Below are 56908 nucleotides of genomic sequence, written 5' to 3'. Positions count from 1 at the left end.
TCGGCAGTCCGGTGGCCTCGACCATGTCCCGCAGCGGAACGGTGGGCTGATCCTCGGTCAGCAGCGACAGGATGTCCAGCGCCCGGCGCACACTGCGTACACCGCCCTGGCCTTGCTCCGCGTCCACGGTCTCTCCTTCACGGCTCGGGGAAACGCGCCGGACCTGCCCGCCTCGCGGGCACCGGCACCTGGGGCGACAGCTTCCACCAGTCCGGGTTCCCGAGAACAGTCCGGGTCCCGAGAGAACCGCCGGTCGCGACTTCCTTTTCGCGCGGCCTCTTGCCACGGACTCCCGGCGCCCGTACGTTACACGCCAGTCCGCACAGCAGTCCACGAAAACCACCAGATGGTTTTTGGAGGTGTGATGCTGCAAGACCTCCTCAAGGCGGCCGGCGGAACCGACGTCGTCGAGGTGCTCCCTTTCGTCTCAGGCTCATGGGGCGGCGAGGGCCCGCTCCTGGAACGCACCGGCCCCTACCTGCGCCGCACGGTCAGCCGCACCCCGACCGCGCCGCCCGCCGCGATCGACCACGCCCTCACCAGGGCCCGCGCCTACGCCCCACAGCTCGCCGACCTCGCCCCCGCCGCCCGCGCCGACATACTGGAGACCGCCTCCCGGGCGGCCCGGGCCCACCGCGACCCGCTCGCCCGCCTGCTCGCCCTGGAACTGGGCAAACCGCTCAAGGACAGCCGCACCGAGATCGACCGCGTGGCCGCCACCTTCGCCGTCTGCGCCGCCGAGGCCCGCCGCATCGACGGCGAGACCCTCCCGGTCGCCGGCTGGTCCACGGGCATCGGCAACACCGCCTTCACCTACCGCGCACCGGCCGGCGTCGCCCTCGCCATCACCCCGTTCAACGCCCCGGCCAACCTCCTCGCCCACAAACTCGGCGCCTCCTTCGCCGCCGGCAACACCACCCTCGTCAAGGCACCCCCGCAGGCCCCGGCCACCTCCGCGGCCGTCGTCGCCCTGCTCCTGGACAGCGGCCTGCCCCACCAGGCGGTCCAACTCCTGCACGGCTCCGGCGACATCGGCGCCGCCCTGTGCGCCTCCGAACAGGTCGACGTCATCAGCTTCACCGGCAGCGCCGGCACCGGCGACGCCGTGGCCCGCGCCGCGGGCGCCAAACGCCTCGCCCTCGAACTCGGCGGCAACGCGGCCACGATCGTCTGCGAGGACGCCGACCCCGCCGAGGCCGCCCGGGTCTGCGCCCGCACCGGCTACAGCAACTCCGGCCAGAGCTGCATCTCCGTCCAGCGCGTCTACGTGCACCGAAGCCGCTACACCGACTTCCTCGACGCCCTCACCGCGGCCGTGGACGCCCTCGTCGTCGGCGACCCCTTCGACGACACCACCGACATCGGCTCCATGGTCGACGAACCGGCCGCCGAACGCGTGGTCGCGTGGACGAGGGAAGCCAAGGACAGCGGCGCCACCGTCGTACGCGGCGGCACCCGCGACGGCGCAACGGCCGCACCGACCATCGTCGCCGACCCACCGCCCACCGCCTCGGTCGTCGTCCACGAGGTCTTCGGCGCACTGGTCGCCGTCATGCCCTACGACGACTTCGACACCGTCGTCGAGCAGTGCAACGCGAGCCGCTACGGACTCCAGGCAGGCCTGTTCACCCACGACATCGGCCGTGTCCTCAGCGCCTGGCGACGTCTGGAGGTCGGCGGGCTCATCGTCAACGGCTCCTCCAACTTCCGCCTCGACCACGTCCCCTTCGGCGGGGTGAAGGACTCCGGCTTCGGCCGCGAGGCACCCCGCTGGCTCATCGACGACTTCACCGTCGTCAAGACACTCGTCCTGCGCGGCCTGTCCGTGTGGGGAGACCGCCGAGAGCTGCCCGAGGAGGACCGGTGACCACCGCGGCCGAGGCACTCGTGGCCCAACTCGCCTCCTACGGCGTCGAATACGTCTTCGGCACCTGCGGACACACCAACATCGCCCTCCTCGACGCCCTCGGCCCCAGCCCCGTCCAGTTCGTCATCGCCCGCCACGAACAGGCCGCCGCCCACGCCGCCGACGGCTACGCCCGCGCCACCGGCCGCCCCGGCGTCCTGCTCACCCACGTCGGCCCCGGCATGATGAACGCGGTCACCGGCGTCGCCACCGCCGCCCTGGACTCCATCCCCCTGGTCGTCATCACCGGCGACACCCCCTCCTACTACTCCGGCCGCCACCCCCACCAGGAGGTCAACCTCCACGCCGACGCCGACCAGAGCGCGATCTACCGGCCGTTCTGCAAACGGACCTGGCAGGTCCAGCACGCGCGCGACCTGGCCCGGATCACCGAGCGTGCCTTCTGGACCGCCACCGCGGGCCGTCCCGGCGCGGTTCTGATCAACGTACCCATGGACCTGTTCAACCGTCCGGTCCGGCCCTACGACGGCGACCACCCGTTGCCCGTCCACGTGGGCCGCCCCGGACTCGACGAAGCGACCGCGGCCCGCATCGCCGAGGCGCTCACCGAAGCCGAACGCCCACTGATCTACTTCGGCGGCGGCATCCGCGAACCCCGGGCCCGCACAGCCCTGTTGGAACTCGCCGAGCATCTCGACATCCCGCTCGCCCACTCCCTGATGGGCAAGGGCATCGTGCCCGACCGGCACCCGCTGCTGCTCGGCATGCCCGGCTTCTGGGGACTGGACAGCACCCACCGCCACACCAAGGGCGCCGATGTCGTCCTCGCCCTGGGCACCCGGTTCGCCGAGACCGACGCCAGCTCCTGGGAGAGCGCCCACACCTGGAACTTCCCGCCGAGCAGGCTCCTCCAGATCGACCTCGACCCGGCGGAGATCGGCCGCAACTACCCCGTAGAGATCGGCGCCGTGGCCGACGCGGGACTCGCGCTCGACGCCGTCACCGCGGCGGTCCGCATCCGACGGCCCCGGGCCGTGACCCGGCCCGGACTGCGCGAGGCCATCGGCGAAGCCCGTGGCACGGTCTTCTCCGCCGCCCGGGAAGCCGGCCGCAGCGACGACTTCCCGCTCCGCCCCCAGCGCATCCTGGCCGACCTGCGCGACACCCTGCCCGCCGACGCGGTCCTGGTGACGGACGTCGGCTGGAACAAGAACGGCGTCGCCCAGTGCTACGAACTCCCCGCCGAGGGCCGCTTCATCACCCCCGGCGGCGCCTCCACCATGGGCTTCGGACCGGCCGCGGCCGTCGGCGTCCAACTCGCCCGGCCCGACCGGGTCGTGGTCGCCCTGATCGGCGACGGCGGTATGAGCGCCCAGCTGCCCGCCGTACCCATGGCCGTGGAACAGGGCGCCCCCGTGCTCTTCGTCGTCATGAACAACCGCGCCCACGGCACCATCGCCGACCTCCAGGCCTCGGCCTTCGGCCGGTCCTACGGCTGCGAGTTCACCGACGCCGAGGGACGGCCCTACAGCCCCGACTTCGCGGCCTACGGCGAGTCCTGCGGCGCCGACGGCTACACCGTCGCCGCACCCGGCGACCTCACCAAGGCCCTCCGGGACGCCCTGGCCCGACGCCGTCCCGCCGTACTCGACGTACCGATGATCAACGAGCCGGTGCCCACGCCGGGCCACTGGAACATCAAGGACATCTACGCCGGCAGGTTCCCCGACGGCGCCGACTGACCCGACCGGTAAGCCGCTTCGACCTCCCCCACACCTCTTTTGCACCTCTTCACCCACCACTCGTCCTCATGAGGTGACCGCATGTCCCGCTCCCCGAGGCCTTCGGCCCCACGCACCACGTTCGTCGGCGCCGTCGCCCTGGCCGCGGCCCTGGCCGCCTGCAGCGCACCCGGTGACGACAGCGACGACGCCAAGTCCGACTCCGGCCCCATCAAGATCGCCGTCGTGGACGCCCGCAGCGGCCAACTGTCCTCCCTGGGCGACTGGGAGTGGAAGGGCGCCAAACTCGCCGTCGACGAGTGGAACAAGAAGGGCGGCATCGACGGCCGGAAGATCCAGATCAAGTCCTTCGACGACCAGGGCGACCCCACCACCGGCACCAACCTCGCCCGCAAGATAGCCAGCGAGAAGTACATCGCCATGATCGGCACCGCGGAGAGCGCGGTCACCATCGCCATGGCGCCCGTCCTGAAGCAGTCCGAGATCCCCAACATCACCTCGGGCCAGGCCGACGCACTGGTCGAGCAGAAGAGCGAGTTCCTCTTCCTCAACGGGCCCACCAGCACGACGTACGACACGACGCTGGCCAAGTACCTGATCCAGGACAAGGGTTACAAGAAGATCGCGATGATCACCAACAACGGCTCCTTCGGCAAGGGCGAACACGACGCCTTCACGAAGGCCGCCGGCGACCTCGGGGTCAAGGCCCTGACCGACCAGGTCGTGACCACCGACCAGAAGGACTTCAGCGCCGCCCTCACCGCGATCCGCTCCAAGAAGCCACAGGTCGTCTTCATCGGCTCCGAGGAGGTCGAGGCGGGACTCATCGTCAAGCAGGCCCGCGACCTGGGCATCACCGCGCCCTTCGCCGGCGCCGCCCCGCAGGGCACCCCCGTCTTCATCGACACCGCCGGCACGGCCGCCGTCGAGGGCACCATCGTCAGCTCGCCCTACCTCAGCAACGACAGCAGCCCCGCGGCCCAGAAGTTCGCCGCCGCCTACCAGGCCGCCTACGGGGAGGAGGCCGAACTGCACGGCGCCAAGGCATACGACGGCGCCAACATCCTGCTGACCGCCCTGAAGTCCAGCAACGTCGCCACCGGCAAGGAACTCGCCGACGCCATCCGGGCCACGCGGTACGACGGCCTGCTGGGCCAGTTCCGGTACGGCGCGAACGGCGTGGGGATCACCGAGACCAGCATCGGCGTCATCCGCGACGGCAAGCTCGTACAGGAGCAGTGAGGCCGTCGTGCAGGAGACCTTCCAGACACTGGTCGGCGGCCTGAGCCTCGGCGCCGTCTACGCCCTGGTCGCCATGGGCTTCTCCCTCGTGTACCGGACGATGGGCCTGGTCAACTTCGCCCACGCCGACATCGCCATGATCGGCGCGTACGCGGCCTCCACCTTCTACCTGACCTCGCACCTGCCCTTCGCGCTCGCCATGGTCGTCTCCATCGTCATCACCGGCGCGATCGGCCTGGTCATCGAACGCGTCCTGAGGCCGCTGGAGAACAAGGACTTCGACCTCATGCTGATCGGCACGATCGGCTTCGGGATCGTCCTCCAGGCCGTCGCCATCCTCATCTGGGGAAGCACGGGACGCGCCATGCCCTCCCCGGTGCGGACCGCGCCACTGGACCTCTTCGGGGTGCGGGTGCGCACCTACGACCTGTTGGTGATGGCGGTCGCCGCCCTCGCCGTCGTGGGCCTCGGCTTCTTCCTGTCCCGCACCAAACGGGGCGTGGCCATGCAGGCCGTCGCGATGGACCACGAGGCCGCCACCGCGGTCGGCATCGACGTGGGCCGCAGCAACGCCCTCGCGTTCGCCATCGGAGCAGGCCTGGCCGCCCTCGCCGGCGGCTTGGTCGGCCCCATGCTCTACGTGGACGCCTCCCTCGGCGGCGCCCTGGGCATCAAGGGCTTCGCCGCGGCCATGCTCGGCGGCTTCGGCTCCATCCACGGAGCCGTCGTCGGCGGCATCGCCATCGGCGTCCTCGACTCCTACACCGCCGGCCACTTCCAGGGCTACTCGGTGCTCGCCACCTTCCTCGTCTTCACCGTGGCGATCATGATCCGGCCCATGGGGATCTTCGGCGAAAGGACGGTCAGCCGCGCATGAAGTCCCGCCTCGCCGCCGTGGCCGCACTCGTGGTCGCCGCCTGGGCCCTGCCGTACGGCCTGGGCAGCTACACCATCCACGTCGTCGACATCGCCCTCATCTACACCCTCCTCGCCATCGGCATGGGCCTGGCCATGGGCATCTCCGGCCAGATCAACCTCGCCCAGGTCGCCTTCTTCGGCGTGGGCGCCTACGTCGTCGCGATCCTCACCACGAACAACGGATACGGCTTCTGGGCCGCCTCCGTCCTCGCCGTCCTCGCGACCATCGCCACCGGCCTCCTCGTCGGCATCCCCGCCCTGCGCATGCAGTCCCACTACCTGGGCATCGTCACCCTCGGCCTGGCACTGGGCTTCATCAACTGGATCACCAACGCCGACGTCACCGGCGGCGCCGACGGCATCTCCGGCGTCCCCGTACCCACCCTGCCCGGCCTGGACCTGTCCAGCGAATACCTCTACTACTACCTGGAAGTCGTCGTCTTCGGCGCGGGCCTCGTCTTCGGCCTGTTCGTCGTCCACACCTCGCTGGGCCGCCGACTGCGCGCCATGCGCGACGACGCCCTCGCCGCCGGCGCCATGGGCGCGGAGATCCCGCTGCTGCGCATGACGGCCTTCGTCCTCGCCAGCCTCTACGGCGGCCTGGCGGGCGTCCTGTACGCCGGACTCATCCGCTACGTCGCACCCGAGACCTTCTCCATCGGCAACATGTTCATCCTGCTGGCCATGGTCATCATCGGCGGCCGGCGCTCCCTGGTCGGCTGCGTGGTCGGCGCCGTCGGCCTCACCCTGATCCGCGAGTGGCTCTCGGACTTCTCCGCCTACGCCCAACTCGGCTACGGCGTGGTCGTCGTCCTCATGGTCGTCTTCGCGCCCACCGGCCTGGCCGGCATCCCCACCCGCCTGCGCGACCTCTACCACCGACGCTTCGGCACCGGCGACACCCGGGCCGAACTGCGCCCCTTCACCCCGTACCCCCCAGGACCCCGGCCGGCCGGGGAACAGACCCTCCTCGCCGTCGAGGACATCACCAAGCAGTTCCGCGGACTGCGCGCCCTCGACGAGGTGACCCTCACGGTCCGGGCGGGGGAGATCAGAGGAATCGTCGGCCCCAACGGATCGGGAAAGACCACCCTGTTCAACGTCGTCAGCGGCTTCTACCGCGCCACGTCCGGCACGGTCCGCTTCGCCGACGCCGACACCACCACGGCCCGCCCCTACGCCCTGTCCCTGGCCGGAGTGGCCCGCACTTTCCAGAACCTGCGCCTCTTCGGGCAGCTCACCGTGCGGGAGAACATCCTGGTCGCCCTGGACCGCACCCGCACGCACACCATCTGGCAGTACGCCCTGTGGCAGCCCGGCGTCCTGCGCCGCGAACGCCGACTGCGCGCCGAGGCCCAGCAGATTCTCGACCGCTACGGCCTCACCGACTTCGCCGAAGCCGCCCCCGCCGCCCTGCCCTACGGCATCCAACGCCGTATCGAGATCGCCCGCGCCATGGCGGCCTGCCCCCGCCTGCTCCTGCTCGACGAACCGGCCGCGGGGCTCAACGGCGAAGAGGTGCGGCAACTGGTCCGTATCGTCCGCTCGATCAGGGACAGCGGCACCACCGTCGTCCTCATCGAGCACAACATGGGCCTGGTCATGTCCCTGTGCGAGAAGGTCACCGTCCTGTCCAGCGGCAAGGTCATCGCCGAGGGCACCCCCGGCGAGGTCGTCGCCGCACCCGAGGTCATCGAGGCCTACCTCGGCGACTCCGACCTGTCCGAACTCGGCCTGAGCACCCGACTGCCGGCCCAGCGCCCCACCCCCGCCGAGGAGACCACCCCATGAGCGTCAGCAGGGCGGGCGAGGCCGAACGCCTCACCGTGGAGGACCTCAGCGTCCACTACGGCGGCGTGCGCGCCGTACGCTCCATCGGCTTCACCGTCGCCCCCGGCGACTCGGTCGGCATCATCGGCGCCAACGGAGCCGGCAAGACGTCGACCCTCAAGGCCCTCATGGGACTCGTGCCCCGCAGCGGCGGCCGCCTCAGCCTGGGCGAGCGCGACCTCACCAAGGTGCGCGCCCGGGACATGGTCCGCCTCGGCATCGGCTACGTCCCCGAAGGACGCCATGTCTTTCCCGGACTCCCCGTGGAGAAGAACCTGATGCTCGGCGCGTACTCACGCGCCTGGGACAAGGAGACGTACGGCCAACTCGACCAGATCTACGCCCTGTTCCCCGCCCTCGCCGGAATGCGCGACCGGCTCGCCGGCGCCCTGTCCGGCGGCGAGCAGCAGATGCTCGCCATCGGCCGGGCCCTGATGACCCGCCCCCGCCTGCTCGTCCTGGACGAACCCTCGATGGGCCTGTCGCCCAAGCTCGTCGGCAGCATCCTCGACGTCCTGCTGACGCTGCGCGAGGAAGGACTCAGCCTGCTGCTCGTCGAGCAGAACGCGAAGCTCACCTTCGGCGCCACCAGCCACTGCCTGGTCATGGAGAACGGGGAGGTGGCCATGCACGGTCCCTCCGACGAACTCCGTCACGACCCCCGGGTCAGGGAGGTGTACCTGGGCCTGTGAAGCGCCGAGAGATGTCGTAGGACTTCCCCGCGGCCATACGAGTTGGTAGAGATAACGGACTGGTTCGTACATTACTGCGGGAGCGGCCGTGACCCAGGACTCGTATCTCGTCGGCCTTGTCGGATCGGGCATCGGCCGCTCGCTCAGCCCCGAACTCCACCAGCGCGAGGCCGACCGGCACGGCGTGCGCTACCTCTACCGGCTGCTCGACATCGCATCGCCGGCACTGCCCGCCGAGGACATCTGGCGCATCACGTACGCGGCCCGGGACTGCGGCTTCAACGGCCTGAACGTCACCCATCCCTGCAAGCAGCTCATCGCCGCGCAGCTCGACGGACTGACGGCGCCGGCCGCGCGTCTCGGCGCGGTCAACACGGTCGTGTTCACCCCCGAAGGGCGCGCGGTCGGCCACAACACCGACATCACCGGCTTCAGCGCGGCCTTCACCCGCGGGCTCCCCGACGCCCCTCTCCGGCAGGTGATCCAGTTCGGTGCCGGAGGGGCCGGCGCCGCCGTCGCCTTCGCGCTGCTGGACCTCGGCGTCACCCGCCTCACCGTCGTGGACCCCCTCACCGAACGCGCCCACACCCTGGTCAAGGCACTCAACCAGGACGCCGGAGCCGAACGGGCCGAAGCCTGCTTGCCGGAACACCTCGAAGCGGAACTGGCGGGCGCCGACGGCGTCGTCAACGCCACCCCCGTCGGCACGGCGGCCCACCCCGGCACTCCGCTGCCCGGCGCCTCGCTCCATGACGGCCTGTGGGTGGCCGATCTCGTCTACCGCCCTCTGGAAACGCCCTTGTTGAGAGCCGCGAGGTCCCGCGGGTGCCGGGTGCTGCACGGCGGAGGCATGCTGGTCCACCAAGCGGCGGACGCCTTCCGCGAGTTCACGGGCCTCGACCCCCGAACCTCCGCCATGCTCGCCGACTTCGCGGACCTGACGGCACCACCGGAGGCGCACACCTGAAACCGGTACTCAGCTGACGCCTGCGACCCGAGCGTCAAGAACGGAGTTCGGTTTCCCCGACCTCGTCGGCGATGGGCTTGGTCGCATGCCGGGCCAGGGTGTCCTCGAAGGGGACGTCCAGGTAGAAGCAGTGCGCGCGGTCGCCGTAGTCGGCGAGGAGCCCGGCGAGCATGTCGCCGTAGTGGGCTACGTACAGGATGCCTTCGAGCACCGTGTGGAAGCCGTGTTCCAGGGCGTGCCGCACGGTCAGATCGATCAGGCCGATGTTCGCGGCGCCGGGGACATCGCGTTCGCGCAGCCCGGCGGCCACGGAGCTCTTGCCGCTGGCGCTGTTGCCGCGCAGCACGATCAGCCTGGTGGGGGAGGGGATCGTCGTCACCCGGGGACCCTACCCTCGGTCGTCGGGGTGTCGGTCGTGTCCCGCGCGGAGGAACTCGCGGGCGCCCCGCAGGCGGGTGGCCATGCGGCTCTGGGTGGCGGTGCTGTCGAGGCGGACGTCGAGGGCGCCGGGTGTGCGGGTGTCGGCGCGGCGTCCGGTGGGCAGCCGGGTCGGGTCGAGGCCGTCGCGGTGGGCGATGAGGACACCGAGTTCGTGGCGGCTGAGGGCGTCGGGTCCGGCGAGGTGGAAGACGCCGGGACGCTCGGTCGTCGCGAGTTCCAGCAGCGCGCGGGCGAGGTCTTCGACATGCACCGGGCAGCGCACGGTGTCGGTGAACAGGACGGCGTCGTGCGTGCCCGCCGCCAGGTCGTGGACCATGCGCTCGTGCGCGGATCCGCCACAACCGATGATCAACGAGGTGCGGGCGACCGCGGCGGTCGGTGCCAGGAGGCGTACGGCGCTTTCGGCGGCGGCCTTCGCGGCACCGTACGGGGTGACCGGATCGGGCAGACAGCTCTCGTCGTAGTGGACCCGGGCCCCGGAGAACACCGCGTCGCTGGAGACGTGCACCAGACGGCAGCCGCGGCGCGTGACAGCCATCGCCAGGCGGATCGAGCCGTCGGCCGTGACCGCCCAGTCGCTCTGCCCACTCGTCGCGTTGATGACGACGTCGGGGACGACCGAGACCAGGACCTCGTCGATCTGCCTGGGGACACAAAGGTCGAGGTGGTGCCACGAGGCTCCGGGCGTGCTGCCGGCGCGGGAATGGTACGTCGCGGCCGTCACCCGGCCCGCGGCCGTCGCCTGACGCACGAGCTCCGTGCCCAGAAACCCGCTCCCGCCGATGATCAGCACTCTCATGGCGCCCCACCGTAAGGCACACCACCCGCTCAGTGACCGGCGTCGGCCAGGAGCCGCCGTGCCGTACCGACGGCCTGTTCGGCGTAGGAACGGCCGAAGAGCACGGCGTGGACCAGCAGCGGGAAGAGCTGGTGCAGGCCGACGCGCCGCTGCCAGCCGGCCGCGAGGGGCGTGGCGTCCTGGTAGCCCTCCAGTACCTCCGCGAGAAACGGACAGCCGAAGAGCTGGAGCATCGCGAGGTCGGTTTCGCGATGCCCGCCGTGTGCCGCCGGATCGATCAGCCACACATGACCGTCGGCGCCCCACAGGACATTGCCGTTCCACAGATCCCCGTGCAGCCGCGCGGGCACCTCACCCGGACCCGCGAGGTCGGCCGGACGCTCGCAGACCCGCTCCACCACGGCCGCCTCGCCGCGCAGCATGATGCCACGGTCGACCGCCTGACGGAGATAGGGCAGCACCCGGTGCTCGGCGTACCAGCGGGGCCAGTCGCTCCCCGGCACGTTCCGCATCGGGGCGAGCCCGATGTACGCCTCGGTATCACCACCGGGCGGCGGCGCCCCGAACGCCGCCGCACCCGCCGCATGCAGCCCGGCGAGCTCACGCCCGAACCGCACCGCGGCGCCGGCACTCGGCCGCCCCTGAGCGACACAACCGGTCACCAGCCACTGCCGGTCAACACCGTGGACGACCGGCACCCGCACCGCCCCCGCATCGGCCAGCCACCCCAGCCCCGCGGCCTCGGCCCGCGCGGCCCCCGTACTCCCGGCCTCCTTGACGATCACCGGCCCACCGTCCAGCGCGACCTCGGTGACCACACCGGTCAGCCGCCGCTGTCCCCCCACCGCACGCCCGGTCAGCCGTGCGGCCACCGCCCCGGGCCCGTCACCTTCCTCACGCACCGCGCCCTCCACCGATCGACCCTGTCGCTCCTGGCGTGGTCAGTCGCCGCCCATGCCGAATGCCGGCTCGCGCACCATGAACACGTCGACCGGGTCCTCCGACTCGACGGTGAACCCGTGCCGCTCGTACAGCCGTCGGGCCGCGCTGCCCCGGAGCACGTTCAACCGGACCAGGAGGCCTTCGCGGTCACACCGCTCCAGCAGCTCCCGCAACACGCCCGAGCCGACACCGCTGCCCTGAAGGCGCGGCGCCACGAAGAAGTGTTCCAGCCAGTGGGCGTCCTCCGCGGGCCGCAGCGCCACGCACCCGGCGAACGCGCCGCCCACCTCGATGATCCAGGCGCACTCGGGCACGAAACTGTCCCGCAGCCGCTGCCGCACCCGCAGTTCGTCGTACCGCCCGAGCCGCTCCAGGTCCGGCCGCATCACCACGGCACGCAGCTCGACGATCGCCTCGACGTCGGCCGCCGACGCCGACCGCAGTTCCCAGTCCCGGTGCGCCATGATCACCACGCCAGGGTAATTCGCATGCGTGTGCGGCGCGCACGCCGGTACGATCCGGCACTGCCGATCGCGGCACACGGATCGGTTTCCAGGGGACGACGGGGACGCGGGGACGACGGGGACGACATGGCGTACTTCTTCTACTGCCGGGACCGGCCGGGCTCCATGCCCCTGCGCTGGGAACTCAACGAAGACCACTGGGCGTTCATGGACCGCTACGCCGACGTGATGATCGCCCGCGGGCCGACGCTCACGGCCGACGGCGAAGGGGTGACGGGCAGCATGCACATCGTCGACCTGCCCGACGCCGCCGCCGTACGGGAGTTCGCGTTCGAGGAGCCCAACCACAAGGCCGGTGTCTACCGCGAGGTGCTGATTCGCGGCTGGAAGAACGTACTGGGCCGCACGATGTGGGAGTTCACGGGCGCGACAGCCGGCCATCGACGCTTCCTGGTCATCGCCCACGGCAGGCCGGACCCGAGCGGCGATCACGGTGAGCTGGAGGCGGCACAGCACCGGTATCTCGACGACGGCCACCGCCGCCACCTCATCGCCTACGGCCCGCTGCTGTCCGAGGACGGTTCCGCGTGGACGGGCACCGCCCTGCTGCTCGAACTGCCGGACCGGGGTGCGGTCGAGGCCCTGATGGCGGACGAGCCGTATGCCCGGGCGGGGCTGTACGAGAGCGTCGAGATCCACGACTGGCGGTTCGGCGGTCGTCCGGTCGACTGAGCCGGTCGACCGAGGTGATGCCCCAGGCCCCGGACGCGATGTCCCGTGCTCCGTGACATCGTGGCGCCATGCCCATCGAGGTACGCCCGGCTTCGGTCTTCGAGGACGTCCGCGCGGTGCTCGGACCGAAGTCGCCCACCGCCAACGTCTGTTGGTGCCTGAGCTACCGGATCCCGTCCAAGCTCGACAAGGAGCTGCGCGGCCCGGCCCGCGGCGAGTACGTCGCGGGACTGTGCCGCGCGCGGCTCGCGCCGGGGGTTCTCGCCTACGACGGTGACGAACCCGTCGGCTGGGCCGCCGTGGCGCCGCGCGCGGAGACCTCCTTCGCCCGCAGCCGGAAGATCCCGCACGTCGACGACCTGCCGGTGTGGTCGCTGTGGTGCATCCGCGTACGCCCCGGCCACCGCAAGCAGGGGATCTCGCACGCCCTCATCGCCGGAGCGGTCGACTTCGCCCGCTCCCACGGCGCACCGGTGATCGAGGCGTACCCCCTGGACAACGGCGACGCCCGGGTCGACCTGACGACGGCGTACGCCGGACTCCGCGAGAACTTCGAGCGCGCCGGATTCGTCCACGCCGCCGACACCACGTCCGTGCCGGCCGGACATCCACGGATCCTGATGCGACTCGATCTGCGCTGACGGCACTTCTTCGAGACGGACGGCAACCTTTTCGGCCATAGCGGCCACTGAGAGGTCGGAGGCTCGCTTCACTGGGCCTTGCACACCGCACGCGTGCTCCCGAACCACGTAAAGGACCTCATCCGTGGCGCCGTCCCCTTCACACCGTCGTCGTCCCCGCCGGCAACGCACCTGGGCGGTCCCCGCGATCGCCGTGGCGGCCGTAGCCCTGATCGCTTCCCTGGTCGTGGCCTTCGTCCCCGACGACGACGGATCCGAGGCCACCGCGTCCAAGGTGCGGGCCGAGTCGAGCACGGCGCCCACCACGCCGGGACCGACGCCGACCTCGCCGTCCCCGAAGCCGACGGCGACGGCCACCAAGGCCAAGCCCTCCACCACACCGTCGCCGACCGCGAGCACCCCGAAGGGCCGGCCCTCGGCCACGAGCCCGCAGCAGACAGCTGCCTCCGTCGGATCACTCGCCGGACGGATCCGCCCCAAGACCACCTACCAGGGTGTGGCCACCTTCTACGACACCGGCAACGGCGACGGCGCCTGCTCCTACGGTCCCACCGACGACACCATGACCGCGGCGATGAACCACACCGACTACGAGACGTCCCAGGCCTGCGGAGCGTACGTGCTCGTCCGCGCCGGCGGTGCCTCCGTCACGGTCCGGATCACCAACGAATGCCCGCTGCCCTGCGCACCCGGTCAACTCGACCTCAGCCCCCAGGCCTTCGCCAAGCTCGCCGCCCCCTCGCGCGGCGAGATACCGATCACCTGGACCCTGCTCAGCCCCGCCACGTCCGAGAAGATCGCGATCCGCTACAAGACCGGCTCCAGCCGCTACTGGTGCGGCATCCAGGCCATCGGCCACCGCAATCCGCTGGCCCGCCTGGAGGTGCGCACGGGCAGTGGCTGGACCCGGCTGGCCCGCACCGAGTACAACTACTTCCTCTCCGAGCAGGGCAGCGGTTGCGGCGGATCGATCAGGATCACCGACATCTACGGGGAGCGGCTGACGATCGACGGGATCGCCCTGCGCGCGGAGGCCGTGCAGCGGACCGGGGTCCAGTTCGCCGCCCACTGAGCGCACCTCACCACCGGTCAGCGGATCGGCCGCAACGCCCCGAGGATCAAACGGACTTGGCCCGTCAGCCGGGGCAGGTCGAACGTGTCGGGTTCCGTGAGCGCGACGCGGCCGAAGTGCTCCGCGCAGGCGACGAGGGCGTGGGCGAGGACCTGCGGATCGAGCCCCGGATCGCTCCGGTCGGTGAGGGCGAGGGAGAGCCACTTCTCGACCAGCAGCCGGAAGCGCTCCCGGTCCGCCTCGATACGGTCGCGGACGACGGCCGGCATGTTGCCCGGCGGCAGCAGGATCAACCGCCAGGTGTCCGGATCCTCATGGAGCATGCCGGCCATCCGGCGCACCGCCTCGGAGGCGAACGGGGCGGGGTCGCGCAGGTCGCCGGCGTCGGGAACGGTCCTGAGCAGCATGTCGAACGCGCGTGCCTGCTGTCGGTCGAGCAGCGCCGTCAGCAGGGCGTCGAGATTCTCGAAGGCGCCGTAGACCACCGACCGGGCGACTCCCGACCGCTTCGCGATGGCGTCGATGGAGACCCGGTCGTAGCCGTCGCTGACGATGACGGCCAGGGCCGCGTCGAGCAGTTGCTCGCGGCGCTCCTCGATGGGGACGCGCGGGGCGTAGGGCCGCCGTCTGCGTGGCCTGTCCGGTGAATTCGTGGACGCTGACACCTTGGCAGTTTACGACACGCGTGTCTTAATTTACGACAGCAGTGTCGTAATCGAGTGGCGGTGCACGCCGCGGACGCACAGGGAGCGGCTCCATGGCGAGGTCCAGGCGCAGCGAGGTCCAACCGCACGAGGACTACGGCTTCTTCGGCCCGGGCTCGGTGGTGTGGAAGGTCTGGAGCTATCCGACCGCGCCGACGGTGGGATTCCAGCGGGCCGTGGTGGTGGAGGAACTCGACCCGCCGCTGGTGGCCGCCGTGCACGGGACCCAGGGCATCTACCAGCGCGCCCGTACGCGCTACGACCGGACCCTGCGGTACTTCGCGATGGTGGCCTTCGCCGGTTCGCGGGCGGTGTCCAGGGCCGCGGACATCCTGGTCAAGGTCCATTCCAAGGCGATCGGCGAACTGCCGTACGGCGGCGGGACCTACGACGCCAACGACCCGGCCTCGCAGCTGTGGATCCAGCTCACAGGCTGGCACTCGATCCTCTACGCCTACGAGAAGTACGGCCCCGGCAAGCTCACCGCGCAGGAGGAGAAGGAGTACTGGGAGGCGTGCGCGCTCGCCGCCGAGTTGCAGACGTGCTCCCCGGACGACGTTCCCCGCACGCGTGCCGGGATCCGGGCGTACTTCGAGGAGATGCGCCCCCGGCTGTCCGCCAGCCCGATCGCGCGCCAGGCCATGAACCACCTCCTGCGGACCGAGCTCGTCCTGCCGCCGGTACCGCTGTGGGCGAAGCCGGTGAGCATGGTCGTCGCGAGGGCGCAGCGGATCGCCACGATCGCCACCATGCCGCGCTGGATGCGTGAGATGGCGGGGATCCGGCAGTCCCGACTGCTCGACCTCCTCATCGTGCCCGTCATGAAGGTGTCCTTCGCCCTCGCCCACCTCGACCCCCGGGTCGAACTGCGCCTGTTGGGGATGCTGTCGCCCTCCACGGTCCCGGTGATCGCCCCGGTCAAGCTGGGCATCCCGCCGCGCACCGAGGAAGTGCTGACCCCGTCGGAGGCCCGCGCCCGCTACGGCTACGCCAAGCCCGCCGAAGCCCACCTGGAGTTCCGGGCCCGCCAGGCCGCCCGCGTCTTCGGCGACGGCGAGGCCCCCAGCGACCAGGGGCTCATCGAGTCCCAGGAAGTCCTGGGCCCGCTGGCCTGATCGGACGTCACACGCTCCCGGGCCGAAAGCGGCGACTGCCGCCGGCCCGCGGTCTGCCGACGCGACGGGCGTCGAGAGCGGCGACGGGGCCCGCGCTCGCCCCGCCGCACGTTCTACGTGCCGAAATGAGTGCTGACACCGATGGTCGCGGGTGCGGGGGCCGTGACAGCGTGGGGACAACGCCGATCGAGCCGGTGGTGACACCCGGCCGAGGCGCGGTCCTGAAGACGCCGTCAGCCACGCACCACAAGGAGCACTTGTATCCATCCCCGTCAGACGAAGCGACCCCGACCTCTCGCGCAGCCGAAGGAGGTGACCCGTGGGACACGCTGACACCCTCCTGGCCATGGGCGGTGCCTTCCTCGCGGCCGCCCTCCTCGCCCGCCTCGGCGGCAGGATCGGACTCCCGACCATCCCCCTGTTCATGCTGGCCGGCATCCTGCTCGGCCCGCACACACCCGGCATCGTCCTGGTCCAGGACGCCCACGACTTCGAGATGCTCTCCGCGCTCGGCCTGGTGCTCCTGCTGTTCTACCTGGGCCTGGAGTTCCACCTCGACGACCTCAGGAGCGGCGGCAAGCGGCTCCTGGCGGCGGGCGGCATCTACCTGCTGCTGAACGTCGGCGCGGGCCTCGGCTTCGGGTTCGCCCTGGGATGGGGCGCCCGGGAGGCTCTGGTGCTGGCCGGCGTGCTGGGCATCTCCTCGTCCGCGATCGTCACCAAGATCCTCATCGACCTGGGGCGGCTCGGCCGCCCCGAGACCCGCCTCATCCTGGGCGTCATCGTGGTCGAGGACATCTTCCTCGCCCTGTATCTCGCGGCACTTCAACCGGTCATCGGCGGCGCCCAGGGCGTCGGCGACGTGCTCTGGCAGGCGGGCAAGGCGTTCGGCTTCCTGCTGGCCCTGGCCGCCGCGGCCCGCTACGGAACCCGGCTGGTCGGACGACTGATCGCGGTACGCGACAACGAACTGCTCGTGATCAGCTTCCTCGGCGCGGCGGTCCTCGTCGCCGGGATCTCCGAGGTCCTGGGCGTCGCCGACGCCATCGGCGCCTTCATGGTCGGACTCATCCTCGCCGGCACCCCTTCCGCCGCCCGCATCCGCCGACTCGTCCACCCCCTGAGGGACGCCTTCGCGGCCATCTTCTTCTTCGCCTTCGGGCTGGCCATCGACCCCGCCGTCGTCGCGAGCGTCGCCGGACCGGTGGCCGCGGCGGCGGCACTGACCGTGGTCATGAACGTCATCGCGGGGCTCCTCGTGGCACGCCTGTACGGCTACGGTCCCGAGCGCGCCGCGGAGATCGCCACCACCCTGGTGGCCCGCGGGGAGTTCGCCCTGATCCTGGCCGCGATGGCGACCAGCGCGGGCCTGGACGACCGCCTCGCACCGTTCATCGCCGGATACGTCCTGGTGCTCGCGGTCCTGGGCCCGGTCGTCGCCGGACGTGCCGAACTACTGGCCCGCGCCCTGGAGTTCATGGGTGCTCGGGGGCCGGCACGCCAACCTTTGGCCGACACTTGTTTGCAGGGGCCAACCGTTAGGGAGAATGCATAGAGAGCCGGGCGACGCGAGCCGGGACGTATCTCTGACCACGCTCGTCGTGTGTCCAGCCGGCCGCTCTCCCCAGCCCCGCAGAGCGACCGCGGCTGCTCGACCGTGCTCCGTGCACGTCCGCGCCGGACCTCGAACCCCGTTCACGACACTCGCTGCCGCTGCCCGGTCGGTCGCAGGGCGGCAGCGCAGGGCGCGAAAGGAGAAGGCATGCCCCGATCCGAGGACGAGCGTCTGGTCGCGCTCGAAGCACGCTGCGCTGGTGAGGATCCCCGGTTCGCCAGGGCGATGAGCACCGGACGGCCGCGCCGCCCCCGTGAGTTCCGACGCACGGGGGCCTGGTGGGCCCTGGCCGTCGCAACGGCCGTACTGATCGGCGGGGTGATCGTGGCGAACGGGCTGCTCATCGCCACGGGCCTGGTGGGGGTCGGCGTGGCCGCACAGTTGCTCGATCCACCGGCCTGACACCCCCTCACCATCAGCTTGGGAGCACGTAGTTGTGCGGGCCGGTCGCGTCCCTAGGAGCCTTTCGCCGCCCGAGCCCGATGAGCCGCCACGGTGGTCCGGCTCGCGCGGCAGTTGGTGCACGGGCGCCGGGGGCGGTGCCGTCGACCGCTGGTTCTTCCGGACCGAGGGTCACGAGGTGGCCGAGAAGGCGGTCATGACGCTCGATTCCGTGTCACCGATCCCGTGTCACCGACCGCGCACCTGCTCACGGCACCCCTGGCCTACAGCCGCCTGCTGCTCCGGAGCGACCCCCGTTCCGGGGACGAGATCATGCGCGCGCCCCCGGGCTCCCGGCGCCCCAACACTCGACGGTTCCCCTCGCTTCGTACACTGACCTCACGCACCGTCGGCAGGAGTCGCGCGTGAGGGAACCGGCAATGCCCCGACGTCCTGAGGGCCTGTTCATCGGCCTGTGCACCCTCGACATCATCCAACTCGTGGACCACACGCCCGCCTCCGACGAGAAGCTGACGGCTCGCCGCCAGACCATCGCCGCGGGCGGCCCGGCGGCGAACGCGGCCGTCGCCTTCAGCCACCTGGGCGGCGCGGCCCGCCTGTTGACCGCGATCGGCTCCCATCCACTGGGCCTCGCCGCCACAGCCGACCTGCACGGCCTCGCCGTCACCGTGTCGGACCTGACGCCCGACTCGACCGAGCCCCCGGCCGTCTCCTCCATCATGGTCACCGCGTCCACCGGAGAACGCGCGGTCGCCTCGACCAACGCGACGGGCCACCGCATCGCCCCACCCGACGACCTCGACGCGCTGGTGGCAGCCTGCGACATCGTCGAACTCGACGGCCACCACAGGGAACTCGCCGTGGCCGCCGCCCACTCGGCACGGGCCGCCGGCCGCCCGACCGTCCTCGACGGAGGCAGCTGGAAGGACGGCATGGAGGACCTGCTGCCGTCGATCGACGTGGCCGTCTGCTCGGCGGACTTCCATCCACCCGGTACGAGCACACCGACCGAGACCCTGCGTTTCCTTCAGGAGCACGGGGTCGGCTGGTCGGCGGTCACCCAAGGAGCGGAGCCCATCGTCTGGCTGGGCCCCGACGACGGCGGCACGGTGGACGTTCCGAACGTCCCTGTGACGGACACACTCGGCGCGGGAGACTTCCTGCACGGGGCCCTCACCCACCACCTCGCGCTTCAGAGCCACTTGACCCCGAAGCACTTCACCGAGGCCCTGCGCACCGCGGCCACGGTGGCATCGCGAGCCTGCACCTCGTTCGGAACCCGCGCCTGGCTGCGAGCGAAGTAGTCAACCGCACCCGCGCCGCACGTTCATCCAAGTGCCGTGGATCTTTGTCCATGGACGAATCGGCAGCCAGGCGTGAGGGTCGACGTATGCGCGAATCCGAGACGCCGACCACGACTGACAGATGAGAGCCGCCAACCCCCACCCCGCTCTCGGCAGCCGCCCGATCGAACACCGACGAACGCCAAGTGGGCTCATCGCGCTGGCACTCGGCGGCTTCGGCATCGGCCTGACCGAATTCCTGATCGCCGGCCTGCTGCCCCAGGTCGCGTCGAGCCTCGCCGTGTCGGAAGCGGAGGCGGGCCGGCTGATCTCCGGATACGCGTTGAGCGTCGCGATCGGAGCCATCGCGCTGACCGCGGCCACGACACGGCTGCCCCGAAAGCAGGTCCTGGTCGGCCTGATGGTGCTGTTCGTCATCGGCAACCTGCTGTCCGCGCTCGCACCGAACTATCCGGTGATGATGCTCGGCAGGGTCATAGCGGCCCTGTGCCACGGTTCGTTCTTCGGGATCGGCTCCCTGGTCGCTCGCGATCTGGTGACGCCGGACCGCAAGTCCCGCGCGGTGGCGGTGATGTTCGCCGGACTGACCCTGGCGAACGTGCTCGGCGTGCCGTTCGGCGCGCTCGTCGGCGAACGCTGGGGCTGGCGGGCGGCCTTCTGGGCGGTCACCGCGATCGGCGTACTGGCACTGACGGGCATCGCCGCCCTCGTCCCCGCCCAGCGACCGACACGGACGGGCCACTCCGCCCCGACACCGGCGGCGGGCCTGCGCGCACAGTTCCGAGCCTTCCGTTCCTGGCAGGTCTGGCTGACCCTGACCGCCACCGGCCTCGGCTACGGCGGCATGTTCGGCGCGTTCAGCTATATCGCCTACACCTTCACCGAGGTCGGTGGCTTCTCCTCGGCCGATGTCGCCTGGCTGCTGATGGTGTACGGCGTCGGCCTGGTCGCCGGGAACCTGATCGGCGGACGCGCGGCCGACCGGGACCGGGACCGCGCCCTGGTCCTCGCCCTGCTCGGACTCACCGTCACCCTGGCCGTGTTCGGCTTCCTCGCCGCCAGCCCCACCGCGACGGTGCTCCTGGTCTTCCTGATGGGCCTGTTCGGGTTCGCCGCCGTGCCCGGCATGATCACGCGCGTCACCGACGCCGCCCACGGCGCGGCACTGGCGGCCGGCGCCAACGTCTCCGCGTCCAACCTCGGCAACGCCCTCGGCGCCTGGCTCGGAGGCCTGGCCCTCACCGCCGGCCTCGGCTACACAGCACCCCTCTACGTCGGCGCCGGGCTCACCCTGACCGCCGTCCTCGTCATGACCGTCGCCGCACACCAGGCAAGCCGACACTGAGTGCCCCGAGCGAAGAGACCAAGCCGTGTCGACGGCCGGTGTGCAGCCGCGCGCTCAGTCGAACCACACCACGAGGCGCACATGCTCCGGCCCGTGCAGCTCGCCCAGTGTCCGCATCACATCCCACCGGCGCCAGTTCGGCCCAGCTGACCCATGTCGTTCCGTACCCGCCGTCCGGCCCGTCCCACACGCGGAACGAATCCCTGAGCCCGTCCGAGACGTCCGCCGGCACCCATGAGCCGCGGCCAGCGGCCGGAAACCGAACGAATTGCGGACACCGAAGAGACAGGCGAGAGCGTCATAGGCGTTGCCGGTGTTGAGGAGAGAGGTCGATGGCGGGGAGCCATACGGCGTCCTCGTCATCCGCACCCCAGATCCGCGCCAAGGGCCTGCACAACGCCGCTCCGGTGAGGACAGGGTTGGTGCCGCGGTCAGCGCGACGAGTGTGCGCATCGACAAGGGCTCTCGACGGGAGCCGGTGCGTGCCGCGGCTCTTGGGCGCGGCACGCACCGGCTCAGAACTTCAGAACTTCAGCGTGAAAGTGAAGTCGCTGGAGAGCTTGCCGGTCAGCCGGGCCGCCGACACGACGCTGCCCTCCGCGACCAGTCGTTCGACCTCGGCCCTCGAAAGACCGCACCCCTCAGCGATCAGCCGCACCGGCCGGACAGGGATCCGCGCCGCGAAGCGCACCGAGACGTCGAGCACCTCGCGGTCCAGATGATCCGATCCGCCGGTGTCGAGGCGCCAGGCGTCGTCCCAGTCCAGGCCGATGCGATTACGGCGTTGGACGACAGGGTCCTGGAGCAGTTCGGCCGTCAGACCGACGTCGTTGTCATGCAGCCGGTCGAGGAGCTCAGGACGTACGGAACGCACATTGACCCGCTCCAGGACCGTGAGCTTCGCCGTGTCCCCGCAGGAGGCGCAGAGCACGAGGAGCCAGGCGTCGATGAGCTTGTGGTTCGCGTTGACGCGGAACTTGCCGTTCGCCCGGAAGGTTCCGGACGCACACGTGTGGCAACGGCGGAGGACGAGCGGCAGGCAGGTGGGCATGACCACCCAGTTGTCGAGCACAGAAGTACACCGGTTTCAGTGAGAAGTCCGCAGCAAGAAGAGGCGCGGCGCGGATGCGCGACGCGCGACAGATCAGCTCTCGGGAGGTCTCACACGGTGTACAACGGCACGTCCTTGCCCAGACGACTCGGTTCGGCAGCACCGTAGCGAGGCAACTCGGCGCTGTGCCACTGGATTTCGAGCGCCTTCACCCGGAGCTAGAGGTCGTGCACCGCCCGCCCCATGCGGGCCAGCGCTTCGCGCAGGACGGTCGGCGACGTCGCGAAGTTGAGGCGTACGTGTCCCTCGCCGCCGGAGCCGAAGACATGTCCCGAGCTGAGCGCGACCCTGGCCTTGTCGAGGAACATCCTCGCGGGTCCGGCGACGTCGCTCACCACACCGGGCCCATCGGTGCCGTGATCACCGTCGAGCCCCAGCCGTCGGCAGTCCAGCCAGGCCAGATAGGTGCCCTCGGGCCGGTGGTACCGCACGCCGGAGAGGTGCTCCGCGACGAGTTCGCCCAGCAGACGCCGGTTGGCGTCGAGTCCGAGCAGCAGTTCGTCGAGCCAGTCCCCGCCCTCGCGGAAGGCCGCGGTGTGGGCGATGACCCCGAGATGACTGGGGCCGTGGGCGACCTCTTCCGGCAGGAGACGGAGCTCGTCGGCGGCCTCCGGACCGGCGATGGCCACGGCGGCCTTGAGACCTGCGAGGTTCCACGCCTTGGAGGCCGAGGTCAGCATGAACGCGTTCTCGGCACCGGGCACGCTCAGAAACGGGGTGAAGACGGCGCCCGGCAACACCAGGGGAGCGTGGATCTCGTCGGACACCACCCGCACACCGTGCGTGCGGGCCAGAGCCGCGACGGCCTCCAGTTCCTGGCGGGTGTGGACGACACCGGTGGGATTGTGCGGGTTGCTCATCAGGAACGCGGCCCGACGGCCCCCTCGCCGAGCCCGTAGGAAGGCATCCTCCAGTGCCTCCGGATCGACCCGCAGATCCGGGCCGAGGCGAGCCTCGACGACTTCGCGACCGTCGTGGCCGACGAACGCGTAGAAGGGCGGGTAGACCGGTGAGCACACCACGACCGCGTCGCCGGGATCGGTGATCAGCCGCAGCACTTCGACGATGCCCATCATCACGTCGGGCACGATCGCGGTGTGCTCGACGCGCAGCCCGTCCCATCGCCACCGATCGTGAGCGAATGCGGCGAGAGCCTCGGCGTAGGCCGTCCCGGAGGGATATCCGGTGTCGCCGAGGTCGAGTGCCGAGCGCAGTGCTTCGACGACGGGTGCGGCGAGCGGCACATCCATCTCCGCCACCCACAACGGAAGTACGTCCTCGGGATGGGTACGCCATTTCATGCTGGTGCGCTGCCGCAGCTGTTCCAGGGTGAGCCGGGCCAGGGGGTCCGTGCGGCGGGGCTCGCCCGAGGCGGGGTGGTGTTCCGTGGTCCCGGGCCCGGTCATGCGGCGCTCCGACGCCCGGGCACGCCGAGGTCGCAGCCGGACGAACGGCTGCCCGCGCCGTACGAGGATTTGGCTAGTGTGCCGATCATGCGCATGCCTGATGCACCCCTGTCTTCGCCCTCGTCCGAAGCCCCTCGCCGGGCCCGTGAACTCGGCCTGGGCATCGGTCACGTGCCTACGGGACCGCACAACACTTTCACGGACGTGCCCGGCATCCGAGTAGGGCACACCACCCTGATCGACCCGCCGCGCGTGCACAGCGGTGTCACCGCGATCGTCCCCGACGGTGTCGGCCCCGCCGGCCCGCTGCCGGCCGGTGTGTTCGCGGGCAACGGCTACGGCAAGCTGCTGGGCAGCACCCAGGTCGCCGAACTCGGCGCGCTGGAGACCCCCGTACTGCTCACCTCGACGCTGTCCGCTTTCCGGGTCGCGGACGCCCTGGTCGGCTGGATGCTGGAACAGCCGGGGACAGCCGGTGCGCGAAGCCTGAACCCGGTGGTGGGGGAGTGCAACGACGGCCTCCTGTCCGACATCCGCTCGCGCCCGGTCCACGAGGAACACGTCCGCTCCGCACTCGACACCGCCCACGGCGGCCCGGTGCCCGAGGGCTGCGTCGGTGGCGGCACCGGGCTCACCGCGCTCGGCTTCAAGTCCGGCATCGGCACCTCCTCGCGCCGACTCCCGCTGGCGGGCCGGGAGGTCACCCTCGGCGTCCTCGTCCAGGCCAACTTCGGCGGCACGCTGCGCATCCTCGGCCGTACGATCACCCCCGCCGACGTGGGGGTGCCCACCGCGCCCCCCGTCCCCGACACCGGTTCCTGCATGATCGTGACCGCGACCGACGCGCCCCTGGACGCCCGCCAGCTCACCCGGCTCGCCCGACGCTCCGTCTACGCCCTGGCCAGGGTCGGCGCCGCATACAGCCACGGCAGCGGCGACTACGGCCTCGCCTTCGGCACCCGCCCCCTGGGCACACCTGCCGGCCCCGCCGTCGTCCCCGACGACACCCTCGACCCCGTCTTCAACGCCCTGCTGGACGCAGTGGAGGAGGCCGTCCTGAACTCCCTCCTGACCGCCCACACGACCACGGGCCCCTACGGCGACACCCGCCACCCGCTGCCCGCGACACCTCTGCTCGCCCTGCTCAGGTGACCGCGCGCGGCCACACCCGCACCGCACCCGTGCACGCCGATCCCGTTCCGGACGGAGTGCCCGGGGCCGCCGCCCGCCCGTGGACCCTTGGACGCGTGGATGAAGGACCCTTGAGACCCTTGAGGAGAGAGCCATGCCGACAGGCATCGACGAACGGACGCTGAGCGACTGGTGCCTGGCGCACCTGGGATGCGCAGTCGCCGAGCGCACCTTCACGACGGGGAACCTGTCGGCGGTACACGGCCTGCGACTGGCGGACGGCCGAGAGGTGGTCCTGAAGATCCGCGACGACGATCCGCGGCTGGAAGCCTGTACGTGGGTGCAACGCCGGATGTGGCAGGCCGGCTTCCCCTGCCCGGAGCCGTTGACCGGTCCGCTGCCGCTGGGCGGGAAGGCCGTCGGCGCCGAGGCCGCCCTGCCAGGCGGTGCGGAGCCCGAACTCGCGGACGCTCCCCGGCTGTTCGCCGGTCTGCTGGCCGACTTCGTGACCTGCGCGGAGACCCTGGACCCGCAGCCGCCGCTACGGCCCGCCCCCGCATGGGTCCACTGGTACCACGAGGAGGACGGCGTCTGGCCGGTCCCGGACGACCGGGACGTCGACCTCAACGCCGAGCGGTGCTCTGCCACGGCGTGGGTCGACGAGCTCGGCGCGGCCGTGCGAGAGCGGCTGGAGGAACTCCGCGACGCCGCCTGCGTCATCGGACACGGGGACTGGGACGGACGCAATGTGAAGTTCCGTGACGGCCGGCCGCTCGCGGTGCATGACTGGGACAGCGTGGTCTACGAGCCCGAAGTGGTGATCATCGGCCAGGCCGCCGCGATGTTCGAGGGCGGTCCCACCGGCGCGGGAGCCTCGGTCGAACGGACGGCGGCCTTTCTGGAGGAGTACCAGATCGCGCGCGGCCGAGCGCTGAGCGCCAACGAGGTGCAGCTGTGCTGGGCGGCGGGCCTGTGGGTGCGGGCCTTCAACGCCAAGAAGTTCCACCTCGACAACTTCGACGCACTGGGACGCGACGAGGCCGGGACGCGGACGGAGCATGCCGGGATCTGACGCGACGAACACCCGTTTCCTACGGGACGGGAGACGGCGGCGGAGCACGGTTCGCCGTCCACACCCACCCGTGACGGGTCGGGGCGGGTCAGCGCATCCGCGGATTGAGCGCGACCAGGCGCTCCCGGAAGCCGGGGTCGGGCCGGTTGGGCTCCTGCTCGCCGGTGGCCGGGTCGAGGTACCCCCAATCGCCCCGCCGTCCCACCCCGCACACCATCAACGTCAGTGTCCGGCCCGGCACCTGAATGTGCGTCACCTCGTGAAAGGCGCTGAGGGGCATGTGGTTCGTCCCGCTGGCCTCGTGCACCTGCGTCTCGGCGACGACCTGGCCGTCGACCAACTCGTAGCGCTCCTCGGTGTATCCGCCCGAGAGGATGTGCCCGGTGAACTCCCACGGATGGTTGTGGGGCTGCGGCTTCGCACCGTCGCGCAGGTCGGGCGCCATCCACAGATTCACCTTGACCGTGCGGTCCTCCTCCCGCCGCAGCACCAACTCGGCCTTGTAGCCGAGGCCGTCGGCGTCGGGCACGAGCAGCCAACGGTCCTCGGAGGTGAAGTCCTCCCAGCTGAGCGACTCGCCCGGCGTGAACTGCGCGAGCCCATCGACGGCGGCGCCGAACAGCTCTTCGTCCACGACCAAGCCCGGCACGACCTGAACAGTCCGCATGCTTTCTCCCCGCGTAGACACCTTGGCCACGCTCCGGCTGCCCGGTGTGGTGGGCGGGCGGCCGGACGCGCGGCTGCTGGGCGTGTGGTGCTTCACCGCAGGATATCCGCCTTACTGCTACGAGTGTTCGAGCAGCGTCATCGAGGCGAACAGCGGGGCGGTGGTGGCTGTCCAGCGGTGACGTCCCGTTGGACGGGAGCGGCGCGCTGAAGGTGTCGTAGACGTCCTACGACTAAGCCCGGCCGTACTGGGACCCCGAGGCGCCGTTCCGTTTCGGCGACGCCGGGACATCAAGTACGCCATTCCCGAGCCCGAGATCAGCGGAGCCTACGGTTTGTGGGTGACCCAGAGCAGTTCCGCCGGCCAGCGGTGGGCCCAGTCGGGTGGGTCGGTTTCGTTGTAGCCGTTGGGTGTTCCGAGGTCGGGCCGCGGCTCGATGAGGTCGTCGATGACGAGACCCGCGCCGCGCAGGACCTTGACCCAGCCGCCGTAGGTGAGTTGATAGCTGGTCGCGCCGTCGTCCTCGGCGACGGTGTCGAGCCCGAAGTAGTCCTGCCGCAACGTCGTGGTCACGCGGCTGGCGGCTTCGTCGTAACAGGCTTCGAACCATGGGCTGGCGACGTTGAACACCAGGCGCCCGCCTCGGGCCAAGACGCGCGCGGCCTGCGGGACGGCCAGGTGCGGGGGCGCCCAGCTGAGCCCGCCGAAGTCGCAGAACACCAGGTCGAAGCTGTCGGCGGCGAAGGGGAGTTGCTCGGCGGCACCCTGCACCAGCGGGTAGCGGGCCGCTCCCATCGCGCGGGCCGCTGCGGCGAGTTGGGCTTCGGACAGGTCAAGCCCGACCACGGTGGCGCCCTCGGCGGCGAGCGCCCTGGACCACTGGCCGGCGCCGCACCCAAGTTCGAGGACGCGCTTGCCGGTGACGTCGCCCAAGGCGCGCAGGTGCGCGTCGGGGACGGAATACATGCCCCACAGCCGGGGTGCGGCGCCGATCTGCGGGTCATGCTCGTGCTGATAGGCACTGCTGATCTGATTCCAGAGCCGCCGATTGGCGGGGATGCTGTCCACGCGCCGACTCCAGCACCGCCTGCCGGAGGCGGTCAACACGATTAGGACACCGGCCGCCCCTCGCCTGGGGGCGCTGATCACGGCGACGTACTTGCCCTCACGCCGGGTGTGGCACCACATATGCCACACCCGACGCACCGGTACCGACGGATCGTCACCAGCGGGGTGCTCGGTCGCCAGCACAGCGGCTCGTGCGCCGACTCCCGCGTGCGGGTGTCCCGGAGTCTTCCAGTACACCCCGCAGCGTCCGCACCAGCCGACCACGACCAGCCGGCGCTGCTTGTCGGCGGTTGTGGGAGCGGGATGGCGGGCAGCGTTTTTCTGACGTGCACGAGCCGCCAGAACCTCGGAGGTCCTTGGCATGGTCGCTGAAGGGCACACGTCAGAGGATGATGATCCTTCTCGTCTCTCGAATGGGACTGAGGTCAACACGGAGTATGTCCGGCTCGTCTACGAGCGATCGATCGATTGGTACAAGGTCGCCGAAAGGTGTCAGGTATCGAAACTTGGTTCTTCTATTCCGTCTCTACAGGTGCCTTACTGGGAGCTGTTTCATGCGCGGCGGCTTTCCTGTGGTCGCGGCACGGCAAGAACTATAGAGGGAACTTTGCCCGCTTCCATGTGGACCCCGGCCGCCCCGAAACCTACAAGCCCGAAGTCCTCTGGTACTTCGGGGATCTCGCCCATCTGGACATGGACGCGGCTGCCGAACTGATCGGTCAAGCTGACGCGAGGTTCGAGGTGACGGCACTCTCGTACAACGTGGTTCACCTGTCCCGGGTGGTGTTCCGTAAGCACCGATTCATCAACGCTGGTTGGGCTCTTACCGCCTTGGCCGTCAGCTCGCTCATTCTCGGCGGGGTCAGCGTCTTCGTACGGGCTCAAGTCTGAGTGGTTCAGGGGACAGGCGGTCATGCGTTTCCGCCCCGGGGATAGGGGGCGTAGATGGTGGAGGGCTCTGGTGGTAGGGGTCGGTCCGGGTGGAACTGAGGTAGATCGTAGGTGGGTATCAGGAAGCTGCTGTAACTGGCCGGGGCCGGGCTTTCTGCCCAGAACAGTCCGCCGGCGATTACGTGGCTGTTGCTGCCGGGTTCGGATTCCAGAATGAATGCGCGCCAGTCATGCCAAGGGCGCTCATCGGCAGCCCGTAGTTGTTCCTCCTCCGGCCCTGTGGCGAGGCGAATCGTCAGGGACTGGTAGTGGTCACGGATCGAGAGTGCGCCGACATCCGTGAACAGGATTTCCAACGTGGTCGGCAGCTCCGCATCGGAGTCCGGCTCGCTGCGAAACAGCACCTGACTGTGCCCAATGATGTAAGTGAAGAGCCGGAGCGGCCGTTCGAAGGTAACCGGCAGGTCGACCAATTCGGTCCGTCGGCCCGACACAACAGCCCTCCACGGTTGCACCCGCTGACACCACGGCCCACGGATCTCTGCCACGGGCACGGGAAGGGGCCTCACTCTACCCGCCCCGTCTTGAACGCGGCGGCATCCGGGAGCCCGCGTCGGTGATGTCCGGTGAGGGCCCTCGTTCTCGCCAGCGCAAGGTCGACGTCTGCGGTACTTCCCGGACGGCTAGCGTGCGATCGCGTGAAGGACGGAATCGCCGATCGGGCCCAACCAGCCCGCGAATGAGGACAGTGCGCCGGCGAGTGCCCCGCCGGCCGTGACGACAGCACCTGCCGTGGTCACGAGGCTGACGATCTGGACCAAGCGCTGGGCCATGGTGGTTCGATCCGGTGAGGGGGAGTCGAGTTCGGCACGGAGGGAAGCGACTTCACCGTTCACCTGCCTCGCGACATGGGGCGCGAGGCCAAGGCGGTCGAGTTCCGAGCTCAGCAGACCGAGCATGGCGCGCGGGTCCGTAGCCGTGGTGAATTCACCGTGCTGGCCACCGTGGATGGTCTGGTTGCCGGCGACGTTGTTGATGTTGCCCTGTTGGCTGCCGATGTTGAAGGTCACTGGGGATCCTCTCGCGTGCGTCAGTAGCGGCGTGCGGCCGCGTCGAACGAGCGTTGGCGGGACGCGGCGACGATGTGCAGCACCAGCCCGACCACCAGCAGGACCATGCCGACGAGGGCAGCCGCCCAGCCGAGAAGGAACACCGGAATGCCGTTGATACTCGTTCCGAGCATGTCTCCCGGCTCAGGCCACTCATTGGGATCGTCGGGTATGGGCTCACCGATGCGGCCCATGAACCGCAGAACGCCATAGGCGAAGACAGCGAAGCCGCTCAGGAACAGCACGAACCCGAACAGGACGATCCTGCGAGCTCTCGTGCGAGCCGCAGCGATCTGCCGGAGAAAGCTCTCCTGTCTTTGGTCGATGTACTGGTGTCCACCGACATTGTTGATGTTCGCACCGTGCTGCTGACCCACATTGAATCGGGGAGCACGGTTCACAGCCGGCATCAGAATCGTCCCCTGAACAACCTCACGCCTCCGCGGAGCACTTCCGGCCCATTCGTATCGGATGGTCACGCTCCCGAACGTGAGCACATCACCGTCGCACAGTGTCTGTGGAGCGTGAATTGGACGGTTGTTCACGAGGGTGCCGTTGGCGGAACCGAGGTCTTCCAAGACCACGTTCGCTCCCGAACGACTCAGCGTGGCGTGTCGGCCGCTCACATACGGATCGTCTATCCGTATGTCACAGCCGGGATCTCGGCCCAGAACCGATCGGGCGCCAGACAGCCGGAGCGGGGAGCCATGCAGATGCGCCGGCTGGATGAATGTGAGCTGGGGATCGGAGCGACCGGGATAACTCGCCATGATCCCACCCCCGTTGGGACTGGACGGAATGGGTAAAATCTTAGCCGCGCCGGTTTATCCGTGACCCGCGCAGAACGTCACATTCCCCACCACAATGTGCCGTGCCGCATCGGAGGCTTGAGATCTTCCTTCGGGGCGTTCGTCGGACCGTCCCCTCCTCGCTGGGTTACCTTACTGACACGCTGAGTTGCCCCCGGTGGGCCGAGGAGGAATCCTGTGTCATCGCCCTGCGATCCCCAGTACGCTCCCGCCGGCGATGTGGGCGCAGCGCTCATGATGGTCGATTCCCGGCTGAAGGCCATGTATGGAGACGGAGCCGATACCGATCCCGTTCAGCGGCAGTTGACCGAGCAGTTCACCGCGTCACTGGCTCCCGAGGACGCCGATGACCTGGTGGACGGCGCCTGCACGCTCATCTACATGTTCATGCGCTGGCTGCGGCTGGCCTACGAGGACCACGACAGGGACGTCATCGAGTACGTGGTGCCCGGCCTCGTGGCCTCGTTGCGCATGATGCCCAAGAGCATCCGCCCCGAGGTCATCCCCACCATGGCCGGCCTGGTCGTCGCGGCGGGCACCGGGCTGAGCCCCAGCCTGTGGCGCAAGCAGTACGGGGATTGGACGAGGGACGAGATGAACTCCCTGGAAGCGACCGCCCTGTTGCTCGCGGAGCACATCAACCGGCTCACGGACAACCGCGACTTCGCCGCCCGCATGATCGCCGAAGCCCTGTCCCGCGCGACCGAGGACTGACGCACGTCCTCTTCGCGAGGCGGCGGGAAGCACAGGGTCACAGGATTGCTGGATTACAGGGGACAGGGTCACAGTGCGATCAGTCCCGCCGCCGTCGCTCTGAAGCCACAGGCGGAGAAGTAGAACGACCGCAGGTGTTCCTCGAAGTCGACATGCAGCCACTCACACCCCGCAGCACGGCTTCCCTCAACGGCCGCTTCGATCAGCGCGGCTCCCACCCCTTGCGAACGACTGCGGTGAGCCACGACCGTGTCCAGGACGAACGCGTGGACTCCGCCGTCCCAGGCGACGTTGACGAAGCCGACCAGACGATCCCTGTCCCGCGCGCAGACCCAGCCGAGGCTGTGCGCGTGAAGCCGGGCGCGCCAGTCCGTCTGCCCGACCGGACAGCCGAACCCTTCGGCATGCAGCTCGTTGAGAGCCGCGTTGTCCAGGTCGCCTCGCCACTCGTACGTGATCGTCATGGGCCGAACCTAGTGGCCATCAGGAACGGGCCTGGTTTTTCCGCACCTTTGCATCTGTCGCACGGCTCGCCCTTCCTCGTACGATGACCCACATGATCCCCAGCCGACGCAGCCCCGCCGTCCAGCGGTCCCGCGTACTCGCCTCGCGCGGCTGTTGTTGATCTTCCCCGCTTGACTTCCTCGTTTGGCTTCCCTGCCTGACTTCCCCGCTTGACTCCCCGGCCGCACAAGCCGGTCGGTATCTCGCGAACCCCTGCGCACTTCGCCTCTTCCGCCGCTGTGCGGTGCTTCGTCGCACCCCGCTGCCGCCCCGAGCTCTTGGCCGCTTCCGTGAAAGGGCAGACACTCATGCGTCGTACCGACGAATCCGCCTATGACCGTCGCAGACTCCGGCAGTGGCTGGCCGGCGAGGCCCGTGCGGACGGGGTCTCACGGCGCGACATGCTCCGCCTGCTGGCCGCGGCGGGCGGCGCCCTCGCCGTGCCCGTGGGTCTCGACACCCCCGCATCGGCGGCGGTTTCGGCGGGGATCGTGAAGCCGCTTCCCGACGAGTGGTTCACGGTGCGTGGCACGAACGCCGAGACCCGCTTCGACGCGCTGGGGGACACCGGCTATCACACCCCGGTGGACCGCTTCTTCGTCCGTAACCACACCTCCACCCCTGTCATCGACGCCACCGACTGGACTCTCACCGTGCACGGGGACGGGCTGGTTCACGGCGGGAGCGTGGAGTTCACCCTCGACGACCTCAAGAAGCTGCCCGCGGTGAGTCGTTCGGTGTTCGTGGAGTGCGCGGGCAACGGACGCAGCTTCTTCAGCACCCAGCAGGGACAGACCGTCACCGGAACCGCCTGGACGCTGGGAGCGATCGGCACGGCCCGGTGGCGTGGCGTGAGGCTGGCCGACGTCCTCAAGCGCGCGGGGCTCGGCCGTGCCGCCGTGGACGTGTTGCCGCGCGGCCTGGACCCCGACTACGTGACCGCCGACGGCACCAACCTCGGCCGGGTCCGCCGCCCCCTGCCGCTCTCCAAAGCACTGGACGACGTGCTGCTGGCGTACGAGATGAACGGCGAGCCACTGCCGTACGACCACGGCCATCCCGTGCGTGTTCTCGTGCCCTCCTGGATCGGTATCGCGTCGATCAAGTGGGTCGGCGACATCGAGGTGTCGGCCCAGCCCCTGTACTCGCCCTGGAACACCGACTTCTACCGGCTGTTCGGGGCGTCCTACCCGTCGGGCGGCAGCGCTCCGCTGACCCGCCAGACGGTCAAGAGCGCCTGGGAACTCGCCTGGGGCGCGAGTCTGGACGCCGGCCACGCGCACCGGCTGACAGGCCGTTCCTGGTCCGGGGCCGGCGGCATCGTGCGCGTGGACGTCAGCACGGACGGCGGGCAGCGCTGGCGCCGGGCCCGGCTGCACGATGCCGCGCACCGCGACGGCTGGGTCCGCTGGTCCACCGACTGGCGGCCGCCGGCACCGGGCGCGTACAGCCTGCTCGCTCGCGCCACGGACAGCGCCGGCCGTACCCAGCCGGACACGACCGTGCCGAACACGCAGGGCTATCTCTTCGACGCGGTGGTCCGGCACCCGGTGCAGGCGGTGTGAGGCACCGGCCACAGCGGCTGATGGGCGCCCCGATCACGGTGCATGCCGTGGACGCCCGGTCACCGTTACCCTCTCGCGGTCGCGGTACGGGAAGTAATTCGGTGGGGTGAGGCACGGGAATCTGCCACGCTCGTCGGATGGGTGCGTTGGATGCAGTGGCAGGCAGGGTCGCCGGCGGGGCCACCGTGGCGTTCCGGCCCAGTGGCTCCTCGATGGTGCCGCTGATACGCAGTCGCCAGCAGGTGGTCGTCGCTCCGGTCGACGCGTCGAAGGTGGAGGTCGGGGACATCGTCCTCGCCCGTGTCGCCGGGACGGTCTACTTGCATCTGGTGTCGTCGGTGGACCCTGCCAGGAAGCGGGTGCAGATCAGCAACAACCGGGGTCGCGTCAACGGCTGGACCAGCCATGAACGTGTCTTCGGCATCTGCGTGGCGGTCGACGGCGTCACCCGGTCAGGAGCCCTGGGCAAGACTACGGCGGCCGACAAGACAACGGCGGCCGACAAGACAACGGAGCCCGACAAGACGACGGCGGCCGACTCGCACGGCTCCTCCTGAACCCGGCGGCGACGAACGTGCCGCGACGCCGTATTCCTTGGGGCGTCGACGTCGATCATGCTGAAACGCGCAGCACCCGACCCGCCGCCCGCGCCCCCAGCGAACTCGACACCACGGGAAAGAGCCCCATGACGGACTCGAACGCCGCCACCGCGCCCGCCCTGTTCGACTACTCGCCCTGGCTCTACTGGACCCAGGCCACCGACGACGACCGTGCCCGGCAGCACGACTTCCAGCAGACGCTGGGCGAGGCGGGCGCCGAGTACAGCATCGGTGAGGACTGCTACGTCTCCCCGCTGGCCGCCGTCCAGAACGAGCACCTGCGGCTCGGACCCCGCAGCTACATCGCGGCCGGCGCCTATCTGACCGGCACTCTGCGCACCGGCCGGGACTGCACCGTGAACCCCTACACCGTGGTCCGCGGCACCATCGAACTCGGCGATGCCGTACGCATCGGAGCGCACACCTCCGTGCTCGCCTTCAACCACGGATACGAGGACCCCGACACCGAGGTGTTCCGCCAGCCGCTGACCTCCCAGGGCATCCGGATCGGCCACGACGTATGGATCGGCTCCCACGTCGTCCTGCTCGACGGCATCACCGTCGCGGACGGCGCCGTCATCGCCGCCGGCAGCGTGGTGACCAAGGACGTCCCGGCCAAGGCCGTCGTGGGCGGCAACCCCGCCCGCGTCCTGCGCCTGCGCGGCTCGACGCCCCGCACAGCCCACAAGACGGACCTGGCCGGCGCGGTCTCCGCGTTCGCCGACACCGCCCGCGCCCAGGCCGAGGACGTCATCGCCCGCTGCTTCGTGCCCGGTGCCGACGGCGGACTGTTCGCCGACACACCCGGCGGCCCGCCCACCGTGCGCGCCCAGTGCGACGCAGTGGAGATCGCCGACCTGCTCCTCGGACGCGCCCCGCTCCCACTGTCCCCGGACGAGCAGATCGCGAGGCTGCGCTCCTGGCAGGACCCCCACAGCGGAGTCGTCGGCGCACTCGGCGAGGACGGCCGTCAACTCCCCGTAGCCGCAATCCCCTTCAGCGAGGAGACCGGCTACCACTTCCTCTGCGTCGGCTACGCCCTCGACCTGCTGGGCAGCCGGTTCGCGCACCCCCTGCACAGCGTCGCCGCGCTGAGCGCCGGTGACGTCGTCGAGCACCTGGAGGCCCTGCCCTGGCGGGAGGACCCCTGGCACAGCGGCGACTGGGTCGACACCCTCGGTACCGCCGTCATGTGGAACCGCCGCCAGGGAGTCCGCGAACAGTCCGGCGCGCTCGACGCCCTGTTCGGATGGCTGCTCACCCGCATCGACCCGCACTCGGGCCTGTGGGGTGAACCCAGTGCCACCGACGGCATGATGCGGGTCGTCAACGGCTTCTACCGCGCCAGCCGCGGCACGTTCGCCCAGTACGGACTGCCCGTGCCCCACCCCGAGCGGACCATCGACTCCGTGCTCCGGCACGCCCGCGACCCTCGCTACACCCGCCGCGACAGACAGACGGCCTGCAACATCCTGGACATCGCCCATCCGCTGTGGCTGACCCACCACACCGGCTACCGCGGGGACGAAGTCGTCGCCCTGGCACGGCAGTTGCTGGCCGACGCGCTCGCACACTGGGTGGACGGCGAAGGGTTCGCCTTCCGCGCCCCGCACCCCACCACCGCGGGCGACCGGCACACCCGACCCGGCCTCCAGGGCACCGAGATGTGGCTCGCCATCATCTGGTACCTCGCCGACCTCGCCGGTGTCTCCGACGCGCTCGGCTACCGACCGCGCGGCATCCACCGGCCCGAACCGGCGCCCTGAGAGAACTCCCGGCCACCTGGCCACCCAGCCCCCGACCCACCGGAGCCGGTCGCCCTCGTCTGCCCGGTCCACTCGATGGCACGTCGACCGCCCGCCCCACGTAACCTCGTGCCCGTGCCAGCCTCCCGCCTCCATCGCGTCGCCGTCCTCGTACTCGAAGGCGCGAAACCGCTCGATGTCGGAATTCCCGCGCAGGTCTTCACGACCCGCGCGAGCATGCCGTACGAGGTGCGGGTGTGCGGGGCGACGCCCGGTCTCGTGACCGGCGGCGACGGCCTGTCGTACCACGTCGGGCACGGCCTCGACGCACTTGAGTGGGCCGACATCGTCTTCGTCCCCGGCTACCGGTTCCCGGACCGCGACGACCCGCCGCAGGGCGTCGTCGACGCCCTGATCGCCGCCCACGCCCGGGGCGCGCGGCTCGCCGCCATCTCGACGGGCGCCTTCGCGCTCGCCGCGACGGGCCTGCTCGACGGCAGACGCGCCACCACGCACTGGCACTACACGCGGGCCCTGGTGGCCAGGCATCCGCTCGTCCAGGTCGACGAGAACGTGCTGTTCGTCGACGAGGGCAGCGTGCTCACCTCGGCCGGCGCCGCCTCCGGCATCGACCTGTGCCTGCACATCCTGCGCGGCGACCTCGGAGTGGCCGCGTCCAACCACGCGGCCCGTCGACTGGTCGCGGCCCCCTACCGCAGCGGCGGCCAGGCCCAGTACGTGCCGCGCAGCGTCCCCGAGCCGCTCGGCGAGCGCTTCGGCACCACCCGGGAGTGGGCGCTGCACCGGCTCGGCGAGCCCCTCACCCTCGACGTACTGGCACGGGAGGCCGGGGTCTCGGCGCGCACGTTCTCCCGGCGCTTCGTGGAGGAGACCGGCTACACGCCGATGCAGTGGGTGATGCGCGCCCGCATCGACCTGTCCCGTGAACTGCTGGAGCGGTCGGAGCGGAGCGTCGAACAGATCGCCACCGACGTCGGGCTCGGTACCGGCGCGAACCTGCGTCTGCACTTCCAGCGCATCCTCGGCACCACACCTAGCGAGTACCGGCGCACCTTCACTCGGGGCGTGTAGTCCCGTCCGGCACGGTAGGACGGGATCGACCGCGTAGGACCGGATCGACCGCGTAGGACGGGATCGACCGCGTACGGCGGGATCGATGGTGTATGGCGGGATCCTTTTGAACCATGGCGATCTCGCCACTGTCCGCGGCAGGCACCGCGAGCGAGTCTGGTGGCGAAGGGAAGGGACCCCACTCATGACTCGCATCGCCATCAACGGATTCGGCCGCATCGGACGCAATGTGCTGCGCGCACTGCTCGAACGCGACAGCGCCCTGGAGATCGTCGCCGTCAACGACCTCACGGAGCCCGCCACGCTCGCCCGGCTGCTCGCCTACGACAGCACCGCAGGGCGGCTCGGCCGACCGGTGACCGTCGACGGGGACGCCCTCGTCGTCGACGGCCGCCGCATCAGGGTGACGGCCGAACGCGACCCGGCACAGCTGCCGTGGGCCGAACTCGGTGTCGACATCGTCCTGGAAGCCACCGGCCGCTTCACCTCGGCCAAGGCCGCCCGCGCCCACCTCGACGCCGGCGCGAAGAAGGTGCTCGTCAGCGCGCCGTCGGACGGCGCCGACATCACGCTCGCGTTCGGGGTCAACACCGACTCCTACGACCCGGACCTGCACACGATCGTCTCGAACGCCTCCTGCACCACCAACGCCCTCGCGCCGCTGGCCAAGGTCCTCGACGACCTCGCCGGTATCGAGCACGGGTTCATGACGACGGTGCACGCCTATACACAGGAGCAGAACCTCCAGGACGGTCCGCACCGCGACGCCCGTCGCGCCCGGGCCGCCGGCGTCAACATCGTCCCCACCACGACCGGCGCCGCCAAGGCGATCGGCCTGGTGCTGCCGAACCTCGAAGGCAAGCTGTCGGGCGACTCGATCCGCGTACCGGTGCCGGTGGGCTCGATCGTCGAACTCAACACGACCGTCGCCCGCGACGTGACCCTCGACGACGTGCTGGCGGCGTACCGTGCCGCGGTGCAGGGGCCGCTCGCCGGTGTCCTCGAGTACTCGGAGGACCCGCTCGTGTCGTCCGACATCGTGGGTAACCCGGCCTCGTCGATCTTCGACTCGGCCCTCACCCGTGTCGACGGCCGCCACGTCAAGGTGGTCGCCTGGTACGACAACGAGTGGGGCTTCTCCAACCGCGTGATCGACACGCTCGAACTCCTCGCTTCCAGCTGACCGGAGGCCGGGGCGGTACGCCGCTCCCGGCAGCCGCTTCCCCGAGCGACCTACGGCTGTGGGGCTGCCACGCCCCGCAGCCATGGTCGCGTCCGGGGAGAGGTGGACATCGGAGCATCCTGGCGGTGTCATGGGGTCGTGGTTGTCGGATCATCCCGCCGTCCGACGGTGCGGTGGTGAGTCGGGCTGATCCTGAAGAAGCGGCCTTGCAGCGGGGAGGCGTCCGTGTTCGGCAGGGGCACGCGGTGGTTCGCCGGTGCGGCGGTCGTGGCTTGTGCGGTGCTCGTCGGCCATGGCGCTCTGGGCAGTGCTCTCTTCGGCAGGCCGGTGTCTGCCGGAGCGGTCAAGGACGTCGTGCCGAACCGGGTCATGACGTGGAACCTGTGCAATCCGTGCGGGGTCAGCAACGTCGACCGGGCGGCGGAGATCGCCGCGTACGCGCCGCAGATCATCGGCGTGCAGGAGGCGTGCGCGCCCGACGTGGAGAAGATCCGCGACTATCTGGAGAGCCTGTTCGGGCTGGTCTACCACGTCGAGTACGGGTCGGTCCTCCAGAACTGGGGCCGCTGCGGGGGGACGCCGTGGGATCCGGGAGGCTACGGTCAGGCGCTTCTGTCGGCGGCACCGATGACGGACCGCGTCAACGTCGAATACCCCGAGGGAGGGTCCGAGGACCGCGGCTACATGGCCGTCACCACCACGGTGGGCGGCCGGTCCGTACGGGTCTTCAACACCCACCTTGCTCAACGGCGTCAGGAGGAGGTCCGGGCGGCCCAGGCCGACGTACTCGCCAGGGAAGTCGCCCGGCACGACCGGGCCATCGTCCTCGGTGACTTCAACGCCGTGCCGGACGCCCCCGAGCTGTCCCCGATCTGGGCACTGGCCGCGGACACGGACCCGCGGTGCCGTCCCTCGTCCACCGCCACCTGCGAGCCGACCACCGACTGGCACCGCAAGTTCGACTACGTCTTCCTTCGGGGCGTCACCCCGCTCACGCACCACGTGCATCCCAGCCGGTACTCGGACCACAAACTCTTCCAGGCCGACCTGGACCCCGCGTAGCGCGCGCCCGCGACCGGAGTTCAATGCCCGCTCGGCAGGAACTCGTCGAGGTGGGCGCCGGCTGCCCAGCGTTCCAGCGCCGGGTTGTCGAGCAGGAAGGTGTTGCCTTCGCGCTGTGCCCACCGGATGTCCCGGGGCTGGAAGGTGCCCCGGTGCACGACGAGGTGGACGAACGAGTCCGGGTTCTCCCGGTGCGTGTGGGAGTGGGGAAGATCCTCGTCGGGTAACGGTTCCGCGACCGGCCGGAAGGCCACGTCGAGCCGGCGGCCGTCCGGATGCCGGGCGCACAGGCGCGGCCGGTCCGGTGCCGGTACCAGCCGGACCTTCCAGTGGTCGCGGCGCAGCATCCGTGCCACCGCCAGGGCCAGGCCCTGGATGTCGAGGTCGAACAGTTCCTGCGGGGTGTAGTGGCCGCGGCGGCGTCGAGCGCCCGGACGGCGGCGCCTGCTCCCGATGACGAGGACGACCGCCAGCAGGAGCGCGCCGGTGATCGGGACGACCACCCCGGCAGCGCGGGAACCCACGACGACGCCGGCCACGACCGAGCACACCGCCACCGCCAGGACGGTGAACGCGGGAAGGACATCGCGGAACCTGGGTCCATAGCGGCCCTGGGCGCGCAGGCGGCGGATGGTGTCCCGTTTTCGGTGGCGCGGTTCCTCAGCCGGCTCGGACGTCCATGACGGGCGTGCCACAGTCTCAGCCCCCCTGCATCTGCTTGCGCCGATTCCGGAGGAATACCCAGCGAGCCGAACGAATGCTCGATCAGCGGGCGGGAACCGGCCAAGCGACCGGGCGCACGGATGCACGGGACGGCGCAGGGGCCGGGCGGTGGTGGCTCAGTGCGCCGAGTGGTGCCTCGAACGACCGGGCAGGGGCGGACCGCCGTACTGATGTGACATGGGTCATGAAGAGCAGGGCGGGATCTTGGAATTCCTGGCTCCGTGCCGCTGCTGCACTCGTTATGGGCTCACCATGCCCTGGGGGGGGCGCCGGGCAATGATGCCGGGCCCGGGAGCCGCACCGCCGTGGCCCCGCCCCGCTCCCTGCTTTCTCCTCGCACCGCCTCTGAAAGGTTCTCCTGCGCCATGCCACTGGCTCTCCTGGCCCTGGCTGTTGTCGCTTTCGGCATCGGCACGACCGAGTTCGCCACGATGGGACTGCTGCCCCAGATCGCTGACGGGATCGACGTGTCCGTGCCGCAAGCGGGCAACATCGTCTCCGCCTACGCGCTGGGTGTCGTCGTCGGCGCTCCTGTGCTGACGGGTATCGGCGCGCGCATACCGCACAAGCGGCTGCTGCTGCTCCTGTCCGGGCTGTTCGTCATCGGCAACGTCGCATCCGCGCTCGCCCCCAACTTCGGCCTGCTCTTCGCCGCACGCTTCCTGGCCGGATTGCCGCACGGAGCACTGTTCGGCGTGGGCGCGGTCGTGGCGTCCCGGCTGGTCGCGCCCGACCGGGCGGCACGCGCGGTGTCGAAGATGTTCCTCGGGCTGACCGTCGCCAACATCGTCGGAGTCCCGGCCGGTACGGCCCTCGGGCAGCAGTTCGGCTGGCGGTCCGCCTATGTCGCGGTGGCCGTCATCGGACTCGTAGCCCTCGCCGCGCTGGCCGTCTTCGTCCCCCACCAGCCCCGCGGCGATCAGTCCGGCATCCGGCACGAACTGCGGGCGATGGGCAACAAGCAGGTGGTCATCGGCCTGGCCACCGCGGTCGTGGGCTTCGGCGGGTTCTTCGCCGTCTACAGCTATCTGGTGCCCATGCTCACGAACGTGACGGGCCTGTCCGACTCCTCGACCACACTGGTCCTCGCGCTCTACGGCGTCGGCATGACGCTCGGCACCCTGGTCGCGGGCCCGCTCACGGACCGCGCCCTGAGGCCGACGCTGTACGCGGGGATCGCCCTGCTGACCTCGGCGCTGGTGGTGTTCTACTTCGCCGTCCACAGCACCGTGCCCGCACTGATCACGATCACCTTCATCGGCGCGATGGGCGCCCTCATCACCACGCCCGTCCAGATGCTGCTGATGGCCAAGGCGAAGGACGCCCCGACCATGGCGGCGGCCTCCAACCACTCCGCCTTCAATCTGGCGAACGCGGGCGGCGCCTGGCTCGGCGGCCTCGCCATCTCGGCGGGCTGGGGCTGGAACTCGCCGGCTCTGGTCGGCGCGGCCCTCGGCGTGGCCGGGCTGGGCCTGGCGGTCATGGGCGGCGTCATGGACCGGGGCGGCCGACGCTCCGAGGTGATCACCTCGTCGGAGGCACAGCCCGAGCAGGTCACCGCCGCTCAGTCCCAGAGCGGATAGGACACGGTCTGCGAGAACTGCGCGGGCCGCTTGTCCGTGTACTCCAGGGTGATCCGGGAGTAGTGCGAGAGCTGGGGCCGCTTCTTCCAGGGCTGCGGGTGGTCGAGCCGTACGGTCACGGGGTAGGCGTGGAAGCGGCCTGCCGCACAGTACGGCTCGCAGTCGTTGACCCAGTTCACACCCTCGGCCCGCGCCGACTCCGTGCCCCACCGCGACCAGCGCAGCGAGGCCAGCCGGCTGTTGCCGTCACCGCAGGCGAGCATGAAGTCCGACGGACGAACTTCCGGGTGCCAGAAGCAGTCGACGAGGACCGGAAGAGCGGTGGACTGCCGCACGGTCTGCACGGAGGGTGCGGCGGCGGACCGGGCCGCCGACGGTGTGCCCGCCGCGGTGGCCAGTGAGGCGACCGCACAGAGCGCGACCGCCGTCGTGAGTGCGCGCATACGCATGGCCGCTCCCCACTGCCGCCCGCCGACAGATGTCCCGGTTCCGACGCTACGACCGGAGACCCGAACGCACCACTCGAACGGACGAGTGCGCCACGCCACCCGTAGCTCCGGGCCGCCGCCGGGCGGCCGATCACGGCAGCCCGAAGCGATGGCGCGGCGACGACCAGTCCGCCGCCGAAGCGACCGCCCGTTCGACGTCCTCGGCGAGGAGGAACCGGCGCGCCACGAGGTCCTCGGCGGCGGCCCTGATCGCCGCGGTGTACTCGCCCGCGTCCCGATGGCGCTTCTGGACGCTCGCCCGGGGGTCACCGGTGATCAGGCGCTCGTCCTCCGTCGCAGATGGCTCACGAGGTCGCGGACCGCGACCAGGCCCAGGCCCAGGACGAGCGGCTCCTCGGCCTCGTAGACGAGTTCGTAGATCCAGCCGGGCTGGAACCCGCCGTCGAGGTGCAGGTCGTGGCGGCTCGGGACGAGGGCCGTGGAGTGACCCTTGAGGTCGCTGCCGCCGCCCTGCAAGCGGGCGAACCGCCACGTTCCCGCGGGGAGTTCCTCGGGCGTGCTGTGCGCGTAGCGCCGCCGGGTGAGGCGCGCGCTGTGCACGCCCCGCTCGCTGACCGGGTCGGACCTGGTGCTCGACCAGCGGGACAGCGGAAGCGAACCGGTGGGTTCCTCGACGATGAACTCGGCCGTCGTGAGGCCCCGTACGGGCTTGCCGTCCTGGCGGGCGACCGGCAGGTCGAGGAGCAGCCGTCCGTCGCCCGGGAGCAGGTCGCCCTGCCAGGCACCGAAGACGACCATGTACCCGCGGCGCAGCAGATAGCCGTTCCCGGCGTCCGCGAGCGTCCGTGGCCGGTTGGTGTGCGGGGCGTCGCAGAAGTACTGCACGGCCCGCTTGTTGCCGCGGTTGCCCCAGTCGAAGAACAGACGTCGGCGGCCGCCCTCGACCGGCCGCAGGACTTCGACGTCCCCGCTGAAACGGACCCTGCCGGTGCCGTCGCGCGGCGCGAGGCCGAGATCGGGGACGGCGTGGTGGGCGGATGCCCCGGGGTCCACGGAGTAGTGGGCGGTCGCGGTGAGCACCTCGTACGCTCCGGTGCCGGCGAAGTGGTGGCCCTCCGCGAAGGGTTCACGGGTGTGCACCTCCCACCGCACGCCACTCACAGGGCCGCCCCCTGAACCGCGGACGCGGCGGGGCGCCAGCCCAACTCCGGTGCGACCAGGTGGCGTACGTCGTGCAGGATCTGCTCGTACTCCTCCCGGTGGAACTCGTACGGCAGTTCCAGGCGCAGCTCGGACACCTCGGCGAGCACCGGGTCGGCGGTCAGCTGCTCCAGGATCTGCTCGGCGGTCCCCACCACGTCCGGGGCGAACAGGGTGCGCTTGGGGCCATGGGGAGCGAGGGTGCGTTCGTGGCGGCTCGCCGCGTAGGCGCGGTAGCGGCTGCGGGTGGCCGTGTCGGCGCTGTCCAGGGGCACGATCACGCGGCCCAGGGCCACGCGCGCCGGGCGGTCGCCGGACCGGGCGCGACGGTACTCGGCCAGCAGGTTCAGCTGGGCCGTGGTGAAGTCGTCGGTGTTCTCGCCGGTGACGATGTTGCCGGACAGCAGGGCGAGGCCGTTCTCGGCGGCCCAGCGGACCGAGCGGAGACTGCCGCCGCCGTACCAGATCCGCCGCGCCAGACCGGGGCTGTGCGGTTGCAGACGGGGTCGCTGGACGTTGCCCGGGGAGTGGATGACCGCGTCGGGGGCGCCGAGGTAGCCGCCGCGCAGGTTGTCGAGGACCCGGCCGATCCTGCCGTACGACAGGTCGAAGCCGCGCCAGTCCCCGTCGTACACGAGGTCGCCGAGCAGCTCGGCGTGCGGCATCCCGGTGCTGAAGCCGATCTGGAGCCGGCCCCGGGACAGGACGTCGGCCAGCGCCAGGTCCTCGGCCAGGCGGAACGGGCTCTCGTAGCCGATGGGGATGACCGCGGTGCCCAGCTCGATCCGCTCGGTGCGCTGGCCGGCCGCGGCGAGGAACACGGCCGCCGAGCCGACGCCGTGTTCGAGGTGGCGCTGTCGGATCCAGGCGCCGTCGAAGCCCGACCGCTCGCCGTACTCGAACAGCCGGAGCGTCTCCTCCAGGCCGGTGAACGGGTCGTCGTCGACGAAGTTGCCCGGGGTGAGGAAGGCCAGTGACGTGATGGTGGGAGTGCTCATATGACCCAGGTCCTCAGCTTGTGAAGGTCTCTGCGGGGGAGGGGACCCGACCGCCGGGGATCGCCGCGAGCAGCTCGCGGGTGTACGCGTGGCGGGGGTGGGTGAAGAGCTCCTCCGGCGGGCCCGTCTCGACGATCCGGCCGGCCCGCATGACGGCGACCTGGTGCGCGATCTGGCGTACGACGGCCAGGTCGTGCGAGATGAAGAGGTACGCCACACCGGTGTCCGCCTGCAACTCGGCCAGCAGGTCCAGGACTTGGGCCTGCACGGACACGTCGAGCGCGGAGACCGGCTCGTCGCACACCACCAGGTCGGGGGAGAGGGCGAGAGCGCGGGCGATGGCCACGCGCTGCCGCTGCCCACCGGAGAGCTCCGCCGGCCGGCGCTCCAGCGTGGCGGCGGGCAGTGCCACCCGGTCGAGCAGTTCGCGGGCCCGGTCGAGCTGGGAGGCGCGGTCGCCGACCTTGAAGGCGCGCAGCGGCTCGGTGATCACCTCGCCGATGGAGAAGCGGGGGTCGAGGGACGCGTACGGGTTCTGGTAGACGAGCTGGGCGCGGCGGCGCAGCTCTCTGGCCCGGGCGCCCCGGGCGGTGGTGACGTCGGTGCCGTCGAACAGGATCTGTCCGGCGGTGGCGTCGGCGAGGCGGAGCACCAGGCGCGCGGTGGTGGACTTGCCCGAGCCGGACTCGCCGACCAGCGCGAGGGTCCGGCCGCGGTGGAGGGTGAAGCTGACGTCGTCGACCGCGCGCAGGGTCCGGGGGCCGTCCCCGGTGCGGGGCAGCCTGAACTCCTTGACCAGGTCGCGTACGTCGACCAGCGGCGCCGCATCGGCCTTCGGCGCGGGCACGGGGGTGCGGGGCCGGGCGGTGGTCAGGCTCGGGGCGCTGGCCAGCAGTCGCCGGGTGTACTCGTGTTGGGGGTCGGCCAGGATGTCGTGGGTCGGGCCCGCCTCCACCACCCTGCCCTGCGACATGACCACCAGACGCTGGGCCCGGTCGGCGGCGACCCCGAGGTCGTGGGTCACGAGCAGCACTGAGGTGCCCGACTTCTCGGTGAGGTGCTGGAGATGGTCGAGGATGACGCGCTGCACGGTGACGTCGAGCGCGCTCGTCGGCTCGTCGGCGATGATCAGCTTCGGCTTCGCGGCGATGGCGACGGCGATCAGGGCGCGTTGCCGCATGCCGCCGGACAGCTCGTGCGGGTACTGCCGGGCCCGGACGGCCGCGTCGGGCAGCCCGGCCCGGTCCAGCACGGCGATCGCCTCGGCGGCGGCCGTACGACGGGTCGCCAGGGAGTGGATGCGCAGCACCTCGGCGACCTGGTCGCCGATGCGCTTGACCGGGTTGAGAGAGACCGTCGGATCCTGCGGGACCAGCCCGATCCGCGCACCGCGTACGAGGCGCAGTTCCGCCTCCGACAGGGTGGCGAGGTCGTGCCGACCGAAGCGGATGGTGCCCGCGTCGATCGTGCCGTTGGCCGCCAGCAGGCGGGTGACGGCGTGCGCGGTGGTGCTCTTGCCGGAGCCGGACTCGCCGACCACCGCGGTGACCTGCCCCGGCCACACGTCGAGGTCCACGCCGCGGACCGCCGGGACCGTGCCGCCGCGCGTGCGGTACGACACGGACAGACCGCGTATTTCCAGCAGGGGTGTGCTCACGTCCTCACCGTTCTCACGTCCATGTGTCGTCATCGCCGGGACCATTCGCCGTCCAGTGCCCTGGCGATGCGGTTGGTGGCCAGCACGGTCGCGGCGATCGCCAGACCGGGCAGTGCGGTCAACCACCAGGCGTTGGCCAGGTAGTTGCGGCCGTCGGAGATCAACGTCCCCCATTCCGGGGCGGGTGGCGGTGCGCCGTAGCCGAGGAAGCTGAGCGCCGACACCGCCAGGATGGAGGCGCCGAAGTCCAGCGTGGCCAGGACGATGACGGGCCCCGCCGCGTTGGGCAGGACATGCCGTCCCAGCACCGAGTACCAGCGGGCCCCGCTCGCGCGGGACGCCTCCACGAACACCGCCTGCCGTACCCGCAGGACCTCGGCGCGCGCCACCCGGGCGAAGGAGGCGACGCTGGCGATACCGACCGCGATCGACACCTTCACCGTCCCGTACCCGAGCGCGGTGACGAGGGCCAGCGACAGGAACAGCGCGGGGATGGAGAGGAGGACGTCGACGAAGCGCATCAGCACGTCGTCCACCCAGCGGCCCACGAACCCGGCGACCACACCGAGCAGACCACCGACCACGAACGCGACCAGGACCGCGATGATCGTGGCCTTGAGCGAGAGCTGGGCGCCGTGGACCACACGGGAGAACACATCGCGGCCCAGTTCGTCCGTGCCGAACCAGTGACTGCCGCTCGGACCGCGGAAGTTCTCGGACGGCACCCCCTTGAGCGGATCCTGCGAGGTGAACAGATCCGGCCAGAACGAGGCCAGCACCACCAGCACGACGACGACGGCCGACAGCATCAGACCGGGGCGCCGCACCAGGAACCGCAGCACCTGCCGTACCTCGGCACGGCCCCGGCCCGCTTTGGCCTGGGTTCCCGGCTCGACCGGGCGGACGGGACCGGGGGCGGCCTCGGCCTGGTCGTCGACAAGGCTCTGACTCATATGAAGCTCGCCCTCCTGTCCGAGGCCACCACGATCCGCGGGTCGAGGAGCGGATACACGAGGTCGACGAGCAGATTCGTCGCCACGAAGATCAGCGCCCCGAACACCACCACCCCCTGGACCAGCGGGATGTCCTGAGAAGTGACCGCCGCCGCGGTCACCCGGCCCAGACCGTCGCGGGAGAACACCGTCTCGACGACCACCGAACCGGCGATCAGCTGCCCGACCAGCAGGCCCACGACCGTCAGCGCGGGCAGCGACGCGTTGCGCAGCGCGTGCCGCAGATGCACCTGCCAGCGGCCGGCGCCCTTGGCGCGCGCGGTCTCCACGTAGGCCTGGTCGAGCGCGGTGAGCAGGCTCTTGGCCAGCACCTGCGCGACCTGCGCGCCGGTCGGGATCGCCAGCGTCAGGGCCGGCAGCACCAGTCCTCGCAGCCCGTCGTTGCCGAACGCCGGGAACCAGCGCAGCCGGAACGAGAACGCCTCGACGAGCAGCAGCCCCACCCAGAACGTCGGGACCGACACCCCGAGCGGGGGCAGCGACAGCAGCAGCTGCCGCAGCCACCGCCGCGAGGTGTACGTCGCCGCCACCGCGAGCCCGCCGCCGAACAGAACCGCCAACAGCAGTGCCGCACTCGTGAGTTGGAGCGTCTGCGGCAACGCGTCGGTCAGGGTGGAGGTCACCGGGCGGCCCGTGGAGATCGAGTCGCCGAAGTCCCCGCGCACCGCCCGGCCCAGATAGCCGGCGTACTGCGCTAGCACCGGCTTGTCGAAGCCGTACTCGTGCCGCAGCGCGGCCAGCCTGGCCGGGTCGACGTCCCCCGAGTCCATTCCGGCGCTGGCCATCGCGGTGACCGGGTCACCGGGCAGGAGGTCCAGCACCACGAACGACACCGTGTACGCCGCCCACAGCACCCCGACCGCCTGCGCCAGCCGTTTGATCACATAGCGGCGCACGCGCTACCCGATCCAGGTGTCGTGCAGCTGGATACGGCTGCCCGAGTCGAAGGTGAGGTCGTGCACCTTCTTCGTCACGGCCAGCTGGGTCTGGAGCTCCACCACCGGCACGTTGTACGCGTTCCGCACGATCAGCTTCTGCGCCTCGTCCACCAGCTGCTCGCGCTTGGCGGTGTCGGTGGTCGCGGCCTGCCCGGTCAGCGCCGTGTCGAGCGAACTGGCGGGCAGACGGTAGAAGTTGGCGAGCTTGCTGGAGAAGGAGCTGCGCAGGATGTCGGGGTCGGCGCGGGTCACGTTGCCCCACACCAGGTCGAAGTCGCCGCCCTGGAGGGTGGTGGCGAACTGGCTGACCTGGCCCTGCTTGAGCGCCACGTCGATTCCGACGGCCTTCAGCTGCTGCTGGACCAGCTCCAGTGCGGGCTGGTTGGTGGCCGCGTTGGGGAACCAGGCGATGGACAGGCTCAGCTTCTTGCCGTCCTTGGCACGGATGCCGTCGCTGCCGGCCTTCCAACCGGCCTCGTCCAGCAGGGACTTGGCCTTGGCCGCGTCGAAGGCGAGATCCGAGGAGAGGTCCGTGTAGTCGGGCGTGGTGTGCGCCAGGATGCTCGTCGCCGGCTTGGTGCCGGTCGGGAACACGGTGTCGGCGATCTGCTTGCGGTCGACGGCGGCGAGGATCGCCTGGCGCACCTTCACGTCCTTGAGGACGGGCCGCGAGTTGTTGACACCCAGCCCGAACACCACGCCGGGGTTGGCCCGGCGCAGGAGGGTCACCTGACCGCCCTTGAGCGCCGCCTCGTTGGCCTTGCCGACGCTGCTGATCGCGTCCACCTGGCCGGACTGGAGGCTCCCGGCCCGTACCCCCGCCTCGGGCACCACCTTGAACACCAGCTTGTCCAGGTAGGCCTCGCCCTTCTTGGACCACAGCGAGGAGCCCCAGTCGTACCCGGTGCGCTTGGCCAGGGTGATCGACTGGTTCTGCACGTACTGCTTCAGCACGAACGGCCCGGACCCGACCACACCGTCGCTGCACTTCTGCTGCGGGGTCTTCTTCGCGCTCGCCGACGACTCGATGCCCAGCGAGTGGGTCGAAGTCGCCTGGAGGAACTGCGCGTTGGGCTCCTTGAAGGTCACCTTGACGGTGAGCGGGTCGACCGCCGTGGTGCCCTTGACGCTGCTCAGATAGCCCTGGGCGAGAACGCCGAGGGCGCCGAGCTTCGGCACCGCGTCGAAGTTGTCCTTGACCACCTGCGCGGTGAGCTCGGAGCCGTCGCTGAAGGTGACACCCGAGCGCAGATGGAACGTAAACTCCGTGGCGTCGGCGTTGATGTCCCAGCTCTTGGCCAGCCACGGCACGATCTTGCCGGTCTCGGGGTCCTGGTCGGTCAGGGAGTCCACGGTCTGGCGTACCGAGTAGATGCTCTCGTTGCTGCCGACCTGCTGCGGGTCCACGCAGCCGGCGTCGGAACCCACGGCGAAGGTCAGGGTGCCGCCGGACTTCGGCTTGCCGCTTCCGCCGCCGGAGCCGTCGCTGCCCGATCCGCAGGCGGTCAGCAGGACGCTGGTGGTGAGGAGGGCGGCGAGGGGCGCCCATCGGGAGGTTCTGAAATCCGGAAGTGCTGTCACGGAGGGGTTTCTCCTACTCGTGTCACCAGGCAAGGGGGTGCCCTACCAGGCACGGCCGTGCGTGGGTGTGCGGCCCCGGCCGGCGTGACGCCGGTGGCGGGGGAGCGCTGTGCAGACGGGGACAGGCGGGCGACACCGGGAGCGCCGGTGGCCAGGGGAAATACGGGGAAGGCGGGCCGGTGACGCGGGTCAGCCGGCCGCGGAGGGGCTCGTCAGGCCTGACAGAGGCAGCTGGTCGAGCGCTTCAGATCGATGTGGCGCCGACGCGCGAGGCGGGAGAACACCGTGGCTACGGCGAAGGAGGCGCTGAGCTCACCACCGTGCCCCATATCGGTCCTCCACATCTCCGGCCCCGGTGACGGGGCCACGCGTTTGCGGGAATCCTCGGTGATCCCGCCGGGCTTTCACCTGGAGCACCCCACCGCGCGGGAGGGTTGCCGGTCAGCAAGCCAGGGCTTGACGCTGACACTCAATGCCGATCGTGATCGTACGGAGCGGTCTTGTCGTACGTCAATGCCGGAATCGTGCGCCCTGTTGGAGAAGACGGGGTCGTCTCACGTGCCGGGACACATGGTGGACGCCCCTTCCGTCGTGTGTTTTGATCCGGTCATGGAGACCGCAGGTCAGGCACGCACCGTGCTGCTCGACCCGTTCTGGGTGGGCCGTCGAGCCGATCAGTTCGACCAGATCTGTCGCTGACCACCGGCTCCCTTCACCCCTTTTCGCACCGGCCTACTGCCGTGCCCTCGCGTGAAGTCGGATCCCGCCGTCACGGGCGAACAACGCCGTCCGGTGCCGCTCGAACCCGCCCGGCCGTCCAGAGGCCTTCAGGTCTGACGCGTCCGTGACGCGCACCGACGTGACCGCCCCCTTCCCTCGAACACCCCCCTGCATCCGAACCATCCACCGGAGACTCCCCATGACTGAACGCCACGCCGGTCTGCACCTCGCCCTTGAGGCCGACGGCGGTGGCGCCCACCCTGCCGCCCCAACGACCTTGACCCCGCGGGCGGTTCGGGAGTCGGTCCGCTCCGCCGAGCACGCGGGCTTCGCCCTCGTCACCTTCGCCGACACACCGCTGCCGCCCGGTCCGGGCCCGGAACCGGTCGGCCGTATCGAGGCCGGCACCCGCGCGGCGTACGTCTCGGGCCTCACCGACCGCATCGGGCTCGCACCCACACTGCACGTCACGACCACCGAACCCTTCCACCTCGCCACGCAGTTGGCCGCTCTGGACCACGCGTCGCACGGCCGGGCCGCCTGGCTGGTGGGAGCGGCGGCAGGACCGGACGACCTCGCCACCGTCGGACGCTCCCCGCTCGCCGCCGACGCGCTGCGCCGGGAGATCGCGGACGTCGTCGACACCGCCCGTGCCCTGTGGGACTCCTGGGAGGACGGCGCGATCATCAAGGACGTTCCCACCGGCCGTTTCCTGGACCCGGACCGTGTGCACCACATCGACTTCGAGGGCGCCTCCTTCACCGTCAAGGGCCCCCTGATCACGCCCCGTTCGCCGCAGGGCCAGATCGTCGTCCTCGCCCCGGACGCGCTGGAGATCGACGAGCGCGCCGACGTGGTCCTGATCGCCCGCTCGACCGTCGCCGACATCGCCTCCCGCGCGGACGCCGCCCGGGAGAGCGGGGCGACCCTGGTCTTCGCCGAGGTGGAGGTCGTCCTCGACACCGCAGTCCCGGCCACCGACCGCCTCGCGGCACTCGACGCCGGGGCGGACCGGCCCCGGACCGGAAGACTGCGCCACGTCGGCTCCCCGGAAGCGCTCACCGAACTCCTCACCGAACTCGCCCGGTCCGTCGACGGCGTACGGCTGCACCCCGCCGTCCTCGCCGACGACCTGCCCGTCCTGGCCGACCGGGTCCTGCCCGCCCTGGCCGCGGCGGGCCTGCACCACCCGCCCCGCTCCGGCGACACGCTGCGCACCACGCTCGGCCTGCCCCGCCCCGCCAGCCGATTCGCCGCCGCGACCACGAACGCCTGAGGTGACCGCCATGACCGAACCCTCCTCCCGACCCCAGCTCCACCTCGGCCTGTTCTTCACCGGAGTGGGACCCCAGCTGATCTGGACCGACCCCGACGCCCCCTCGCACACCGCGATCGGGACCTTCGTCGACGTGGTGCGGACCCTGGAGCGGGGACTCTTCGACGCCTTCTTCCTCGGCGAGGGACTGCGGGTGCGGGAGAACCGGGGCAGGGTCTTCGACCTCGACGTGGCCGGCCGCCCCGACGCAATCACCCAGCTCTCCGCCCTGGCCGCCGTCACCGATCGCATCGGCCTGGTCGCCACCCAGAACACCACCTACAACTATCCGGCCGACCTCGCGCGCCGCCTGGCGAGCCTCGACCTGCTCTCCGGGGGCCGGGCCGGCTGGAACATCGTGACCACCGACAACGCCTGGACCGGAGCCAACTTCCGGCAAGGCGGCTGGCTGGAGCACGAACGCCGCTACGACCGTGCGACACAGTTCGTCGAGGCCGCGAAGGCACTCTGGTCGTCCTCGCGGCCGGTGGAGCGGGACACCGACCTGGTGCGGTTCCGCGCGACCGCCACCGTCCCGCCCGGCCCGCAGGGCAGGCCGGTGCTCTTCCAGGCCGGGGACTCCGACGGCGGCCGCGAACTCGCCGCCCGCCACGCCGACGTCGTCTTCTCCGCCAACACCGAGTACGGCAAGGCCGTCGCCTACGCCGCCGACCTGCGCGACCGGCTGTCCCGGTACGGCCGTTCCCCGGACTCGCTGCGGATCCTGCCGGGCGCGAGCGTCGTCCTCGGCGACACGCCCGCGGAGGCGCAGGAGAAGGCCCGCTGGGTGCGCGCCGAACAGATCAACGGGCCCCGGGCGATCGCCTTCCTGGAGCAGTACTGGGGCACCGACCTGTCCGCCTACGACCCGGACGGACCGCTTCCCGACATCGAGCCCAGCGAGGACGAACTCGACCCCTCACGCGGCACGATCTCCCTCGCGCACCGCACCGGCAAAGCCGCCCTGATCCGCAAATGGCGCGAGCTGGCGGCCGAACGGGGCCTGTCGATACGGCAGTTGGTGCTGGAGGTGGCACCGGGCCACCCGGCGTTCACCGGCACGCCGTCGGCCGTGGCCGACGAGTGGACCCACTACGTCACCACCCGCGCCGTCGACGGATTCAACATCGTGCCGCACCTGCTCCCGTCCTCGGTCACCGACATCGTCGACAAGCTGGTACCGGAGCTCCAGAGCCGAAGTGTCTACCGCACCGAGTACCGGGGCACCACCCTGCGCGAGCATCTGGATCTGCCGCCGGACACGGCCGCACAGGCCGACTGAGCCGGCGGATCAGCTCAGCGGCGCGTGCGTGAAGTGCCGTACCTGGAGCGGTACCACGAGGTACTCGTCCTCGCCCGGCAGCACCACGGGCTGGTCACGCCAGTGCTCACCGGCGTAGTCGACCAGGTCCTGCTCGCTGCGCCAGCGACTGACGTACAGCAGCGAGTGGGGTGGCGCGAGGAGCACCTCGTGGTCCACCAGCCCGGGGTAGCGGCCGGGAAACCCGCGTACGGCGGAGACGATCATGTCGTGGAACGCGTCGAAGCGTTCAGGACGGACGCGTGCCTCACTCACCCTGACTATCACGGTCGTCAGGGTGTCACAGGAGCGCCCGCACCTGGCGGTGGCCGGCCTCTCCGCGTGACCAGACGTGCGTCAGTCGGCGCGGGTTGTCGCGGTGCCAGGTGTCGTGGTCCATGACGGCAACGGTGTCCGACAGCCGCCACCGCGAGGAACTCCACGAGGCTTCGGGCACTTCCGCCAGGCCGTCCAGGAGTGCGACTGCCGAGGCCGCGAGCGCGCCCATGGGCCATGGCCGCCAGGTCGCGACGGTGTCGGTGAGGGCATGCGATTCGATGAGATGCGGGAGGGACGGCGCGATGGGGAGATAGGGGCTGCCACCGTCGATGTCGGTGCCCACACTGCCGTCGGTGTGGAGCAGGTCCCGGCACGGCTTGGACACCCGCTCGCCGGTCCACTCGAAGTACCAGCCGCCTCTTACGGGGTCCTGCCATGCGCGCGTCTTCGTTCCGAGGTGGTCGTACCCCCACTCCCGGACCGATGCGTACCGCTCCCCGTCCAGGACCCGGCTACGGCGTACCTCGTAGCGCAGGCCTGCGAACTTCCGCTCGAATCCCTCGCATCGGATGAGGAGATCCATGGGGGCGGGTACGAGTCTCCCCGCATGATCGTGCACCTGCCAGAGCTCCATCGGCAGCCCGAACCGCACAGAACGCTCACGCCGGCCTGCCCGACGCAGGAATCCCTGTGCGCGCGGCGAGAGCTCGGACGGGTCTTCCAGGATGTGCATCCTCAACTTCATTTCCGAGGTAGGTGCGGCTTGGGGGCGAGGAGGCGGTCAGTTGAAAGCATCCGTCATGCAGTCCCTCCGGCAGTCCGCGGCCTCGAAGCGCCGACGGAGGGCGGCGGCTGCCTCCTCGTGCTCCACGGAGACGTATCCGTAGTGCCGGCACGCCACCCTGTGCACGTCCCCGACGGTCACGATGGCCGGCTCACCCAGGGTGGCCTGACGGCGCGCTTCGGCGATCGCCATGTCCGCGGCTCGCAGCAGGTTCCTCGAACGGTCCCTGGTCGCTGCCGCATGGGCCCGCTTGACCGAGAGGGGGCGCACGACTCGCCCCCGCCACAGGGAGCCGGCGGCGACGAGAACGAGACCGAGCGCTATGAAGAGGACTCCGCCGGGGTCGTAGGGCATGTGGTCAGTGGGCATGTGGTCAGTCTTCACCACATCGCGCGCGATCCGGCAGGGTCTGGCTCGGCACAGGTCAGGAGATGGCCCGGAGCGCGCCGTGGTGGGCCTGTCCGTGTCCGTGGCGGAGCTCTTCGACGGCCGCGGCGGTCTCCTCGTCCGCGGGGAGGAGCACGGTCAACTGTTGGTCGTCCGCGGGGAGTTCGAGCGTCTCCCGCAGCAGCCGAAGCTCGCGTCCGGCTGGATGGTTGAGCCGGAGGACTCCCCGTCGCGGCACGACGTGCCGGTTGAGGCGGCGGGTCAGGTCGGGGCCGGCGAGGGGTGCGAGTCGCGCGGTGAACCACTCGGAGCTCTCCACGGTGGGGGCGAGCCACAGGTCGAAGGCCTGCTCGTCGGCGATGTCGTCCCAGTCGGCGAAGAACGCGCGGGCGCGGGGGTCGGTGAAGACGTAGCGGGTGAGGTTCGGGGCTTCGGTGTCGAGCAGTCCGCTGCCGTTCGTCACCGACGCGTACGCCGGGGTGTGGGCGAGGAGGTCACCGAGCCGGTTGGTCACCACGGCGATGCCCGGTTCGAGAAGGCGGAGCGTCTGCCGTACGGCGTCCCGCACATGGCGGGGCGGGGGTGCGGGCCGGGTGTGCGCGGTGCACTCACCACCGGTGATCTTCGTGAGATAGCGCAGGTGGTCGCGCTCGGAGGGGGAGAGGCTGAGGGCGTCGGCGAGTGCGTGCACCACCGCCACCGAGGGATTGCGGTCACGGCCCTGCTCGATGCGGGTCAGGTACTCGACGCTGATGCCGGCGCGCGCCGCGAGATCTGTACGGCGGAGCCCCGGTGAGCGGCGGCGGCCCCGATCCGGCAGGCCGAGCGTCTGAGGCTGGATGCTGTCGCGCTTGCTCCGGATGAAGTCACCCAACGGCGTACCCATGCCTTGAGGATAGGGCGGTCCGGACGGGGCGCGGTGGGCTGAGGGTGGCCCTGCGGGGGCCAGTCTCGGCTCGGCCTGGCTGTGCCCGAGGGCCGACCCGATGGTGGTGGGCATGGACAACAACACGCACAAGCTGGTGGTCGTCGTGGCGAGCGTCCGAGAGGGGCGCTTCGGCCCGGTCGTGGCCTCCTGGTTCGCCGAACAGGCCGACCTGCACGGCGGGTTCGACGTCGATGTCGTCGATCTGGCCGATGTGGAGATCCCGCTGTCGCTGCCCGCGGCATCACCGAAGTACGCCGGAGACGACTACCCTCGCCCGGCCGGGATGCGGCCGCTGACCACCGCCCTGGAGAGCGCGGACGCGTTCGTCGTCGTCACACCCGAGTACAACCACAGCTACCCCGCCTCCCTGAAGGCGGCCATCGACTGGCACTTCACCCAGTGGACGGCCAAGCCGGTCGCCTTCGTCAGCTACGGGGGCGCGGCGGGCGGCCGGCACGCGATTCTGCACCTGGAGAACGTCCTCACCGAACTGCACGCGGTGACGATCCGCGACGGACTCGCCTTCCCCAACTACTTCACGGCATGGCACGACGGTCACCCGCTGGACCCCGAGACCCCCGGTTACGCCAAGACCCTCCTCGACCAGCTGGCCTGGTGGGCGGGCGCACTCAAGTCGGCACGCGAGACGACCCCTTACCCGGCGTGAACCCGGCAGACCGTCATCGAGAGGGGGGCGTGCCCTTGCCCCGGGCCTGTCTGTCCAGGAAATCGACCAGCCTGGTCTCGCTCCGTTCGATGCGTTCCCTCTGGTCGCGGGGGAGCGAGGCCAGCGCGTCGACGAGGACACGCTTGCGCGGAACGTGAACCATCGAGCCGGAGTAGATCCGGCAGCCGGAGCACCACGCGAGCCCGATACAGCGCTCGAACATGGCGGACTCGGGTGGATGGAAGCGGTACTGGTACGAACGGACGGGGGTCCCGCAGGCCGCACAGGTCCGCTGATCCCCGTCGGCGACCGTGTCCCAGACGCTGACCTTCAGCCAACGCCACCGGTTCTCTCGTGCTCTTCACATCGTCATGCCGAGTATTCTGCCCCATTCCGCCCGCGCGGTTGCGGCGGGATTCGCCCCTGCTATGGTGCGCCGATGTCAGCGATCAAGAAGTTCCAGGTCACCTTCGACTGCGCCGAACCCGAGCGGGTGGCTCGCTTCTGGTGCGAGGTGCTGGGGTACGAGGTGCCGGCGCCACCGGAGGGGTTCGCCACGTGGGAGGCGTTCGATCGCTCTCTGCCCGCTGAGCGGCAGGGCGCGTCGTTCGCATGCGGTGATCCCACCGGCGTGGGCCCCCGGCTGTACTTCCAACGCGTCCCCGAAGGCAAGGTCGTCAAGAACCGGGTCCATCTCGACGTGCGGGCCGGCACCGGTCTCGTGGGCGAGGAACGCCTCGCCACCCTCGAAGCCGAGTGCACACGCCTCGTCGCGCTCGGCGCCACACGCGTACAACTGCTGCGCGCCGACGGCGTCAACGAGTCCTGCATCGTGATGCAGGACGTCGAGGGCAACGAGTTCTGTCTCGACTGAGCACCTCCGCGATCCGCGGCCGAGCCGTCGCGCGGTTTCCATCAGTTCACCGGCGGGTGCCAGGGCCGGATTACACCCCGTTCACAGTGAGTTCGTCATGGTGCGCGAGAACCTCGCCATGAACGGGGGAGGGGGTCAACTGCCCGGAGGGCCCTAGGCGTACTAGAGGGGCCGGGCGGCTGTGGGGTGGGGCTCCTTGGGGTTGGTCAGCGGGGTTGGGCCAGTTGGGCGGTGAGGAGGTGGGCGTCCAGGAGGGTGGGGTCGGCGATGCGGGCGGCTCTGGCGTAGCCGGTGAGCATGCGTTTGGTCAGCACGAGGGCCTGGGGGGAGCGCCGTGCGAGGGGTTTGGTCCAGGCGGTGACGGTGTCGTCCAGCTCTTCGAGCGGGGCGACCTTGTGCAGGAGTCCGAGGCGATGGGCCGTGGGCGCGTCGAAGTCGTCGCAGGTGAGCATGAGTTCACGGATCCGGGCGGCGCCGGCTTCCGCGATCAGACGGCCCATGGCGCCGCCCCACGCGGGTGCGAGTCCGACGCCGACCTCCGGCATCCGGAAGCGGCACGTGTCGGCGCCCGCGCGCAGGTCGCAGTAGGCGGCGAGCGCGAGGCCGGCCCCGATGACCTTGCCGTGGAGCCGGGCGATGGTGATTGCGTGGGTGTCTTCCAGTGCCTGGCACAGGCGGTGGGCCCGGTCCGCGACACGTCGCAGCGTGGCCCCCGTGGGATCGACGGCCAGGGCGTCCTGGTACTCCCGGCGGTCGGCTCCCAGGCAGAAGTCGTCGCCCAGGGACGAGAGCACCAGGATGCGGACGTCGGGCTGGTCGTGGAGGTTGTCGAGGACGGCGATGAGTGCGTCCAGGACCGCGGTGCTCAGGACGTCGTCCTGTGCGGAGGGGTTGAGCCGGACATGGAGGACGGGTCCGGTTCGACTGAGGGCCAGGGGAGCGGGTAGGGG

The 56908-nt window shown here is 70.6% G+C and carries 56 protein-coding genes, 1 pseudogene and 1 riboswitch (1 of these 58 cut by a window edge); of the genes and pseudogenes, 30 read left to right on the top strand and 27 right to left on the bottom strand.

Annotation, left to right across the window (positions count from 1 at the left end; genetic code table 11):
* Positions 1 to 127, bottom strand: partial view of an IclR family transcriptional regulator gene (locus HLK59_RS06600; RefSeq protein ID WP_171140292.1) — the 5' end (the start) only. It extends 641 nt beyond the left edge of the window; only the first 127 of its 768 coding nucleotides appear in the window; its start codon is at positions 125 to 127; its stop codon lies beyond the left edge, outside the window.
* Between the two features lie 237 nt (positions 128 to 364).
* Between HLK59_RS06600 and HLK59_RS06595 the strand changes: the two genes are divergently transcribed.
* The 7 genes from HLK59_RS06595 to HLK59_RS06565 all read left to right on the top strand — a co-directional run bounded on the left by HLK59_RS06595 (position 365) and on the right by HLK59_RS06565 (position 9258).
* Entirely contained in the window at positions 365 to 1867 is a 1503-nt protein-coding gene (locus HLK59_RS06595; RefSeq protein WP_171140291.1) for an aldehyde dehydrogenase family protein, read from the top strand.
* A complete protein-coding gene (locus tag HLK59_RS06590; RefSeq protein WP_171140290.1) occupies positions 1864 to 3609 on the top strand; it encodes a thiamine pyrophosphate-binding protein in 1746 nt (581 codons plus the stop codon). The genes HLK59_RS06595 and HLK59_RS06590 overlap by 4 nt, the downstream gene beginning before the upstream one ends.
* A gap of 81 nt (positions 3610 to 3690) precedes the next feature.
* A complete protein-coding gene (locus tag HLK59_RS06585; protein WP_171140289.1) occupies positions 3691 to 4851 on the top strand; it encodes an ABC transporter substrate-binding protein in 1161 nt (386 codons plus the stop codon).
* A 7-nt stretch (positions 4852 to 4858) separates the two neighbouring features.
* Entirely contained in the window at positions 4859 to 5728 is an 870-nt protein-coding gene (locus HLK59_RS06580) for a branched-chain amino acid ABC transporter permease (protein ID WP_171140288.1), read from the top strand.
* Positions 5725 to 7560, top strand: a complete 1836-nt coding sequence (locus tag HLK59_RS06575) for a branched-chain amino acid ABC transporter ATP-binding protein/permease (RefSeq protein ID WP_171140287.1) — start codon at positions 5725 to 5727, stop codon at positions 7558 to 7560. Before HLK59_RS06580 ends, HLK59_RS06575 begins: the two co-directional genes overlap by 4 nt.
* Entirely contained in the window at positions 7557 to 8291 is a 735-nt protein-coding gene (locus HLK59_RS06570; RefSeq protein ID WP_171140286.1) for an ABC transporter ATP-binding protein, read from the top strand. Before HLK59_RS06575 ends, HLK59_RS06570 begins: the two co-directional genes overlap by 4 nt.
* Before the next feature lie 88 nt (positions 8292 to 8379).
* On the top strand, positions 8380 to 9258 hold the full coding sequence (locus HLK59_RS06565) for a shikimate dehydrogenase (protein WP_171140285.1): 879 nt from the start codon (positions 8380 to 8382) through the stop codon (positions 9256 to 9258).
* A gap of 40 nt (positions 9259 to 9298) precedes the next feature.
* On the opposite strand, the pseudogene HLK59_RS06560 reads toward HLK59_RS06565, so the two are convergent.
* From HLK59_RS06560 to HLK59_RS06545, 4 genes and pseudogenes are all read right to left on the bottom strand, one after another.
* Positions 9299 to 9637: pseudogene (locus tag HLK59_RS06560) on the bottom strand (kinase); the annotation flags it as partial.
* A 9-nt stretch (positions 9638 to 9646) separates the two neighbouring features.
* Complete coding sequence (locus HLK59_RS06555) at positions 9647 to 10498, bottom strand: sugar nucleotide-binding protein (protein WP_171140284.1); 852 nt, start codon at positions 10496 to 10498, stop codon at positions 9647 to 9649.
* 29 nt (positions 10499 to 10527) lie between these two features.
* Positions 10528 to 11400: a fructosamine kinase family protein gene (locus HLK59_RS06550; protein WP_346779659.1), complete on the bottom strand. Its 873-nt coding sequence runs from the start codon at positions 11398 to 11400 to the stop codon at positions 10528 to 10530.
* A 39-nt stretch (positions 11401 to 11439) separates the two neighbouring features.
* Entirely contained in the window at positions 11440 to 11904 is a 465-nt protein-coding gene (locus HLK59_RS06545) for a GNAT family N-acetyltransferase (RefSeq protein WP_171140337.1), read from the bottom strand.
* 126 nt (positions 11905 to 12030) lie between these two features.
* Here HLK59_RS06545 and HLK59_RS06540 point away from each other — a divergent pair, with 126 nt between their 5' ends.
* The 3 genes from HLK59_RS06540 (at position 12031) to HLK59_RS06530 (ending at position 14349) form a co-directional block, all read left to right on the top strand.
* Positions 12031 to 12636 carry a YciI family protein gene (locus tag HLK59_RS06540; RefSeq protein ID WP_171140282.1) on the top strand — a complete coding sequence of 202 codons (606 nt, stop codon included), beginning with the start codon at positions 12031 to 12033 and terminating at the stop codon, positions 12634 to 12636.
* Between the two features lie 68 nt (positions 12637 to 12704).
* Positions 12705 to 13277 (top strand): GNAT family N-acetyltransferase, encoded by a 573-nt coding sequence (locus HLK59_RS06535; RefSeq protein ID WP_171140281.1) that lies wholly within the window; start codon positions 12705 to 12707, stop codon positions 13275 to 13277.
* A gap of 124 nt (positions 13278 to 13401) precedes the next feature.
* Positions 13402 to 14349 carry an expansin EXLX1 family cellulose-binding protein gene (locus tag HLK59_RS06530; RefSeq protein WP_171140280.1) on the top strand — a complete coding sequence of 316 codons (948 nt, stop codon included), beginning with the start codon at positions 13402 to 13404 and terminating at the stop codon, positions 14347 to 14349.
* Positions 14350 to 14366: 17 nt separating this feature from the next.
* On the opposite strand, the gene HLK59_RS06525 is transcribed toward HLK59_RS06530, so the two are convergent.
* Positions 14367 to 15014: a TetR/AcrR family transcriptional regulator gene (locus HLK59_RS06525; RefSeq protein WP_171140279.1), complete on the bottom strand. Its 648-nt coding sequence runs from the start codon at positions 15012 to 15014 to the stop codon at positions 14367 to 14369.
* A gap of 92 nt (positions 15015 to 15106) precedes the next feature.
* Between HLK59_RS06525 and HLK59_RS06520 the strand changes: the two genes are divergently transcribed.
* The 5 genes from HLK59_RS06520 to HLK59_RS06500 all read left to right on the top strand — a co-directional run bounded on the left by HLK59_RS06520 (position 15107) and on the right by HLK59_RS06500 (position 20834).
* Positions 15107 to 16168: an oxygenase MpaB family protein gene (locus tag HLK59_RS06520; RefSeq protein ID WP_171140278.1), complete on the top strand. Its 1062-nt coding sequence runs from the start codon at positions 15107 to 15109 to the stop codon at positions 16166 to 16168.
* A gap of 319 nt (positions 16169 to 16487) precedes the next feature.
* On the top strand, positions 16488 to 17723 hold the full coding sequence (locus tag HLK59_RS06515; protein ID WP_171140277.1) for a cation:proton antiporter: 1236 nt from the start codon (positions 16488 to 16490) through the stop codon (positions 17721 to 17723).
* A 207-nt stretch (positions 17724 to 17930) separates the two neighbouring features.
* Positions 17931 to 18185 (top strand): DUF3040 domain-containing protein, encoded by a 255-nt coding sequence (locus HLK59_RS06510; RefSeq protein ID WP_171140276.1) that lies wholly within the window; start codon positions 17931 to 17933, stop codon positions 18183 to 18185.
* Between the two features lie 419 nt (positions 18186 to 18604).
* Positions 18605 to 19489: a PfkB family carbohydrate kinase gene (locus HLK59_RS06505; protein ID WP_171140275.1), complete on the top strand. Its 885-nt coding sequence runs from the start codon at positions 18605 to 18607 to the stop codon at positions 19487 to 19489.
* Positions 19490 to 19610: 121 nt separating this feature from the next.
* Positions 19611 to 20834, top strand: a complete 1224-nt coding sequence (locus tag HLK59_RS06500) for an MFS transporter (protein WP_171140274.1) — start codon at positions 19611 to 19613, stop codon at positions 20832 to 20834.
* A gap of 523 nt (positions 20835 to 21357) precedes the next feature.
* Here the strand turns inward: HLK59_RS06500 and HLK59_RS06495 are convergent.
* Both HLK59_RS06495 and HLK59_RS06490 read right to left on the bottom strand, forming a co-directional pair.
* The gene (locus tag HLK59_RS06495) at positions 21358 to 21906 is read right to left on the bottom strand and encodes a DUF1062 domain-containing protein (RefSeq protein WP_171140273.1); all 549 of its coding nucleotides are present in this window, start codon (positions 21904 to 21906) and stop codon (positions 21358 to 21360) included.
* A gap of 197 nt (positions 21907 to 22103) precedes the next feature.
* Entirely contained in the window at positions 22104 to 23351 is a 1248-nt protein-coding gene (locus HLK59_RS06490) for a MalY/PatB family protein (RefSeq protein WP_171140272.1), read from the bottom strand.
* Positions 23352 to 23444: 93 nt separating this feature from the next.
* Between HLK59_RS06490 and HLK59_RS06485 the strand changes: the two genes are divergently transcribed.
* Both HLK59_RS06485 and HLK59_RS50815 read left to right on the top strand, forming a co-directional pair.
* On the top strand, positions 23445 to 24503 hold the full coding sequence (locus tag HLK59_RS06485) for a P1 family peptidase (protein ID WP_171140271.1): 1059 nt from the start codon (positions 23445 to 23447) through the stop codon (positions 24501 to 24503).
* A 133-nt stretch (positions 24504 to 24636) separates the two neighbouring features.
* A complete protein-coding gene (locus tag HLK59_RS50815; protein ID WP_240982245.1) occupies positions 24637 to 25554 on the top strand; it encodes a hypothetical protein in 918 nt (305 codons plus the stop codon).
* An 88-nt stretch (positions 25555 to 25642) separates the two neighbouring features.
* Here the strand turns inward: HLK59_RS50815 and HLK59_RS06475 are convergent, their stop codons facing one another.
* Both HLK59_RS06475 and HLK59_RS06470 read right to left on the bottom strand, forming a co-directional pair.
* Entirely contained in the window at positions 25643 to 26221 is a 579-nt protein-coding gene (locus HLK59_RS06475; RefSeq protein WP_171140270.1) for a hypothetical protein, read from the bottom strand.
* A 327-nt stretch (positions 26222 to 26548) separates the two neighbouring features.
* Positions 26549 to 27289 (bottom strand): class I SAM-dependent methyltransferase, encoded by a 741-nt coding sequence (locus HLK59_RS06470; RefSeq protein WP_171140269.1) that lies wholly within the window; start codon positions 27287 to 27289, stop codon positions 26549 to 26551.
* A gap of 489 nt (positions 27290 to 27778) precedes the next feature.
* Here HLK59_RS06470 and HLK59_RS51895 point away from each other — a divergent pair, with 489 nt between their 5' ends.
* Positions 27779 to 28180 carry a Pycsar system effector family protein gene (locus tag HLK59_RS51895; RefSeq protein WP_171140268.1) on the top strand — a complete coding sequence of 134 codons (402 nt, stop codon included), beginning with the start codon at positions 27779 to 27781 and terminating at the stop codon, positions 28178 to 28180.
* A 20-nt stretch (positions 28181 to 28200) separates the two neighbouring features.
* Here the strand turns inward: HLK59_RS51895 and HLK59_RS06460 are convergent, their stop codons facing one another.
* The 3 genes from HLK59_RS06460 to HLK59_RS06450 form a co-directional block, all read right to left on the bottom strand.
* Positions 28201 to 28653, bottom strand: a complete 453-nt coding sequence (locus HLK59_RS06460) for a hypothetical protein (protein WP_171140267.1) — start codon at positions 28651 to 28653, stop codon at positions 28201 to 28203.
* 210 nt (positions 28654 to 28863) lie between these two features.
* Positions 28864 to 29250 carry a hypothetical protein gene (locus tag HLK59_RS06455; RefSeq protein WP_171140266.1) on the bottom strand — a complete coding sequence of 129 codons (387 nt, stop codon included), beginning with the start codon at positions 29248 to 29250 and terminating at the stop codon, positions 28864 to 28866.
* Positions 29251 to 29270: 20 nt separating this feature from the next.
* Positions 29271 to 30059, bottom strand: a complete 789-nt coding sequence (locus tag HLK59_RS06450; protein WP_171140265.1) for an FHA domain-containing protein — start codon at positions 30057 to 30059, stop codon at positions 29271 to 29273.
* Between the two features lie 216 nt (positions 30060 to 30275).
* Between HLK59_RS06450 and HLK59_RS06445 the strand changes: the two genes are divergently transcribed.
* Entirely contained in the window at positions 30276 to 30812 is a 537-nt protein-coding gene (locus tag HLK59_RS06445) for a hypothetical protein (RefSeq protein WP_171140264.1), read from the top strand.
* 68 nt (positions 30813 to 30880) lie between these two features.
* Here the strand turns inward: HLK59_RS06445 and HLK59_RS06440 are convergent, their stop codons facing one another.
* Entirely contained in the window at positions 30881 to 31276 is a 396-nt protein-coding gene (locus tag HLK59_RS06440) for a GNAT family N-acetyltransferase (RefSeq protein ID WP_171140263.1), read from the bottom strand.
* 348 nt (positions 31277 to 31624) lie between these two features.
* Here HLK59_RS06440 and HLK59_RS06435 point away from each other — a divergent pair, with 348 nt between their 5' ends.
* From HLK59_RS06435 to HLK59_RS06410, 6 genes are all read left to right on the top strand, one after another.
* Positions 31625 to 32881, top strand: coding sequence for a sulfite oxidase (locus tag HLK59_RS06435; RefSeq protein WP_171140262.1), 1257 nt, complete (start codon positions 31625 to 31627; stop codon positions 32879 to 32881).
* 137 nt (positions 32882 to 33018) lie between these two features.
* The gene (locus HLK59_RS06430) at positions 33019 to 33438 is read left to right on the top strand and encodes a S24 family peptidase (protein WP_171140261.1); all 420 of its coding nucleotides are present in this window, start codon (positions 33019 to 33021) and stop codon (positions 33436 to 33438) included.
* Between the two features lie 128 nt (positions 33439 to 33566).
* Complete coding sequence (locus HLK59_RS06425; protein WP_171140260.1) at positions 33567 to 35246, top strand: acyltransferase; 1680 nt, start codon at positions 33567 to 33569, stop codon at positions 35244 to 35246.
* Between the two features lie 114 nt (positions 35247 to 35360).
* Positions 35361 to 36317, top strand: a complete 957-nt coding sequence (locus tag HLK59_RS06420; RefSeq protein ID WP_171140259.1) for a helix-turn-helix domain-containing protein — start codon at positions 35361 to 35363, stop codon at positions 36315 to 36317.
* 184 nt (positions 36318 to 36501) lie between these two features.
* Positions 36502 to 37500 (top strand): type I glyceraldehyde-3-phosphate dehydrogenase, encoded by a 999-nt coding sequence (gene gap / locus HLK59_RS06415; RefSeq protein WP_171140258.1) that lies wholly within the window; start codon positions 36502 to 36504, stop codon positions 37498 to 37500.
* Positions 37501 to 37725: 225 nt separating this feature from the next.
* Positions 37726 to 38562: an endonuclease/exonuclease/phosphatase family protein gene (locus tag HLK59_RS06410; protein WP_171140257.1), complete on the top strand. Its 837-nt coding sequence runs from the start codon at positions 37726 to 37728 to the stop codon at positions 38560 to 38562.
* A 20-nt stretch (positions 38563 to 38582) separates the two neighbouring features.
* On the opposite strand, the gene HLK59_RS06405 is transcribed toward HLK59_RS06410, so the two are convergent.
* The gene (locus HLK59_RS06405) at positions 38583 to 39257 is read right to left on the bottom strand and encodes a hypothetical protein (protein WP_171140256.1); all 675 of its coding nucleotides are present in this window, start codon (positions 39255 to 39257) and stop codon (positions 38583 to 38585) included.
* A gap of 393 nt (positions 39258 to 39650) precedes the next feature.
* Here HLK59_RS06405 and HLK59_RS06400 point away from each other — a divergent pair, with 393 nt between their 5' ends.
* Positions 39651 to 40868, top strand: a complete 1218-nt coding sequence (locus HLK59_RS06400; RefSeq protein WP_171140255.1) for an MFS transporter — start codon at positions 39651 to 39653, stop codon at positions 40866 to 40868.
* On the opposite strand, the gene HLK59_RS06395 is transcribed toward HLK59_RS06400, so the two are convergent.
* The 7 genes from HLK59_RS06395 to HLK59_RS06365 all read right to left on the bottom strand — a co-directional run bounded on the left by HLK59_RS06395 (position 40850) and on the right by HLK59_RS06365 (position 48704).
* Positions 40850 to 41317 (bottom strand): hypothetical protein, encoded by a 468-nt coding sequence (locus HLK59_RS06395; RefSeq protein WP_171140254.1) that lies wholly within the window; start codon positions 41315 to 41317, stop codon positions 40850 to 40852. The two genes, HLK59_RS06400 and HLK59_RS06395, sit on opposite strands and share 19 nt — an antisense overlap.
* Positions 41318 to 41632: 315 nt before the next feature.
* On the bottom strand, positions 41633 to 42478 hold the full coding sequence (locus HLK59_RS06390) for a hypothetical protein (RefSeq protein ID WP_171140253.1): 846 nt from the start codon (positions 42476 to 42478) through the stop codon (positions 41633 to 41635).
* A complete protein-coding gene (locus HLK59_RS06385; protein ID WP_171140252.1) occupies positions 42475 to 43515 on the bottom strand; it encodes an LLM class flavin-dependent oxidoreductase in 1041 nt (346 codons plus the stop codon). Before HLK59_RS06385 ends, HLK59_RS06390 begins: the two co-directional genes overlap by 4 nt.
* Before the next feature lie 13 nt (positions 43516 to 43528).
* Positions 43529 to 45205 carry an ABC transporter ATP-binding protein gene (locus tag HLK59_RS06380; protein ID WP_171140251.1) on the bottom strand — a complete coding sequence of 559 codons (1677 nt, stop codon included), beginning with the start codon at positions 45203 to 45205 and terminating at the stop codon, positions 43529 to 43531.
* Positions 45202 to 46125: an ABC transporter permease gene (locus HLK59_RS06375; RefSeq protein WP_171140250.1), complete on the bottom strand. Its 924-nt coding sequence runs from the start codon at positions 46123 to 46125 to the stop codon at positions 45202 to 45204. The genes HLK59_RS06380 and HLK59_RS06375 overlap by 4 nt, the downstream gene beginning before the upstream one ends.
* Complete coding sequence (locus HLK59_RS06370; protein WP_171140249.1) at positions 46122 to 47081, bottom strand: ABC transporter permease; 960 nt, start codon at positions 47079 to 47081, stop codon at positions 46122 to 46124. Before HLK59_RS06370 ends, HLK59_RS06375 begins: the two co-directional genes overlap by 4 nt.
* A 3-nt stretch (positions 47082 to 47084) precedes the next feature.
* Positions 47085 to 48704, bottom strand: coding sequence for an ABC transporter substrate-binding protein (locus HLK59_RS06365; RefSeq protein ID WP_171140248.1), 1620 nt, complete (start codon positions 48702 to 48704; stop codon positions 47085 to 47087).
* A 363-nt stretch (positions 48705 to 49067) separates the two neighbouring features.
* A riboswitch (SAM riboswitch) is annotated at positions 49068 to 49181 on the bottom strand.
* Positions 49182 to 49623: 442 nt separating this feature from the next.
* Between HLK59_RS06365 and HLK59_RS06360 the strand changes: the two genes are divergently transcribed.
* Positions 49624 to 50700: an LLM class flavin-dependent oxidoreductase gene (locus tag HLK59_RS06360; protein WP_171140247.1), complete on the top strand. Its 1077-nt coding sequence runs from the start codon at positions 49624 to 49626 to the stop codon at positions 50698 to 50700.
* A gap of 10 nt (positions 50701 to 50710) precedes the next feature.
* A complete protein-coding gene (locus HLK59_RS06355; protein WP_171140246.1) occupies positions 50711 to 52021 on the top strand; it encodes an LLM class flavin-dependent oxidoreductase in 1311 nt (436 codons plus the stop codon).
* Positions 52022 to 52030: 9 nt separating this feature from the next.
* Here HLK59_RS06355 and HLK59_RS06350 read toward each other — a convergent pair whose 3' ends face one another.
* The 4 genes from HLK59_RS06350 to HLK59_RS06335 form a co-directional block, all read right to left on the bottom strand.
* Positions 52031 to 52315 carry an antibiotic biosynthesis monooxygenase gene (locus HLK59_RS06350; protein ID WP_346779658.1) on the bottom strand — a complete coding sequence of 95 codons (285 nt, stop codon included), beginning with the start codon at positions 52313 to 52315 and terminating at the stop codon, positions 52031 to 52033.
* A 25-nt stretch (positions 52316 to 52340) separates the two neighbouring features.
* Positions 52341 to 52901, bottom strand: coding sequence for a hypothetical protein (locus HLK59_RS06345; RefSeq protein ID WP_206326841.1), 561 nt, complete (start codon positions 52899 to 52901; stop codon positions 52341 to 52343).
* 198 nt (positions 52902 to 53099) lie between these two features.
* Positions 53100 to 53471, bottom strand: coding sequence for a hypothetical protein (locus tag HLK59_RS06340; protein ID WP_240982244.1), 372 nt, complete (start codon positions 53469 to 53471; stop codon positions 53100 to 53102).
* 55 nt (positions 53472 to 53526) lie between these two features.
* Positions 53527 to 54375 carry a helix-turn-helix transcriptional regulator gene (locus HLK59_RS06335; RefSeq protein WP_171140244.1) on the bottom strand — a complete coding sequence of 283 codons (849 nt, stop codon included), beginning with the start codon at positions 54373 to 54375 and terminating at the stop codon, positions 53527 to 53529.
* Positions 54376 to 54487: 112 nt separating this feature from the next.
* Here HLK59_RS06335 and HLK59_RS06330 point away from each other — a divergent pair, with 112 nt between their 5' ends.
* Complete coding sequence (locus HLK59_RS06330) at positions 54488 to 55084, top strand: NAD(P)H-dependent oxidoreductase (protein WP_171140243.1); 597 nt, start codon at positions 54488 to 54490, stop codon at positions 55082 to 55084.
* Between the two features lie 439 nt (positions 55085 to 55523).
* Positions 55524 to 55958: a VOC family protein gene (locus tag HLK59_RS06325; protein WP_171140242.1), complete on the top strand. Its 435-nt coding sequence runs from the start codon at positions 55524 to 55526 to the stop codon at positions 55956 to 55958.
* A gap of 206 nt (positions 55959 to 56164) precedes the next feature.
* Here HLK59_RS06325 and HLK59_RS06320 read toward each other — a convergent pair whose 3' ends face one another.
* Positions 56165 to 56893 carry an enoyl-CoA hydratase/isomerase family protein gene (locus tag HLK59_RS06320; RefSeq protein ID WP_171140333.1) on the bottom strand — a complete coding sequence of 243 codons (729 nt, stop codon included), beginning with the start codon at positions 56891 to 56893 and terminating at the stop codon, positions 56165 to 56167.
* Positions 56894 to 56908: the final 15 nt, after the last annotated feature.

Origin of the sequence: Streptomyces sp. S3(2020), from assembly GCF_013044505.1 — a bacterium.
Taxonomy (GTDB): domain Bacteria; phylum Actinomycetota; class Actinomycetes; order Streptomycetales; family Streptomycetaceae; genus Streptomyces.
This window is presented reverse-complemented; position numbering and strand designations above follow the sequence as displayed.

Coding starts and splice junctions, on each gene's coding strand:
- HLK59_RS06595 (WP_171140291.1), top strand. CDS start 365: ATGCTGCAAGACCTCCTCAAGGCGGCCGGCGGAACCGACGTCGTCGAG.
- HLK59_RS06585 (WP_171140289.1), top strand. CDS start 3,691: ATGTCCCGCTCCCCGAGGCCTTCGGCCCCACGCACCACGTTCGTCGGC.
- HLK59_RS06575 (WP_171140287.1), top strand. CDS start 5,725: ATGAAGTCCCGCCTCGCCGCCGTGGCCGCACTCGTGGTCGCCGCCTGG.
- HLK59_RS06570 (WP_171140286.1), top strand. CDS start 7,557: ATGAGCGTCAGCAGGGCGGGCGAGGCCGAACGCCTCACCGTGGAGGAC.
- HLK59_RS06555 (WP_171140284.1), bottom strand. CDS start 10,498: ATGAGAGTGCTGATCATCGGCGGGAGCGGGTTTCTGGGCACGGAGCTC.
- HLK59_RS06545 (WP_171140337.1), bottom strand. CDS start 11,904: ATGGCGCACCGGGACTGGGAACTGCGGTCGGCGTCGGCGGCCGACGTC.
- HLK59_RS06540 (WP_171140282.1), top strand. CDS start 12,031: ATGGCGTACTTCTTCTACTGCCGGGACCGGCCGGGCTCCATGCCCCTG.
- HLK59_RS06535 (WP_171140281.1), top strand. CDS start 12,705: ATGCCCATCGAGGTACGCCCGGCTTCGGTCTTCGAGGACGTCCGCGCG.
- HLK59_RS06520 (WP_171140278.1), top strand. CDS start 15,107: ATGGCGAGGTCCAGGCGCAGCGAGGTCCAACCGCACGAGGACTACGGC.
- HLK59_RS06510 (WP_171140276.1), top strand. CDS start 17,931: ATGCCCCGATCCGAGGACGAGCGTCTGGTCGCGCTCGAAGCACGCTGC.
- HLK59_RS06505 (WP_171140275.1), top strand. CDS start 18,605: ATGCCCCGACGTCCTGAGGGCCTGTTCATCGGCCTGTGCACCCTCGAC.
- HLK59_RS06500 (WP_171140274.1), top strand. CDS start 19,611: ATGAGAGCCGCCAACCCCCACCCCGCTCTCGGCAGCCGCCCGATCGAA.
- HLK59_RS06490 (WP_171140272.1), bottom strand. CDS start 23,351: ATGACCGGGCCCGGGACCACGGAACACCACCCCGCCTCGGGCGAGCCC.
- HLK59_RS06485 (WP_171140271.1), top strand. CDS start 23,445: ATGCCTGATGCACCCCTGTCTTCGCCCTCGTCCGAAGCCCCTCGCCGG.
- HLK59_RS50815 (WP_240982245.1), top strand. CDS start 24,637: ATGCCGACAGGCATCGACGAACGGACGCTGAGCGACTGGTGCCTGGCG.
- HLK59_RS06475 (WP_171140270.1), bottom strand. CDS start 26,221: ATGCGGACTGTTCAGGTCGTGCCGGGCTTGGTCGTGGACGAAGAGCTG.
- HLK59_RS06450 (WP_171140265.1), bottom strand. CDS start 30,059: ATGGCGAGTTATCCCGGTCGCTCCGATCCCCAGCTCACATTCATCCAG.
- HLK59_RS06440 (WP_171140263.1), bottom strand. CDS start 31,276: ATGACGATCACGTACGAGTGGCGAGGCGACCTGGACAACGCGGCTCTC.
- HLK59_RS06435 (WP_171140262.1), top strand. CDS start 31,625: ATGCGTCGTACCGACGAATCCGCCTATGACCGTCGCAGACTCCGGCAG.
- HLK59_RS06430 (WP_171140261.1), top strand. CDS start 33,019: ATGGGTGCGTTGGATGCAGTGGCAGGCAGGGTCGCCGGCGGGGCCACC.
- HLK59_RS06425 (WP_171140260.1), top strand. CDS start 33,567: ATGACGGACTCGAACGCCGCCACCGCGCCCGCCCTGTTCGACTACTCG.
- gap (WP_171140258.1), top strand. CDS start 36,502: ATGACTCGCATCGCCATCAACGGATTCGGCCGCATCGGACGCAATGTG.
- HLK59_RS06400 (WP_171140255.1), top strand. CDS start 39,651: ATGCCACTGGCTCTCCTGGCCCTGGCTGTTGTCGCTTTCGGCATCGGC.
- HLK59_RS06395 (WP_171140254.1), bottom strand. CDS start 41,317: ATGCGTATGCGCGCACTCACGACGGCGGTCGCGCTCTGTGCGGTCGCC.
- HLK59_RS06385 (WP_171140252.1), bottom strand. CDS start 43,515: ATGAGCACTCCCACCATCACGTCACTGGCCTTCCTCACCCCGGGCAAC.
- HLK59_RS06380 (WP_171140251.1), bottom strand. CDS start 45,205: ATGACGACACATGGACGTGAGAACGGTGAGGACGTGAGCACACCCCTG.
- HLK59_RS06375 (WP_171140250.1), bottom strand. CDS start 46,125: ATGAGTCAGAGCCTTGTCGACGACCAGGCCGAGGCCGCCCCCGGTCCC.
- HLK59_RS06360 (WP_171140247.1), top strand. CDS start 49,624: ATGACTGAACGCCACGCCGGTCTGCACCTCGCCCTTGAGGCCGACGGC.
- HLK59_RS06355 (WP_171140246.1), top strand. CDS start 50,711: ATGACCGAACCCTCCTCCCGACCCCAGCTCCACCTCGGCCTGTTCTTC.
- HLK59_RS06345 (WP_206326841.1), bottom strand. CDS start 52,901: ATGGATCTCCTCATCCGATGCGAGGGATTCGAGCGGAAGTTCGCAGGC.
- HLK59_RS06340 (WP_240982244.1), bottom strand. CDS start 53,471: ATGCCCACTGACCACATGCCCTACGACCCCGGCGGAGTCCTCTTCATA.
- HLK59_RS06335 (WP_171140244.1), bottom strand. CDS start 54,375: ATGGGTACGCCGTTGGGTGACTTCATCCGGAGCAAGCGCGACAGCATC.
- HLK59_RS06330 (WP_171140243.1), top strand. CDS start 54,488: ATGGACAACAACACGCACAAGCTGGTGGTCGTCGTGGCGAGCGTCCGA.
- HLK59_RS06325 (WP_171140242.1), top strand. CDS start 55,524: ATGTCAGCGATCAAGAAGTTCCAGGTCACCTTCGACTGCGCCGAACCC.